Source organism: Paenibacillus sp. FSL F4-0125, assembly GCF_038008565.1.
GTDB lineage: Bacteria > Bacillota > Bacilli > Paenibacillales > Paenibacillaceae > Paenibacillus_AQ.
Window position 1 is genome coordinate 6,629,609 of the sequence record NZ_JBBOZJ010000001.1, and the last position, 40,911, is coordinate 6,670,519.

Annotated in this window: 40 protein-coding genes and 1 tRNA gene; 3 read left to right on the forward strand and 38 right to left on the reverse strand. The window is 43.0% G+C overall.

Annotated features, from left to right (window positions below):
- Nucleotides 1-103: 103 nt before the first annotated feature.
- Entirely contained in the window at nt 104-1,348 is a 1,245-nt protein-coding gene (locus tag NST74_RS29600) for a S1C family serine protease (RefSeq protein ID WP_042131699.1), read from the reverse strand.
- Between the two features lie 477 nt (nt 1,349-1,825).
- On the opposite strand from NST74_RS29600, the gene NST74_RS29605 reads away from it, so the two are divergent.
- Entirely contained in the window at nt 1,826-2,035 is a 210-nt protein-coding gene (locus tag NST74_RS29605; protein ID WP_042131700.1) for a hypothetical protein, read from the forward strand.
- Here NST74_RS29605 and NST74_RS29610 read toward each other — a convergent pair.
- The 21 genes from NST74_RS29610 to rpsF form a co-directional block, all read right to left on the reverse strand.
- The gene (locus NST74_RS29610; RefSeq protein ID WP_339288671.1) at nt 2,001-2,810 is read right to left on the reverse strand and encodes an MBL fold metallo-hydrolase; all 810 of its coding nucleotides are present in this window, start codon (nt 2,808-2,810) and stop codon (nt 2,001-2,003) included. The two genes, NST74_RS29605 and NST74_RS29610, sit on opposite strands and share 35 nt — an antisense overlap.
- A gap of 14 nt (nt 2,811-2,824) precedes the next feature.
- Nucleotides 2,825-3,565, reverse strand: a complete 741-nt coding sequence (gene yycI / locus NST74_RS29615) for a two-component system regulatory protein YycI (protein ID WP_042131702.1) — start codon at nt 3,563-3,565, stop codon at nt 2,825-2,827.
- Between the two features lie 37 nt (nt 3,566-3,602).
- Nucleotides 3,603-4,895 (reverse strand): YycH family regulatory protein, encoded by a 1,293-nt coding sequence (locus NST74_RS29620; RefSeq protein WP_076120607.1) that lies wholly within the window; start codon nt 4,893-4,895, stop codon nt 3,603-3,605.
- Nucleotides 4,892-6,721 (reverse strand): cell wall metabolism sensor histidine kinase WalK, encoded by a 1,830-nt coding sequence (gene walK, locus NST74_RS29625; RefSeq protein ID WP_042131705.1) that lies wholly within the window; start codon nt 6,719-6,721, stop codon nt 4,892-4,894. Before walK ends, NST74_RS29620 begins: the two co-directional genes overlap by 4 nt.
- Nucleotides 6,721-7,452 (reverse strand): response regulator YycF, encoded by a 732-nt coding sequence (gene yycF, locus NST74_RS29630; protein WP_341115782.1) that lies wholly within the window; start codon nt 7,450-7,452, stop codon nt 6,721-6,723. Before yycF ends, walK begins: the two co-directional genes overlap by 1 nt.
- 189 nt (nt 7,453-7,641) lie before the next feature.
- A complete protein-coding gene (locus NST74_RS29635; protein ID WP_341115783.1) occupies nt 7,642-9,186 on the reverse strand; it encodes a M23 family metallopeptidase in 1,545 nt (514 codons plus the stop codon).
- A 314-nt stretch (nt 9,187-9,500) separates the two neighbouring features.
- A complete protein-coding gene (locus NST74_RS29640; RefSeq protein WP_341115784.1) occupies nt 9,501-10,148 on the reverse strand; it encodes a hypothetical protein in 648 nt (215 codons plus the stop codon).
- Nucleotides 10,149-10,311: 163 nt separating this feature from the next.
- A complete protein-coding gene (locus NST74_RS29645) occupies nt 10,312-11,598 on the reverse strand; it encodes an adenylosuccinate synthase (RefSeq protein WP_076120609.1) in 1,287 nt (428 codons plus the stop codon).
- A 209-nt stretch (nt 11,599-11,807) separates the two neighbouring features.
- The gene (gene dnaB, locus NST74_RS29650) at nt 11,808-13,175 is read right to left on the reverse strand and encodes a replicative DNA helicase (protein WP_042131710.1); all 1,368 of its coding nucleotides are present in this window, start codon (nt 13,173-13,175) and stop codon (nt 11,808-11,810) included.
- Between the two features lies 1 nt (nt 13,176).
- Nucleotides 13,177-13,623 carry a 50S ribosomal protein L9 gene (rplI, locus tag NST74_RS29655; protein WP_042131711.1) on the reverse strand — a complete coding sequence of 149 codons (447 nt, stop codon included), beginning with the start codon at nt 13,621-13,623 and terminating at the stop codon, nt 13,177-13,179.
- Nucleotides 13,620-15,626 (reverse strand): DHH family phosphoesterase, encoded by a 2,007-nt coding sequence (locus NST74_RS29660; RefSeq protein ID WP_042131713.1) that lies wholly within the window; start codon nt 15,624-15,626, stop codon nt 13,620-13,622. The genes rplI and NST74_RS29660 overlap by 4 nt, the downstream gene beginning before the upstream one ends.
- 11 nt (nt 15,627-15,637) lie before the next feature.
- Nucleotides 15,638-16,555 carry a DUF2232 domain-containing protein gene (locus NST74_RS29665; RefSeq protein WP_042131714.1) on the reverse strand — a complete coding sequence of 306 codons (918 nt, stop codon included), beginning with the start codon at nt 16,553-16,555 and terminating at the stop codon, nt 15,638-15,640.
- A 6-nt stretch (nt 16,556-16,561) separates the two neighbouring features.
- Nucleotides 16,562-16,864: a MazG-like family protein gene (locus NST74_RS29670; RefSeq protein WP_170880353.1), complete on the reverse strand. Its 303-nt coding sequence runs from the start codon at nt 16,862-16,864 to the stop codon at nt 16,562-16,564.
- 213 nt (nt 16,865-17,077) lie between these two features.
- Entirely contained in the window at nt 17,078-17,503 is a 426-nt protein-coding gene (locus NST74_RS29675) for a CBS domain-containing protein (protein WP_339318216.1), read from the reverse strand.
- Between the two features lie 193 nt (nt 17,504-17,696).
- Nucleotides 17,697-18,722, reverse strand: a complete 1,026-nt coding sequence (locus NST74_RS29680) for an LCP family protein (RefSeq protein ID WP_341115785.1) — start codon at nt 18,720-18,722, stop codon at nt 17,697-17,699.
- Nucleotides 18,723-19,038: 316 nt separating this feature from the next.
- Nucleotides 19,039-19,983, reverse strand: coding sequence for a D-alanyl-D-alanine carboxypeptidase family protein (locus NST74_RS29685; protein WP_341115786.1), 945 nt, complete (start codon nt 19,981-19,983; stop codon nt 19,039-19,041).
- A 74-nt stretch (nt 19,984-20,057) separates the two neighbouring features.
- Nucleotides 20,058-21,788 (reverse strand): oligopeptide ABC transporter substrate-binding protein, encoded by a 1,731-nt coding sequence (opp4A, locus tag NST74_RS29690; RefSeq protein ID WP_341115787.1) that lies wholly within the window; start codon nt 21,786-21,788, stop codon nt 20,058-20,060.
- Nucleotides 21,789-21,991: 203 nt separating this feature from the next.
- Nucleotides 21,992-23,944 (reverse strand): endonuclease MutS2, encoded by a 1,953-nt coding sequence (locus NST74_RS29695; RefSeq protein WP_341115788.1) that lies wholly within the window; start codon nt 23,942-23,944, stop codon nt 21,992-21,994.
- Between the two features lie 532 nt (nt 23,945-24,476).
- Nucleotides 24,477-24,749, reverse strand: a complete 273-nt coding sequence (gene rpsR, locus NST74_RS29700) for a 30S ribosomal protein S18 (protein WP_036651767.1) — start codon at nt 24,747-24,749, stop codon at nt 24,477-24,479.
- 21 nt (nt 24,750-24,770) lie between these two features.
- The gene (gene ssb, locus NST74_RS29705) at nt 24,771-25,277 is read right to left on the reverse strand and encodes a single-stranded DNA-binding protein (protein ID WP_036677780.1); all 507 of its coding nucleotides are present in this window, start codon (nt 25,275-25,277) and stop codon (nt 24,771-24,773) included.
- Nucleotides 25,278-25,325: 48 nt separating this feature from the next.
- Nucleotides 25,326-25,610, reverse strand: coding sequence for a 30S ribosomal protein S6 (gene rpsF / locus NST74_RS29710; protein ID WP_036677776.1), 285 nt, complete (start codon nt 25,608-25,610; stop codon nt 25,326-25,328).
- 215 nt (nt 25,611-25,825) lie between these two features.
- On the opposite strand from rpsF, the gene NST74_RS29715 reads away from it, so the two are divergent.
- Nucleotides 25,826-26,023 carry a YjzC family protein gene (locus tag NST74_RS29715; RefSeq protein WP_042131720.1) on the forward strand — a complete coding sequence of 66 codons (198 nt, stop codon included), beginning with the start codon at nt 25,826-25,828 and terminating at the stop codon, nt 26,021-26,023.
- Nucleotides 26,024-26,412: 389 nt separating this feature from the next.
- Here the strand turns inward: NST74_RS29715 and NST74_RS29720 are convergent.
- The 4 genes from NST74_RS29720 to NST74_RS29735 form a co-directional block, all read right to left on the reverse strand.
- Nucleotides 26,413-26,503: transfer RNA gene (locus NST74_RS29720), tRNA-Ser, on the reverse strand.
- Between the two features lie 43 nt (nt 26,504-26,546).
- Nucleotides 26,547-26,759, reverse strand: coding sequence for a DUF951 domain-containing protein (locus NST74_RS29725; RefSeq protein ID WP_076120612.1), 213 nt, complete (start codon nt 26,757-26,759; stop codon nt 26,547-26,549).
- Nucleotides 26,759-27,787, reverse strand: a complete 1,029-nt coding sequence (locus NST74_RS29730; RefSeq protein WP_341115789.1) for a mechanosensitive ion channel family protein — start codon at nt 27,785-27,787, stop codon at nt 26,759-26,761. The genes NST74_RS29725 and NST74_RS29730 overlap by 1 nt, the downstream gene beginning before the upstream one ends.
- Before the next feature lie 15 nt (nt 27,788-27,802).
- Nucleotides 27,803-28,054, reverse strand: coding sequence for a DUF3343 domain-containing protein (locus NST74_RS29735; protein WP_341115790.1), 252 nt, complete (start codon nt 28,052-28,054; stop codon nt 27,803-27,805).
- A gap of 118 nt (nt 28,055-28,172) precedes the next feature.
- Between NST74_RS29735 and yyaC the strand changes: the two genes are divergently transcribed.
- Entirely contained in the window at nt 28,173-28,778 is a 606-nt protein-coding gene (gene yyaC, locus NST74_RS29740; protein WP_341115791.1) for a spore protease YyaC, read from the forward strand.
- On the opposite strand, the gene NST74_RS29745 is transcribed toward yyaC, so the two are convergent.
- The 12 genes from NST74_RS29745 to rpmH form a co-directional block, all read right to left on the reverse strand.
- Nucleotides 28,753-29,253, reverse strand: coding sequence for a DUF4446 family protein (locus NST74_RS29745; protein WP_042131725.1), 501 nt, complete (start codon nt 29,251-29,253; stop codon nt 28,753-28,755). The genes yyaC and NST74_RS29745 overlap by 26 nt on opposite strands.
- 20 nt (nt 29,254-29,273) lie before the next feature.
- Nucleotides 29,274-30,434: an aminotransferase class V-fold PLP-dependent enzyme gene (locus NST74_RS29750; protein ID WP_341115792.1), complete on the reverse strand. Its 1,161-nt coding sequence runs from the start codon at nt 30,432-30,434 to the stop codon at nt 29,274-29,276.
- Nucleotides 30,435-30,546: 112 nt separating this feature from the next.
- Entirely contained in the window at nt 30,547-31,389 is an 843-nt protein-coding gene (locus NST74_RS29755; RefSeq protein ID WP_042131727.1) for a ParB/RepB/Spo0J family partition protein, read from the reverse strand.
- Nucleotides 31,382-32,143, reverse strand: coding sequence for a ParA family protein (locus NST74_RS29760; RefSeq protein ID WP_042131728.1), 762 nt, complete (start codon nt 32,141-32,143; stop codon nt 31,382-31,384). Before NST74_RS29760 ends, NST74_RS29755 begins: the two co-directional genes overlap by 8 nt.
- A 207-nt stretch (nt 32,144-32,350) precedes the next feature.
- A complete protein-coding gene (noc, locus tag NST74_RS29765) occupies nt 32,351-33,166 on the reverse strand; it encodes a nucleoid occlusion protein (RefSeq protein ID WP_042131729.1) in 816 nt (271 codons plus the stop codon).
- Nucleotides 33,167-33,579: 413 nt separating this feature from the next.
- Nucleotides 33,580-34,305: a 16S rRNA (guanine(527)-N(7))-methyltransferase RsmG gene (gene rsmG / locus NST74_RS29770; RefSeq protein WP_341115793.1), complete on the reverse strand. Its 726-nt coding sequence runs from the start codon at nt 34,303-34,305 to the stop codon at nt 33,580-33,582.
- A 3-nt stretch (nt 34,306-34,308) separates the two neighbouring features.
- Entirely contained in the window at nt 34,309-36,195 is a 1,887-nt protein-coding gene (gene mnmG, locus NST74_RS29775; protein WP_076120617.1) for a tRNA uridine-5-carboxymethylaminomethyl(34) synthesis enzyme MnmG, read from the reverse strand.
- Between the two features lie 40 nt (nt 36,196-36,235).
- Nucleotides 36,236-37,612, reverse strand: coding sequence for a tRNA uridine-5-carboxymethylaminomethyl(34) synthesis GTPase MnmE (mnmE, locus tag NST74_RS29780; RefSeq protein ID WP_341116024.1), 1,377 nt, complete (start codon nt 37,610-37,612; stop codon nt 36,236-36,238).
- Between the two features lie 110 nt (nt 37,613-37,722).
- Nucleotides 37,723-38,457: an RNA-binding cell elongation regulator Jag/EloR gene (gene jag / locus NST74_RS29785; protein ID WP_042131733.1), complete on the reverse strand. Its 735-nt coding sequence runs from the start codon at nt 38,455-38,457 to the stop codon at nt 37,723-37,725.
- A complete protein-coding gene (locus NST74_RS29790; RefSeq protein ID WP_283909663.1) occupies nt 38,454-39,320 on the reverse strand; it encodes a YidC/Oxa1 family membrane protein insertase in 867 nt (288 codons plus the stop codon). Before NST74_RS29790 ends, jag begins: the two co-directional genes overlap by 4 nt.
- 86 nt (nt 39,321-39,406) lie before the next feature.
- A complete protein-coding gene (gene rnpA, locus NST74_RS29795) occupies nt 39,407-39,757 on the reverse strand; it encodes a ribonuclease P protein component (protein WP_076120620.1) in 351 nt (116 codons plus the stop codon).
- Between the two features lie 346 nt (nt 39,758-40,103).
- Nucleotides 40,104-40,238 carry a 50S ribosomal protein L34 gene (rpmH, locus tag NST74_RS29800; RefSeq protein ID WP_039295761.1) on the reverse strand — a complete coding sequence of 45 codons (135 nt, stop codon included), beginning with the start codon at nt 40,236-40,238 and terminating at the stop codon, nt 40,104-40,106.
- Nucleotides 40,239-40,911: the final 673 nt, after the last annotated feature.

Sequence of the window (40,911 nt, forward strand, 5' to 3'; positions counted from 1 at the left end):
TACAAAGTATCGCTATTTCAGGAAGGTCTACCTTCACAACTGAAGGGGTAGTCCGTTCTACTTGTCATTACTGCTATATCATTATATGCCGACTTTCGGTATATTATTCCTCTGGTTTTTCAAGAAGTTTAACTGTCGTCTGATTGACCTTCCCATTTCGGTAATAGGTGATCTTCAGATCCTCGCCAATCTTCGTTTGATTATATAAATACTTGCGAAGGGAGAGTGTGGATGTAATAGGCTCATCATTAAATTTTGTAATTACATCATTAAATTGTATTCCGGCTTCCTTTGCAGGTCCAACAGCATCCAGAACGACTACCCCATCCTTAACATTATTCGGTAGGTTCAGTTCCTTACGTTGATCCTCTGCAAGAGGAACGTAAGGATTATTTAAATCTACGGAATATACACCTAAGTAGGACCGGGCAATACGCCCTTTTTCAGCCAGTTCATTTGCGGTATCTATCACATGGTTAGCTGGAATTGCAAACCCTAGACCCTCTACACCTGCATCGGAGATTTTCATCGTGTTAATACCGATGACTTTACCATCCAGATCCACAAGTGCTCCGCCGCTATTACCTTCATTAATCGCCGCATCGGTCTGAATGACCTCTTGCTCCCAGTCATATACGCCGTCCTGATTTAAGGATACAGGAACCTTCCGTTCAGTATAGCTGACAATCCCTGAGGTCAATGTGTCTCCAAGTCCTAAAGGGTTACCAATGGCAATGACTGTTTCACCTAGGCGAAGCTTGGAGGAATCTCCTAGCTGTGCGATCGTATTGATACCCTTAGCATCAATAGAAAGAACTGCGATATCACTCACTTTATCCGTGCCAACAAGTGTAGCTTTACGTGTCTCACCATCTACTGTTACGACCTCAAGATTGCCGGAGTCTTCGATAACATGGTTATTAGTAATAATAAATGCTTTATTATCCACCTTTTTATAAATCACTCCAGAGCCTAATGCTGACTCATCCAGAATGTTCAATTCTTTATTATCTTCCTTATGATTGATAATACTTACTACTGCAGGACGAACCGTAGCAGCGGCTTGAATGATACGGTCAAACGGATCACTGCTTGGAGTAACCTCCCCAGTTGTTGCTACAGACTTCGGAGCAGTTTCATGACTCATTTGTCCAGTAAGCACACTGAATAAGAACACTGCCACCACAGCACTGATTAAGGAGCAGACGGCGGATATTTGCCAAGTGGATAAACCCTTGCGCGATCTTCGCACAGAATGCTTACGGTTTGCAAATGATCCCTTTGATGCTTCATCCCCTCTGGACCGTGATACTTTAGTTGAATAGAAATCGTCATCAAACAATCCCACCGAAAATCTCCCCCTTCTATTGCCAAGCGTCCACAGTCTCTAAAACTTGAACCTAGCAATCACATCCCAAGCATAAACGCCTGTGCCGTCCTTAATGGAACGAAACGCATTTATGCGAGAATTACAAGACATACAAGAACCTTAAATGCAAAACACTTATGTTCTAATATTTCATCACATATTACTGCATACTTTTAGACTCTCACAATCACTAAAAGGTTTCACTTTATCCATTAACCCCACAATAGTTTCAGTTAATCGAAAGAATATTAGAATCTTTCAATATATCTTCTCTATTAGGAATATTTTGCAACTTAAAAGACTACAATAATAGAAATGTTCCTTAAATTTAGGTTTTGCTCATTATGTCTACAATTGTATCACAGGCAACCCTCAATTCGTGATTTTCCTGAGGTAAAAGGTCTGCGAATTTTTTACAACTCCAATTTTGTTTTTACTATATAAGGAGGTATAATTATGAATTCTTTTTCTACAAGTATGGATCTGGTTGAGTTTATCGGTAAACTTGGTGATTTAAAGGATGAACACTATCATATGACCCTTGCCTTCAGTGCTATGATCGAATTAATGATCGATAAAGGCCTGATCTCCCGCCAAGAATTAGAACAAAAAACCGCCGAGCTTGATCAGCTTATGACAACTGGCTCAACTTATCCCATGGCGTAGGTTGATCATAATACGTATCACAAAGCTTAAACTCACTATCCTTGAAGAAACAACCCCGATCCTCCATTGCACAACGTACCGACATTTTAGCCAAGTCCATCATATTATGATCCCGGCTTAAATGCGCTAAATAGGTACGCTTGGTACGTCCTGTGAGAATTTCACTAAGTGCCGCTCCGGCTGCTTCATTAGAAAGGTGACCCATATCGCCAAGTATACGTCGTTTCGTATTCCACGGATAACGTCCCATCCTCAGCATTTCAATATCATGATTCGCTTCCAGCACCAATACGTCTGCATCTGAAATCGCATCTCTCACCTTGTCGCTAACATACCCAAGGTCCGTAGCTACACACAGCTTCTCTTTTCCATCATAAAAATTGTAACCAACCGGTTCCGCCGCATCATGAGAAATCGCAAACGACTCTACTCGCAGACTGCCAAAATCCCTATGCTGCCCCGACTCCATAATGATTCGGTTATAGTCCGGTATTTTGCCAATGCCTTTCTCTATAGCACCCCAGGTATTTGTGTTTGCATAAATCGGAAGATCGTATTTACGGGCCATTGCCCCGAGTCCCTTGATATGATCAGAATGCTCGTGCGTAACTAGAATCCCGTCTATATCATTACCCGTTAACTCGCGCATGGCTAACAGCTCATCGATCCGCTTGGCACTCAGACCTGCGTCAATCATAAGTGTTGTCTCCCCGTTCCGTACCACCGTAACATTTCCGGTAGAACCACTGGACAGTACTGTAAATGAAATCCCCATTTTCCTTACTCCTTCTAATCTGTTGTCTTCGGACTGATGATGTCCGCACTAATAGCATCCACATAATAGGCATTGCCGTTCTCCAGCATGAACCGCCACATCGGCGACGCTACCTGACTTTCGGAGTTGAACAGCTCACCATAATAACCAAGTTCAATCTCCTTCACTACAGAGTCCGCCGGAAAATATTTTTCAATCAAACTACTAAGCGCTTGTGATGCCGGCAGTACCTTCTGTTCCTTATCACTACTGCTTGCCCCAATTTCAATCTTCGGCGAGCGGTAAGCTACAATCTTCTGATCACTATTAATCAACTCTAGTCTAACTCGGAATAACGACCACTGATTCTGAACTAGCGGGTGAAGAACAAATTTCCCAACTTCACTTTCTTGTGAATCGAAGCGATAATTGGCGATGTCGGGAATTTGACTCTCAAGCGCCTTGCTAAGGTCAGAGAATGAAGAATAGATCAGCTTACTATCTATAGGAACATCTAATTTAATAGGTGGCTCATTCTGCTCTTCAGCAGAATATCGATAAGTTATATTAGGAAGCTGCGGGGTAGACGCAGGAATCGGACACAACACACGAATCCCCTTTTGCTCCATCACCGCTTGGGTTTCTTCAGATAGGGAAGTGAAATCGAGATTGGCACTAACCTGATCGCGCAAATCAATCCACAGCTGATAACAAAGCAGCAGATTCAGACCTAAAAAGGCGCAAATTAGTACATTTTTGGCTCTTCCCCAATCCATACCCTTACCTCCTAAATGTTATATGAACGACTTGTAATTAATTTAAAGTAAGAACACTGCCATCAATAAGCGTAACCTTCCAGACTGGGAGCAGTTGCAGCTTCTCATCTTTCACTACAGGTACATACGCAGGCGTCAAATCCTTCACTCCCGAAGTTTTGCTGACTAACGACAATTGATTCTCCAGCTCCGCGCCTCCAGATAGCTCTACGATTTTCTTCTCTGCTTTACTCTCCTCAATATAGATTAATGAGCGTTCATAAGAGGATACGGTTCCCTGCTGCAATTCCAGATTAATTACGCCATACTGTAGCTGCGAATTACTCATGATCGGATAGGAGCCATATGGGTAGGAGCCATAGTATTGTTGAAAAGAGACCTTTCTCTCCTGTCTCCCCTCCTCGGTAGCTTCAAGACGATAGGTTCCGTTCCATCCACCATGCTGGTTCACAAATTCCACAGCTTCAAGCGCATCCTTGGCAGGTGTACTGTCTCCAGCTGGAAGTGCGGCTGGATCACTATAGCTCATCCAATTCCGTTCCTTATCGACCTGAAGACTGCGTTTGCTGTCCGTATAAATCTCCGATCCGTTTTTCTCGCGAATATATCTAGTACTTCCAACATCGAAGAAAAGATTACTCTGCATTTGTTCTATGGTATACATGCCTGAAGGCATCTCAACCTGAACTAGAGAAATCTTGCTGTCTGGCACATAATAATCACCGTCTACTGCCTTGTAAGGCGTCCAGTTTTTGCCGAAATCCACATGCTGCTGCACGTCTTGAACGGTTAAATCGGCTTTTGCCGCTTCATATATAATGTCGCCTCTCGTACTGAAGAAAATGGCATGCGCTTTGGAGTCATTCTTAATGTTATAGATCCAAATGCGATCGATGCTTTCTCCTTCAAACAGGGAATCAGGTGACAACTGCATAACCCGCTGTAGTAACGTTACCGGAATGCCTGATCCGAACGAAAGCTCAATCCCCGGATTCTCACTACGAATCTTATCCCAGTCATAATCCTGTACCGAGTGCCGCTGGAAGCTTTCAAATCCACGACCTTTTAACCGATTCATAATTAAGCTATAGAACGTTGAGTCTGGATAAAAAAGCGTATGCTTGTTATCGCCCATATGGATGATCATTTTATCAGGGTACAATAGGTTCTCGACCTTTTCTTCTGGTCCCATATTATCCGTCTTCACATATAGATTCTCGGAGAGTACCGCAGAGTCTGCACCAGGCAGCCGGTAAATCAAATAATAACTCTCAACAAGACTTCCCACTACGAGCAAAGCTAGAATCCATGACTTCAATCTCTCCTTCATGCCTCACTCCCCCTTTGCTCATTCAGAGGTAGCGTAAAGGTTACCTTGGAGCCTTCATTAAGCTCCGATTGCAGGGAAATAGAGCCTCCATGTGCTTTCACAATTTCCCGGGCAATGGAAAGACCGAGTCCGGTGCCTCCCATATTCCGTGAACGTGCCTTATCCACCCGATAAAAACGTTCGAAGATCCGCTCGATGTCTTTCTTCGGAATACCAATCCCGGAATCACGTACAGAAATGGAGAGCATTCCATCCTCATTCTTCAAGGCTTCCAATTCAATCGTACCGCCTTCTGGCGTATATTTTAACGCATTCGAGACTAGATTCCCCAGCACTTGATCAATTTGATCCCGATCAAGCCAAGCGGTGCTTACATCCCTACGAACCCTTGTGCTAATATCGATACGTTTCTGCCGAATCTGAAAAGAAAAGCGGTCTGCTACATCCTCCAGCATCTCAGTAATATCGGTCTGCTGAATTCTGAGAAGTGCCTCTTTAGAATCCAGTCGCGAAAGATGCAGTAGATCTGTAACCAGACGAATCATTCGCTCGGTTTCGTTACGAATAACCCCAACAAATCGAACCGCTAACTGCGGATCCTCCAGCGCTCCATCATCGAGTGCCTCCACATAGCTCTTAATCGTTGTAAGTGGTGTTCTTAGCTCATGCGAAACGTTCGCCACGAATTCTCGGCGTGATTCTTCCAGGTTTTCTTGCTCAGTTACATCCTGTAACACAGCAATGGTACCAGCAATTCCACCTTCCCGGCGATGAATCGGAGTAAACGTCACTCTCACGATATTAGAATCTTCTCCACCCATATGTGTTAGATGAAGCATTGCGGATTGTGCGTTTCCTTTCGCTAAGGCACCACTCTGCTCATAGTCGAGACCTAGCAGCTTGTCCAATGGAGCACCTTCAGGCAATGGACCTTCTGTTCCCAGCATAAGTGCTGCCCGAAGGTTCATAAGAATCACTACGCCATTCTCATCCGTGGCTACCACACCATCGCTCATGTTCGTCAGAATAGAGGTGAGCTTCTCCTTCTCCTCCTCATTCTGCGAGAGCGCCTCACGCAATCTTCCAGTCATATAATTGAATGCCTGACTGAGTTGTCCAATTTCATCGTTGCCCAGTACAGGCATTTTCCGATTGAAGCGGCCCTCTGCAACAGCTGTTGCATGCCTGGTCATTTCTTTAATCGGCTGTGTAATGGTGTGTGCAAGAATAACACATAAGACAACTGTCAGTGATAAGGCTAACAGCAATCCAGAGATGAATACACTGTTGATCCTGCCCATGGTTGCATATAAATCTTTCATGTCGGCAGCAATATAGATTGCCCCAACCACCTTATCACCGGAGAGCACCGGCTTGGCCACAACCTTTTTACGCACATTATCATCAGCAATAATATATTCTTCATTATCGCTGATCCCCTGCAAAGCACGATTCACTACAGTCTGAGTATTGCGCTGTCCGACATAGTCATTCTGCGAGGGTACGGAGGTGGTAATAATTTTGCCGCTGGCATCAAGCACCTGAATCTCGGCCCCGTTAATATACAGGTTATTGACCATGCCACGCAGACTTTCTACAGCCGTTTCCTCGTCCGCCGTTCCAGCCTCACTGCCAAATTTATCAGCAGTCAGGATAGACAGCATCTCAGCACGTGCTTTAAGATCCTTCGTGAAATTATCCGTTAACGAGTTCTTCATCGAGCTGACAAAATAGACTCCGATTAACTGCATAGCTATCAGAATCAGCAGTACATAAATAATAATAAGCTTAGCCTGAATTGTCCGGAAAAAGGACCACCATTTCATCACAGTCCTCCACTTTTAGGGCTATGCATCAAATAGCCAAGTCCGCGCCGGGTATAAATATATTCCGGCTTGCTGGGATTCTCCTCAATTTTCTCTCTTAGACGACGGATCGTCACGTCTACGGTCCGCACATCACCGAAATACTCGAATCCCCACACAGCCTGCAATAAATGTTCCCGGGTCATCACCTTACCCGCATGTTTGATCATATAGTAGAGCAACTCATATTCACGATGCGTCAAATCAAGCGGTTCTCCGCCCTTGTATACCATATACATATCTGTATCAATAAATAGATCAAAATGATAAATCCCCTGCTTGCTCTCTGCAGGTTCACTCGTCACTCCCGTTGATGATGGTTTGTGCTGTCTCCGCATTTGGGCTTTAACTCTGGCGAGCAGTTCTCGTGTACTAAAAGGTTTAGTTACATAGTCATCCGCACCAAGCTCCAGGCCAAGCACCTTATCAATCTCTCCGTCTTTGGCAGTAAGCATAATGATAGGAATGTCCAAGTGCGCAGAACGAACCTCACGACAAACATCCATCCCGTCCTTACCAGGCAGCATAAGATCAAGCAGCATAAGATCAGGCTTTTTGGACAATGCCAATTCTACTGCACTGTTACCATCAAAAGCACAAATAACCTCGTAGCCTTCTTTTTCTAAATTAAACTTCAATATATCAGCAATAGGCTGTTCATCGTCTACTACCAGAATCGTTCCCATCTGCATGTCTCAGCTTCACCTTCCTATCCCTACTTAAAGATCATTCCTTTATTTTAACATACCTGTCTTACCGTCACATCCTACGAAATAAGGAATCGGCTTCCCCAGCAAAAAGAAACAGCTATATCGTCATTCCTATATTAACAAAAATAAAACCGCTCGAGTTTAATCGAGCAGTTAAGGTTAACGTATGAATTATCGCAAATACTTCATTGGATTTACTGCAGTGCCATTTTTCCGAATCTCAAAATGCAGATGTGTTCCTGTCGAGCGTCCAGTATTGCCCATTACGCCAATTTTGGCGCCTTGCTCTAAACGCTGTCCCGTAGAAACGGAGATACTGTTTAAGTGGCCATAATAGGTTTCGTATCCGTTACGGTGATCCACGATAACCACATTTCCATATCCACTCTTCACACCAGCAAAGATTACAGTTCCGGCATCAGAGGCTTTAATGCTCCGGTTGCCAGATACCATATCTAGACCCTTATGGGCACGGCTCCAGCGCTCACCGAAACTACTAGTAAGGGTTGCTCCGCTTACTGGCCAACTGAACATGCCTGTTCCTTCACCAACTACCTTCGTACCCCGATAAACCACTTCAGGGAGAGAAGATTTAATAACGGTCTGACCCAACCACTCTTCTTGTACGACCATTCCATTTTTCTTTGTTAACCGATACTGCATTTCTTTAAGGCCCGTTTGTCCTGGACGAACGACCTTACTTTTGCCTGCTGGTAACTGGTCGCTTTTACGCACGATCACTTCAGGTTCTGTAACTACCTGCTCTGACACCTGCTCTACAGTAACCACTGTAACATCTGGCTGTGGTACCTTCAGCTTCAACGTATCACCAATCTTCAACGTTAGCTCTTTCACATCAGGATTGTTACTATAAATCTCTTTTTGTGTAATTTCAAACCGTTTGGCAATCCCCGAAATCGTATCGCCCTCTTGAACGGTGTAAAGAAGTGGTGCTTCTTTACCCTCGGTAAGTGTCTTGACCGCTTCCTGCACATCCAATACTTTGTTAGGATCTGTCTTCACAGGGACAATAGAGACCTCTTCACTAATCTTAACTGACTCCACTTGCTTGGCAGCTTTTGTCTTTGCAGCATTTGAACTTGAGGCCGCTGTTCTTGTGAGCTTACTAGCTGTAGCTACTTCAGTTTGTGGAACATAGTGATTCTTTACCCCTTCAAGTACCGCATTTGCGGTCTCTTGATCCTTAACAATACCAACAGCCTTGCCATCTACCATTAATTGTACACCTACAGCATAGGCCTTCAGCATACCATCCAATTTATTAAGTGTAGCCTCACTATCAACTTCAGGCTTATACGCTTTCTGCTGTTTAATTGTAATGCCTTCTGTCTGAAGCGCCATTGTTTTATCAGGATACTTGTCCTGATATTCCTGTTGCTTCTTATCGTACAGCTGATTAAGCTGTGCCTGATCGTTAAGTTTTCCGATCTCCTCGCCCTTCAACAACACTTGATAGTAGGTTTCAGTATTGGCCGCTACATACTTTTTCTCTGCACCAACCAACACAGTGGTTAGAAGTACTAGGCCAACAGCTCCCATAATCCAAGAGCGCCGAAATCTACGAGTACCTTTTTCTTGATGAAAGTGCGTGGAGTCGTGATCGAAATTGTGGCTCTGCTGAACATCTGCTCCGGATTCTGCTGTGTTTCTATCCCGCAGTTTCCCCATCCGGCGCATGAACTTAAATCCCTTCATGAAACTCTCCCTTTCAGTCCGCTCTGTCTTCTGATATGAACGGCCAAGCTAGTTGTACGATCTCGATTATATAGATTACGACCATGAATGTTTCTACTTATCCTAGTTCTAAATTCCTGCTTCTAATGGGCCCTTAAAAAGGTTACAAGAGGTTACAAAAAATTAACCCTTTGACATCCTTGTCTAATGTACCATAGCTGAGCGAAAAATTTCAACTTTACACATATAAAAAAACCCACCAAATATGCGGGTTTTTTGCGCAAATATGAAAATTTAACCTATTTCTTGTGTCTATAAATTGACAATTACTAGAACTACTGAAGCGTTTTTGTAGTTGGTGTAAGCATTTTCATTATGCTCTCGTATTCATCAGGATCAACATATCTGGCAATGACTTGTTGCAATTCCTTAACCTCATCCTCCGTTAGTCCATCCTCCATCGCCGTAGAGATTTTCTGCATCTCATCCTGCGGTAGTTTGGACATCAAAATATTGAATATATTTACCTTCTCCGCTGAAGGGAGATTATCTTTAAAGTCACCTAATGCCTCCGGTGTCATCACCAATTTCTGGTCCTCTGAACTTCCACTCTGGTTTTCATTATTAGAGGACTCATTTGAGGCTTGGCCCATAACCGGTAAAGCATCTTCGGGTGCTTTTTCCTCCACAGGTTCTCCTTTTTCTTTTGCCGGTGTATCCTTACTATTATCTTTATCCTTATTTACCGTACTGCCTGTCGTCGCTTCTTTATTTGTTTTAGTAGTGTTCGTTTGACTATCCATGCCAAGAATACTCTTGATCATCCCGCCTAAACCGGGGCCTGGACTATCCACTTTAATATCGAAGCTTGCCAGCACCGATTGAATATAAGCATTTACAACCACGCCCGTGGTTAGAATTGAAAGTGTACTTGCGAGTACTACAATTAGACATACACCCAGTGCACGCTTCACAATCTTCATCTTCGTCTCTCCTCTCACCTATGTTCAATTCTATCCGGTAGATAATATCCATATTTTTCTATACCTCCAGTATTGACTAGAACCAGCTGCGGGAAACATACGAGTAACAGTAAACATAAAAAAAGAGACCTCTCTCGAGGCCCCTTATAAATGACTATGTTGTTTAGATATAAATTGGCATTACTTGATTCGTCTGCTCACGGTTACGGCCTACTGAGAAGATGGCAATCGGAATTCCTGTAAGCTCAGACACACGCTCAACATATCTGCGTGTATTGGCTGGCAGATCGTCCAATGTTTTTGCAGAAGTAATATCTTCACTCCAACCTGGAAGCTCCTCGTATACCGCTTCACACTCTGCCAGCATCTTAAGGCTAGCTGGGTAATGCGTGATTACTTCACCACGGTATTTGTAGCCTGTGCAGATCTTCACAGTCTCAAGTCCGCTGAGTACATCCAGCGAGTTAAGAGACAAGCCTGTAATTCCACTTACACGGCGAGCGTGACTTACAACAACACTGTCGAACCAACCTACACGGCGAGCACGTCCAGTAACTGTGCCATATTCATGACCCGTTTCACGGATATAGTCTCCAGTTGCATCATTCAGTTCTGTAGGAAACGGGCCATCTCCAACACGAGTGGTGTAGGCTTTAGCAACCCCGATAACTTGTTTAATCTTGGAAGGTCCAACGCCAGAACCTATGCATACTCCACCTGCAGATGGGTTAGAAGAAGTTACAAATGGATACGTACCTTGATCGATATCAAGCATTACCCCTTGTGCACCTTCAAACAATACTTTGCGGTCTGCATCAATGGCTTCATTAAGAATGACCGACGTGTCTGTCACATAGTTACGCAGTACTTCCGCATATTCTAGGTACTGGGTCAGGATCTCTTCAACGTTAAGAGCTTCCGCGCCATATACTTGAGTAATCACTTGGTTCTTCTCTTCCATTAAGTGACGAAGTCTCAATTCGAATTCCTCAGCGTCCATCAGGTCAGCAATACGGATACCGTTACGCGCAGCCTTATCCATGTAACAAGGACCGATACCTTTGCGTGTTGTACCAATCTTGTTCGGACCCTTGCGGTCTTCTTCTAGAGCATCCAGTACCATGTGATAAGGCATAATAACGTGAGCCCGGTCGCTGATCACTAAGTTCTTAGTATCAAAACCGTTCTCATGAATATAATTAATTTCTTGGATCAAGGCAGCTGGATTAATAACCATCCCGTTACCAATTACACAAGTCTTTTCTTTATAAAATACACCAGAAGGGATTAAGCTGAGCTTAAACTTCTCACCGTCAATCAGAATCGTGTGACCGGCATTATTGCCCCCTTGATAACGGGCAACCACATCTGCACTTTCCGCTAGAAAGTCAGTGATTTTCCCTTTACCTTCGTCTCCCCATTGTGTTCCCACGACGACTACCGTTGACATGTTCATTCCTCCGTAGGTGCTAGCCAGCACCATTATTTTTCATAATATGGGCCCTGTACGTCATTCTTATGTACGTAGCCCTCCGGACTCCAAGCGGATTTACCCACTAAAGGACAATACTCAGTGTAACAGCCGTTTTTTTCAAAGTCAAATAAAACGAACGATTACACAAAGAAATGTGCAATCGTTCGGATATCATACATGACAGGTTAACCAGCAAATGGTTCTGCATGTGCTCGCTCGTAGTTAACGAACTTGTTGAAATTTTTGAGGAAGACAAGCTCTACTGTCCCAACGGGACCATTACGCTGTTTAGCTATAATAATTTCAATAATATTTTTCTTCTCAGTGTCCTGATTGTAATAGTCGTCACGATACAGGAACGCAACAATGTCGGCATCCTGCTCGATAGAACCCGATTCACGCAAGTCACTCATCATTGGTCGTTTATCCTGACGCTGCTCTACACCCCGGCTAAGCTGTGACAGGGCGATAACCGGCACGTCCAATTCACGGGCAATCTGCTTCAGTGTACGGGATATATCCGATACTTCCTGTTGCCGGTTTTCCCCGCCTTTACCGCGGCCCTGAATGAGCTGCAAGTAGTCAATGACGATCATCCCCAGGCCCTTTTCCTTCTTGAGCCTCCGACATTTCGCACGAATATCCGTTACAGTAATCCCTGCTGTATCATCGATATAAATCTCCGCCTCCGATAGAGATTGAATGCCCATTGTCAGCTTCGACCAATCATCATCACTCTTGAAGTCACCGGTACGCATAGTATTCGCATCCAGATTAGCTTCGGCACAAATCATCCGTTGTACTAGCTGCGGTGCAGACATTTCCAGACTAAATATAGCAACCGTCTCTTTGGCACGCACTGCCACATTCTGAGCAATATTTAGCGCGAATGCTGTCTTACCTACAGAAGGACGGGCTGCAACAATAATCAAATCATTGCGCTGGAATCCATTAGTCATATGGTCTAAATCCACAAATCCCGTTGGAATACCTGACATGCCGCCCTTATCTTTATTCTGATGAAGGAGTTCAACCTTATCAAATACTTCCATCAAAACATCGCGGATTGCGATAAATCCACTGCCGCTGCGCCGGTTAGAGATTTCAAGAATTCGCCGTTCTGCATCACTCAGCATATCGGCAACATCTTCGCCACCCGTGTAACCCTCGCTCACGATCTGCGTCGCTGTACGAATCAAACGCCGCAGCATAGCCTTTTCTTCAATAATCTGCGCGTAGTATTCTACGTTAGCCGCAGTAGGCACAGCATGCGCCAGCTTAGCTAAGTAGCTAACACCGCCAATATCTTCAAGCTCTCCCTTGTCCTGCAGTCTTGAGGTAAGCGTAACAAGATCAATCGGCTGGCTCTCTTCTCCGAGCTGCACCATCGCCTCAAAAATCATTTGATGCGCTTTATCGTAGAAGTCTTCGGTATTCACCCGTTCCATTGCAGTAATGAGCGCTTCATCCTGCAACAGAACAGCACCGATTACCGCTTGCTCCGCCTCAAGATTCTGCGGGGGAACCCGATCGAAAAAGAGATCTCCACCCATTTTACTCCTCCGTTACCTGAACCTTAAGGGTAGCCTTTACTTCAGTGTGTAGTTTTATACTTACTTGGAAGACTCCCAAATGGCGAATCGGTTCACCTAGCTCAATCTTGCGCTTATCGATGGAAATACCTTGAGTGGAAGCTAGCGTTTCAGCAATTTGTTTGCTCGTGATTGCGCCGAATAGACGGCCGCCTTCACCTGCTTTTGCCTTCATAGTAAGGGTAAGCTCATCTATCTTCTTACCCAGTTGCTGAGCTTCTTCTTTTTCGTTATCTTTACGGCGTTGTTCAGCAGCTGCTTGATTCTCAAGCGTCTTCACATTGCCTTCCGTTGCCGGACGAACTAATCCACGTGGTAATAGGAAGTTCGAAGCATAACCTTCGGACACCTCTTTAACCTGACCTTTTTTACCTTGACCCTTAACATCTTTTATGAAAATGACCTTCATTCGAATAAACCCTCTTTCGATTCGATTTCAGCCAGCACTTTCAGCAGTCTGGCTTCTGCTTCTTTACATGTTCCTTCTAGCTGTACCGCGGCGTTCGATAGATGCCCACCGCCACCCATTTTTTCCATCACGACCTGTACATTCATACGCCCAAGTGATCGAGCACTAATGCTTATCAGGCCGTCTGGTCGCTCACTAATGACAAATGAAGCGACTACGTTCGTCATTCCAAGCAGCGTATCGGCTGTCTGAGCGATAAGCAGCTGCGGAATCTTCATACCTGGTGCCGTAACCACCAATGCGATTTGATCATAAATCATACGCGCATGCTTGATAATTTCGGCTTTTGAAATATACTCCTGTAAGTCCTCCTTCAGCATACGCTGAATAAGAACGGTATCCGCACCATTCCGGCGCAGAAATCCTGCAGCTTCAAATGTACGGGAGCCTGTATGCAGTGCAAAGTGCTTCGTATCTACAGTAATTCCCGCTAAGAGCATTGTAGCATCCAATGGACTAATCTTTACCTTCTCATGGATATATTGAAGCAACTCTGTCACTAGCTCACAGGTTGATGAAGCATAAGGCTCTAAATAGACTAATACAGCATCGTTGATGAACTCTTCACCTCTACGGTGATGATCCACCACAACAATTCTACTCGCATATTGCACAAGCCGCGGTTCCATTGTCATTGACGCCTTATGGGTGTCCACAACAATAAGCAATGTATGCTCCGTCATTACTTGTAAGGATTGCTCCGTTGTGATGAATGACTTAAACAACTCGTCATCTTTCCGAATCTGCTCCATCATGTTCGTTATGGAAGGATTAGGAGTTTCCATCACAATGCTGGCCTCTACATTATACATCTGTGCGGCCCTTAGAAGGCCAATCGCAGCGCCAACAGCATCGATATCTGGGGTCCGGTGGCCAAGGATCAGCACACGGTCGCTCTCCTGCATCAGATCACGCAGCGCATGTGCAATGACTCTTGCCCGCACTCGTGTGCGCTTCTCCGCGGCATTGCTCTTTCCACCGTAGAAAGATAATCTCTGACCTGCTTTTACAGCAGCCTGATCTCCACCCCTGCCGAGCGCCATATCCAGACTGGATTGCGCCAGAGCGCCTAGCTCGCTTGCAGAGTCTGCTCCAAATGCCATGCCAATACTCAGTGTCATGGGAACCTTAAGGTCGGCGGTCATTTCCCTAATCTCATCAAGAATAACGAATCGACTTTCTTCCAGCGCCTGCAGGCTACGATGATTAAGCAGCATTAGATAACGTTCAGAAGACAGACGACGCAGGTAAACATCAAACTGTTTACTCCATTCGGTGATCTCACTTGCTACCTTAGCAATCAGAGAAGTACGCTGTTGATCATCCATTCCTTGAGCAGATTCATCTAGATTATCCATCATCACTATACCAATCGCCAGCTTCTCATCCTCATAACGTTCACGTAGCACCACAAGCTCAGTAATGTCATACATGTAAAGAATACGTTCACTTGGAATAATCACGGCTTGATAATATCGTTCATCCACAGTGAGCTCAAGGCGAGTGTCGTGCAATACACCTTCTTTGAGGACATCCCGTTTTCCTGTTACATTCGTTGTAAAAAAAGACTGCATATCTGGCAGTAATTCCTGCAGTGGTTCCCCAACTAAAGACTTGCGTGCAAAAACATCACCGGCATAGCGGTTATTCCATTCTACTGTTCGATCCTCGCTAAACAGAATGATTCCGAGGGGCAGCATGCTAACTGCTTCTCCCTCCACCCGCTTAATACGAAAAGTTAATCCATTTATATATTCCACCAAATTACGGCGGAACGTAATCTCCGTCTTCAGCATATAGAAGCATAATGTACCTGCCAGAAACAGGCTAACGACCCCTAGTGCCCAATTATAAATACTAACAATTATAATAAGGGCCAACAGCAGCATGAACGCCCATACGGTATGATAGCCGTGCCAGCGTCTTTGCAGAAATTTAGGCATGAACTCTCACCCTATCGTTTCGATTTCGTCACATACTCCCGCAGTGGGAAAGCAAGATCAATAATACCAATAATGCGTAGCGGCGGTAGTAAAATGACCGGAATTGCTAGCAGAATAGCAGCCATCTTGTTCCATTTGCGTTCATGCGCCAGGAAGAAGAAGAATCCAATCGCCTGAATCATAAAGCCAATTCGCAGCAACGGCAGCAGATTGGCAGAAATCATGAGGATGTAATTATTCTCCGATCCTGCGAAGAAGAGCTGAAGAACCACACCAATCAAATAATACCAAATAAACGATCTAGAAAGTCTCCACTCACGAGCAGGCTTCATCTTAGGCGCTGCATAATTCATACTGTTCAAAATCGGACGGACAATAGAATGCGTAATGACAGCTATCATGAAAGAGCTTACGATTAGAGTCATCGGGATCATTTGAACCGTCATATGACTTAGCTTGTTTACATCCTCAGTCGTAAACCCAAGATCAGTAAACAGTGGATTAGCGGTACCGAGATCAGACAGAGGTGAGTTAACCATCTGTAGCACATCGTTCACATAGTTAGACAGATCAAAATTAAATAACGCCGTACCGAGTAATAAGAGTAACAAGAATTCTCCAAGAATTGTAACTGTACCCGCAATCACGGTAGACATTGCTGAGGCATGTCTTTTATACCAGCGGCCCATAACCAGAGCAGGTATTAAGAAATACGCCGCGATCAGCACATAAATAGGTGTAATCAGACCAACGATCAGCAACACCGGTAATACGTGTAGAACGAATTGTTTGGTGTTCAGCGTAGTGAATAACACTACTGCCGGAACAATCATAAATAAGGTAGTGATGATGAGCAGTGGAGTCGTTAAACTAAGCAGCAAAAGTAAGTATGCTACACTCCAAGCCACAGATGACCAGCGAAATTTCAACAGTATTCACCTCTTACGCATATGTTCTTCTAAAGCAGATATATCTTGATACCATTCTTCCAACTGATGCCCTTCCTGCTTATGCTTTCTGAGCTTCTCGAGTAGCAAGTCATCTAACTGACGATAAGGAATCCCTAGTCTGCGGCCCAATATATAAGAGCTCATAATCAAACTAGCCAGGCTGTCACCCACACGGGTAGTACTGCCTTCCCATAACGCTTTAAATAACCGTGAAACTTGGTCAATCACTTCTGTTTTTAACCATTCAATTACCTTGGCGCGTTTAGCTACATCTAGATCCTTCGGCACATTGGACACGTCTCTCTACCTCCGGCAAAAAGCTTTATTCTCCATTATAGCATAAAAAATTCCGTGTCACACAAGGCGCCCCGCGCACCTTAAGTATGCTTCAACAAGGGCCGAACTAATACTTCTAACCTTTTTAAAAAAAGACCTGTTTTCCGTTATCGCCGGAAATACAGGCCTTGTTCCGATTGCTTCTATTGCCGCGAATAAATTGGGCTATAATGACTCTTGTGATTGTTTTGATACAAATTTCTCACAATATTCTATGACTTGACTCCGGCGAACAATACCAATAAACCGGTTCATATCATCGACTACAGGAACAAAGTTCTGTACCTTAGCCAAATTAATCAGATCTTCCATATCCGCATCAATCGAGACAGGTCTGTTATTCATCCTTAACGGCAAATCTTTAAGTAAGAATTTTGAAGCGTTCTCGAAAGTAACCCTGCCCTCGGATTCCTTCATATACCAGAGCAGATCACCCTCTGTAACCGTGCCAGCATATTCTCCATTTCGGTTCAGAATAGGGACAGCAGTGTAACGGTGGAACTCCATCCTCTCCAGCGTTTGGCGTAGCGTTGAGTCGATCGTTACGCAAGCGACTTCCTGTTTCGGAAGTAAAAAAAATGCAATATTCATCTCTTGATCCTCCTCAAAGAGTTCCGAAGGAATTACGGTTCTTTAGCTTCCTCTTACTGCCATGCAAAATTATTAATACGTGACAGCTTAATAATAGTTCCAATACATTATAGCATGAAGACAGTAAGCAGCAGCCATGAGAATGTAAATGGCTGCTGCAATTATTTATATGAGTTTAATTTCCACTTTAGAATTATTGCGTAACTGCCGTTGCTTTAGGTTCCAGTGCATTACTTGCTTTTCCAGGTTCGATTAGTTGATCTACAGGTGTTGCTGCATTCATCCAGTTATCAATCATCGCCTTAGCTTCGCTCAGATCCTCTTCATCAACGATATCATAATAAATACCATCCATACGTTTACCTTCGCCCATAACTGTGAAGCTGGAGATATCCATCCCTTTTCCGCCCATGAATTTCTTAGCTAGGCTAATGATCATCGAAGGCTCTATATCGGTCTTGAAGTTATCCCCCATAATGTCCAGCAGTTTTGGAATATTGCCTATTTGGCTGATCGATAACATTTTATTAGCTACAACATCAATAAAAACTTGTTGGCGCTTGGTGCGGTTAAAGTCACTATCCTCACGATAACGCGTATAATTCAGCGCTTCTTGTCCGTTATAAAGCGATTTTCCAGCTTCAATTGTAAACTTTTCATGATCCTTACCTTTGTTCACAATTTCTTTCTTAATCGGCAGTGGAACGCCTCCAATAGCATCTACAGCATCCTTGAGTCCTTGAAAGTTGATTGTGGCATAATATTGAATATCATGACCAAGCAGCGCTTCTAGAGAATCCTTGGCCATTTGTTGCCCCCCAAAAGCATAGGCATGTGTAATCTTATCCTTTTTATTATCCTTATGGCCTATAATTTCCGTATACGTATCACGCGGAATAGAAATAAGCAGGATCTTATAATCCTCTGGGCGAACAACAGCGTACATCATGGTATCCGAACGTGCCGTTTCATTTTCGCGTTGATCGGTACCTAGCAGCATAATTGAGAACGGATCGCTTTTGTACACAACCGGTTCTGGCTTAACCTTGTTATCATCCTTAAGTGGCTGGTAAGATTCTTCCTTTAGCTTAGTTTCAACCCGATCAGACAAAAAGAGGTCGAAGGCTAATACAGCCAAGGAATTACGAAACAGAAAGCCTCCCGCTATAATAACAACAAGAACGATGAGGGCGATATATCTTTTCTTTATTTTTTTCATCTTTGATTCCTTCTTTATTGTAGAATAATTGCTTGCCTTATATATAATGCTCCCTGATCTTTATCAGGCAGTCATGTCTTTATTTCTCACAGCGATCGGCTATCCCTTATTCCATTATCTTATTGTCCCCCCATTCAGGAAATTCAGGTCATTCAAAATTATAGAAAAAAAGTTTTTTTGCGGTCCTAAAAATAATGTGGAGTAAAACAATATTTCTATTGTAATCACTAAATGGATAAAAAGAAACAACAAATAACGACATGAATAGGGAAAAAGCCCCAAACCAAGTAATATATACTGGTATGGCGCTCCAACATTAATTCCTAATTTTGAGCGGTTGTATCATATGTTTAACCCTATCTCCGGATTGCAAACCGCGGAAAAATCCATAATCAAATAATTTCGCTGCCCCTTCAAAACGGCTCTCATAAGTTTTTGCTCCCATAACAACTGCAATAAGCCTATGCCCATCCCGCTGGGCTGAGCCTGCAATGCAGTATCCTGCCCGGTTATCATGCCCAGTCTTTAAGCCATCTGTACCCTCATAAGCGTAGATACCACCCATAGCTGGAAGCATGAAATTACTGTTACTTACATATAGACCTTTATCCTTTAAATGCATTTGAGTACGGCTAGAAATATTGAGAATATCCGGATGATGATAGATTAGTGCGGCAGCCAATTTGGCGGTGTCCCGAGCTGTCATCATAGTCTCACCGCTAATATGCACATTCGGAGCAGTAAAACCAAGATCCTTACCCGATAGTCCCGTTGCGTTGGTAAATATTGTGTTGGAAGATAAGCCTAGACTACGTGCCTTTTCGTTCATCATTAGCACAAATGAAGCTTCTGAGCCAGCCATATACTCTGCCAATGCAACAGTAGCATCGTTAGCAGAATAAATGGTCATTCCCTCAAATAGTTCCCTTATGGTATAGAATTCTCCACGCTTCAATGAGAGACTTGTGCCACCTATTTTACTTGCCAAATCACTAATTGGAACCCTATCTTCCCATCTAATCATTCCAGAGGAGATTTGATCCAGCACAATCATTTCTGTCATTAATTTAGACACACTGGCCGGTGGCATGGGTACATCACCGTTTATATCCACCCATATATCTCCGGTATCCATATCTAAAAGCACTGCTGATTCCGCATCAATATTCGGTTTAAAACCAAGCTCAGTTGGCCTCCACACCACAAGCAAGACAACGAATAAAACAGCTGCAATTGTCCCCACTATTATCCGTCTTTTCATCGTCGTCATCCTCCATACTATATATGACGAATGAAACTACAATTTGATTTCACTTTTCACAAAAAATTTTTATTTTATTTTTCGTCCTCTTCCTTAATCCACCATTTATAAGGATCAATAATCGTACTTATAGAGTTCACACGAACGCCTTGTAGGCGCTTATTTACTGGAACAATAGCCTTTCGTTCAGCAAAAAAGATCATAGGCACTTCTTCATTAACTAGCTTCTGCCACTCATAATATATTTCTTTGCGATAATCCATATCATATGCCTTCATACTTACGCCTTCACGAATCAGCTCTTCATTACGCTCCGAAGACCAACGCGGATAGTTCCACAGATCATTTTCTCTCCATAGACCCGTTGGATCAGGATCACTCGCCAGCCCCCATACTCCGTAAAATAGTTCGATCGACGGATCGTCGGCTTCCACTGCGTCGTAGAAGCTGTGGAATTCCTTTAATGCTCCGCCGTTTAGCTGTACATCGAGTCCAACATCTCGCCAATTTCTTAAAATGGCATTCGTACGCAACTCTGCTGTTTGGCTGCCCAGCATAGAATCAAAATGAATCATCAGCTTTTGGCCCTTTGGATCTTCCCGTATTCCATCACCGTCTACATCCAAAAAACCAGCATCATCCAGTAGTTCCTTAGCCTTTGCAGGATTATATAGATAAGCATTAATCTGATTATCAGGAATCTTTGCCCAACTTGTACTAGATATTGGAGTCTCTACAGGTTCAGCCAGACCGTGGGAATATGCTTTTATGATCCCTTCACGATCTAGAGCATAGTACATAGCTTGACGTAACCTTTTATCTTCAAATTTAGGGTTATCCATTACGATGGTCTCGGTTTCCGTATCCCAATGTCCGAATTTAAAACCTATATATTCATAGCCTAGCTCAGCAGTTTGCAAGATGTTTACATTCTCCAATTTATTTAGCTCATCATAAGCATCCCTAGGGGCTGACTCTATATCAATTTCTCCTGTTTGAAAACGTTCGGCCACTTCCCTATCATCAAAGGCCTTATACACTACGCCTTCCAATAGCGCCTTACCTTTATAGTATTGATCAAAACGTTTCATTTCTACCCTCTCACCAGGCTTAATAAGTTCAACTTCAAAAGGGCCAATCCCAATAGGAGACTTTCGCATCTGGTCACTCTCGGGCATATCTTTAACAGCGATTCCAGTATAGTATTTCTTATTCATCGGATAAGGCCATAGACTGTCGATAGTGTTTACCCTTGCAGCAGTCACAGTTATTTTCAAAGTATAGGGATCTATAACCTTCAAGCCGGATATAGCCTTCGCTTCTTTCTTATGATAGGCTTCTGCACCCTGAATCATCTCAACACTATAATAACGCGAGCCCGTATAATCTGGATCAGCGATAGTTTCAATCGCAAATTTCCAATCCTCGACCGTTAATTCATCACCGTTGTGCCAACGGATTCCCGGTTTGATTTTAAAGGTAAATACTTTATGATCGTCAGATTCCTGCCAAGAAGCGATATTAGGAACCGTTAATAGATCATCATTTACGCTAAACATCGGCTCAGTAATAAACTCTAACACATGAAAATCATCTTCACCTTCATAAAATGCAGGCTCAAACAAGCCCGTAAACGGTGAGGAAAATCCGTAAGTAATTACTCCACCAGCTTGTGGCTTATCCTCTACCAAATTATGTCGAAAAGATAATGAATTACTGCTGGAAGTTGCTCTACTACATGCTGACAATAGGGTCGCCATCACAAGCAGCATTAACAACAACCTGCACATCTTCTTATTATTCATGTGTTTCTTCCCTTCTCTAGTTGAACGTATATCTACATATATCTACATATAAGCTACGGTATATAAATATTTTTACTGTAACAAAGTTTTATTTGCGGTTACAATAACTTCTAAGCTATAGGCCTTTACTCCTGCTTGAATTTCATTTTTTCGTTGTATTAATAAAAAAAAAGACCTGCCTCGCGGACAGATCTTCATTGCATTTATTCTTCATCCTTATGCGTAATTCTCAAGCCTTCAACATGTTTACGCTGCATCAACTTGCGCTTTTTACGAGTATCCTTACTCTCAAAAATAATATCAAAGTCATATTCCTCTGGATATAGCTCTTCTTTTGAAAGGTAAGGCTTCAACCGCTTATGATTAATTTTCATTTTTTGCTTCTGAATCATTACTCCAACCATACCTAAATGATCTCGCTTCTCGTATACGATTCCTGTCCGGCCCAGTGATGTTACAACAACTGCATCTCCAATTTCAAAATCGACCAGCTTCTCCTTACTGCGGATGGATGGAGTAGCCTCTTCTTCTGCGTTTTCATGTACCTCTACTGTTGCTACAGCGTTTCTCGGCTCTTCCTCTGTGCTGAACAGACTGCCCCATGCCTCCCCGCTGCCTTTCTGCAGCCTTTGTTGCTGCGCCTCTACAATTTCCCATGATCGTTTGATAACACTATCCTGTATACCTAGCTTTTTAGCGATTTGCAGAGCATAACTCTCCCCCGCTTCCCCGATAGTCAAGCGATACAACGGTTGCAGCGTCTCTTTGTCGAATTCCATTCGTGCATTTTGAAAGCCAGTCGTTGCGGCTGCGAAGGCTTTTAGCTCATTAAAATGTGTCGTAACGATAATATTCGCCCCTTTACGGCTCAGCTCTTCCAGAATCGCGATAGAGAGCGCAATGCCTTCTCCCGGGTCTGTACCAGCCGCCAGCTCATCAATGAGCAGCAGAACCCCTTTAGATGCATCTCTCAGCATTCCCTCAATACTCTTCATTTGCGCCGAGAACGTACTAAGTGATTGTGCCAGACTTTGTCCGTCGCCGATTACACTGATCACGTCCGAAAAAACAGTAAACTCGCTTCCCTCCTCAACCGGAATCAACAGCCCTGATTGAGCCATGATCGTCAGCAATCCCAGAGTCTTTAGCACCACAGTTTTCCCACCTGTATTTGGTCCTGTAATAATCAGTGATTTATAACCCCTCCCAATTTCTAGATTGATCGGAATCATATCCTTTAGCATGGGATGCCTACCACCGTTCATCTTTAAAAAGCCTTTGGCATTCAGCGTGACAGCAGATGCTCCCAGCGTTCGTGCGTATTTAGCTTTGGCAAAAATAAAATCATACGTGCCCGTAACCTCGATATTAAGGCGCAGTGTGGTCTGTTCCTGTTCTACCATACTAGTCAGCATACTAAGGATTACAGCTTCTTCTCGTGCCTCTTCTCCTAACAACAAATCAAGCTCAATCTGGAGGGAAGCAATCTCGTCTGGTTCGATAAAGACCGTCTGTCCACTTGTGGATTGATCAAGTACCGATCCCTTTATTTGCTTATGATATTCCCGTTTTACGGGGATAACGTAACGCCCGCCTCGCTGACTATAAATATTCTCCTGTAAAATCGATTGATGGCGTGACATAATCCCGTCGATTTTTTTATGAAGACGTTCTTTAGCCACTACGATTCGCTTACGAACACGCTCTAGCCCCTTACTTGCTCCATCATCAATTGCACCAAAACGGATACAGCGATCAATAGCCTCTCTCACATGATTTAATTCCATCAATGAAGAGGCATATGCAGCAATTCGTGGAGCGCTTTGTTCTTTAGAGGCCATATATTTGCGCAGTTGACTACAGCTCTTAAGAAATGTAGCAACTGCTGTGAAGTCTTGCTCATTGTACAAATATCCAGTCCCCATTAATGACATGATCCACTCAATCCCTTCTAATGAAGGAATCGGTACACTTGATCCTCGTTCCAGTAGTTCCTTAGCTTCAGAAGTTTCCTCGATTGCTCTTTGAATCGTCGGTAAATAAGTCATTGGCATAAGCTCTTCTACAGCTTTCTTTCCCACATAAGATACTGCGTGACGGGCAAGCTCAGTTTTAATGATTTCGTATTCCAATGTGTTTAGACTTTGTAAGTTCACAGCAAATCCTCCTTCAAATCTCTATTGGTTTGGACCTAATTCTCCCTAACACAAAGAAGGACAAAGAATGCCACTATGGCAGTCCTTGCCCTTCTTTTTAAACTGATGCCTCCTATCGTTCTAAGGCCCTTAAATGTAGCAGGTGCCGAAAAACAAAAAAACCGTGCAATAAGAGCACGGTTAATTACAAAGAGAACAACAGCCGTAAAGAGGCCATTTGACGCTTCGTGTGTTCTTAACTAAATCATCCACTCGTAAGGAACAACAGACTGCTGCGTAATACGAACTCAAATAGAGCACGTAATCGCCTCATGACGAGCCTGCTAAAGCCTTCCAATCAAGTGTTATGAAATTGCTAGTTAAGAACGGTCACCAACATCAAAATTTCCCCTTTAGTTATAGGATAGCTGTAATTTAACACATTACGGTTCCATCGTCAAATCGGTGAATACCCAAATCATTCAATTTCATGCTGTCCATCTTCTATGTACAAAAAAAGCAGTCGGTTTCCCGACTGCTTTTATATAACGTCCTATTCCGTTGTGTAAGGAAGCAACGCGATTTGACGCGAGCGTTTTACAGCAATGGTAAGAGCACGTTGGTATTTTGCACTTGTACCTGTTACACGACGTGGCAAAATCTTTCCACGTTCGCTGATGAACTTCTTAAGAAGTTCGGTATCTTTATAATCAATGTGAGTAATCTTGTTCACAGTGAAAAAGCAAACTTTTTTACGCTTGTTGCGTCCACCACGACGTGCCGGTCTTTTGTCGTTGTCGGCGCCTTCTCTTGGTTTAAAAGCCATATTCTTTTCAGTCCTTCCTAATTAAAATGGCAAATCATCATCCGATATATCAATCGGTTTACCATCGCCCGAAAAAGGATCTTGAGTATTGTTGTTACGCGAGAAATTATTGTTGTTATTTCCGCGTCCAGCGTTACCACCGCCACCATATGCTGGCTCTTCAGGCATACTACTTGCACCACTTGAAGTATTTCCACCTTCACGGCTCTGCGAAGATTCCAGGAAACGAACATTATCAGCAATAACTTCAGTTACGTATACACGTTTGCCTTCGTTATTCTCATAATTCCGCACTTGGATGCGTCCTTCCACTGCTGTCAGACGACCTTTGCGCAAGTAATTGGCACAGGTTTCTGCTAGCTGTCTCCAGGTTACAACCGGGATGAAGTCTGCCTCACGTTCACCGTTCTGGCCCGTAAAGTTACGATCTACGGCTAGCGTAAATTGCGTTACGGCAACACCAGCGGGAGTATAACGAAGTTCCGGGTCACGGGTCAACCGTCCGATCAAAATGATACGGTTCAACAATTCTGGTCCCCTCCTTTAGAGCGATTCATTACAAAGCTTGTCAAGATCTTAAGCAACGTCGTTCGTAATGAGATAACGAATAACTTCGTCAGAAATCTTCATAAGACGTTCTAATTCAGTAACTACTGCAGGTTCTGCATTGAAGTTAACCAAAACATAAACGCCATCACGGAATTTCTTGATCTCATACGCAAGACGGCGTTTACCTTGCACTTCGTGCTTTGTAATTTCCCCGCCATTGGAGATGATGCCTTGGAATTTATCGACTGCTGCTTGAACAGCTTCTTGTTCAATGTCAGGACGAATAATGTACATCACTTCATATTTGCGCATAATTTTCACCTCCTTATGGTCTGAGGCCCCTAATCACGTCAGGAGCAAGGAACGAGCACAAACATAGACTCGCACCTGATTAATATACCAAAATGAACAGCAGAGTGCAAGCAATATTAATACTGGTCAACCGTTCAACCTCTTTTTACATGAAAAAATCACTACCTGCGCACAATAATTACGAATTCATCTACACTAAAAAAGGAGGAATAATGATGGGTGAGAAAACGGAATATGAAGAAGGCGACAAAGCCCCTAATCCAGGTATGTACACAGAGGTAGGCGAAGCGCGAAGCTTCCATACTGAAATTTCGAATCCACAACACATCAAGATGGAAAAAGGGGACACCTTCCCGGAGACCACCAATAAAAATCGAAAGTGGAAAAAGGTCGAGAAAGCACGCGTACATTAATTCAAGCCTAAACACCTTCGACTTATATTTTTAAAATCCATGTGTATAAAAAAAGCAACACTGCACATACTATTCTCAGGCAGTACAAAAGAGAGGTGTGGTTCCGTTGGCCGTCGTAGACGAACACAATCACAGGAGATCTGATTCAGCATCTAATGTAAGCTGGGAAGAGTAGTGGGTTATTGCCTTAAAAAAGCATTAGCCTCAGCAAAGCCTAAATCACTTTAGTCGCTATAAACAGAGAAATTCCAACATCATTGATGTACTGCCTCCTGAAGAAGGACCCGAAAGGGCCCTTCTTTTTGCATTGCAAATTGGCTTATCATAGGACACAAAAAAACCTCCGTTACAGGAACGAAGGACTCATTAAATGTTATATTATGCTGAAGTGGCGGAGAGGGTGGGATTCGAACCCACGCACGCTGTGACACGCCTAACTGATTTCGAGTCAGCCCCCTTGGGCCTCTTGGGTACCTCTCCGCAGCAAAAATAATTGTATCATGCAGACATGCCATTTGCAAGCTTAATTATTGTCTGTATTTTCCTCCACAGAGCGTAGTACCTTCTTCATATTTTTCTCGAATTTGGCACGGGGAATCAGAACACTATGCTGACAGCCTGTACACTTAATTCGGATATCCATCCCCATACGAATAATTTCCATTTCATTTGATCCACAAGGATGTTGCTTCTTCATCTGCACTATATCCCCAAGCTGAAAAACTTTACGTTCCACTATTCTTCCCCCTCTTCTCCTTCTTGTGTAGCTGCGATTTGCCGTCTTGATCCAGTGTTTAGCGATTGTGTTACTTCTCGTACATTTTCTGTTTTTGCAAGATCTATTTCAGCCTTCGCCTCTGCTTCTGCTTTCTTACGTGCTTTCTCTTCAGCTTGGGCCTGCTCCAGCATACTCTGTTTCTCTAATGCCTGTTTTATATCGTTTTGAATCTGTCTTTCCGCCGCATCTCTTGCATTAGGTGCACAGCTGGCTGCTATGCGTATTACATATTCCGAAGTGCTCATGGACTGTATACCGAGCACATTAGGGTAAGCAAGCACATTTGAGTTACGCTCATCTATGCCCTTTAGGGCCTCTCCAATTAATCCTAATGTGGCTTCGAAGCTTCGCTCCATTTTCACAGGAACATCGACTACAGCCAAAGCATTGGCAAGAGAATAGTTAGTCACATTCGTAATTAAGCCATTTGGGATAATAAATACCTCGCCAGTAGCGCTAAGTAATCTTGTTGTTCGTAAGCCGATTAATTCTACAGTTCCTTTATAAGTACCTGTCTGAATTACATCCCCTACCGCAAATTGGTCCTCCAGAATAATAAAGAACCCTGTAATAACATCCTTCACCAGACTTTGTGCTCCAAAACCTATTGCTAAACCAAGCACGCCCGCTCCAGCTAGCAAAGGTGCTAAGTCAAAGTGGAATTCTGAAAGTACAAGCATGATCATCACAAAATTACAGATAACCGTTACTACATTTTTCATCAATTCCCCTACTGTAGTAAACCTTCGGGTGTTAGACAGGATTCTGCCCCCGGTTTTACGTTCAAGCGAACGATCAATAATATTAGAAACAATTTTAATGATAACCCTGGTTAAGAGGAAAATAATAAGGATTCGCAGGCCCGAGAATAAGACGTTGGCCCACATATCCGCATCGGTAAACCAGTTCCACACTTTATCTTTAAAACGCAAAGCATCTTTTACAGCTTCACCGGGAGTAGTAGCCTCCAATATCCACCTATTCATAACGTGTATTCCTCCCTACCACTCTATCAGTATGTAATTCTCGTTGTGTTTTCCGTAAATACCGCGTATTTCAATATTCTGCTCAGATATAATCTTCTGTACCTCTCCCAGCGCACTTTGAAAAAATTGAATCGATATCGCGCAACCTGCCGTGATCTCTTTCGGGGTTGGAAATATATCAATTTCAATCTCCGCATACTCAAGCAGCATTTCAGCACGAAGCGCCTGCTGGGTAGAGTCAAACGCGATCAGCATCTCTTCCTGCATATAGGTTACGCCTCCCATAGGATTATCGTCCTATCTCTTGCCGCTGTAGTATAAAACCCCTCTTCTATCCATATACTAGATACCATCAAATAGAATCAGCTTCAGAAAGGAAGATGGTATGAATTTTTCATCCAAAGCTACATCAGCGCAAGAAACGTCTTGTTTAAAAATATCACATACAGATCCGGATATCTATTCCTCGATTACCCACCGACTACTTTTTCATTTTGCACGCACGCGCCCAGAGACCCAAATTGTCGTGATTTGTGTGGGAACAGATCGATCCACAGGTGATTCTCTTGGTCCTCTTGTTGGTACTGCATTATCACGTTTTCATAGTCCGTTGTTTCATTTATATGGAACGCTTGAAGAGCCTGTTCATGCCGTTAACCTTGAGGAAACTCTATCCCTAATCAACGAAAGATATAGTAACCCCTTTATCATCGGAATAGATGCTTGTTTAGGTCATTCTACTAGTGTGGGCTGCATTCAAGTTGTCGAAGGTCCTTTGAGACCGGGTGCTGGCGTAAATAAACAATTGCCGCCGGTAGGCGATATCCACTTGACGGGAATCGTTAATGTCGGCGGCTTTATGGAGTATTTTGTATTGCAAAACACGCGGTTAAGTTTAGTAATGCGATTATCTGATATTATTGCTACGAGTCTATATTCCGCTTTAAAACAATGGAATCTACATGCTAGGTCCGCTGCAACGCGAGAGTAACAACTTCTTTTTCTTCAGGTGATAGGACATACTGTGACTCGCCATTCTGCATAGGTTTAGAGTAAATATAAGAATTCTCACGATTATGAAGACTTGTTAATACAATACCACTGCTGTTGTCATCCAGTATAGCGACGGAGAAGCTCAAATCATTGCCACGTTCACCGAAGGCATTATAACGCTTCAGTGCAATATTGGACTTCATGCCACGCATTTTAGTTTGAGTAGCTTCTAATACAGCTTTTTGTTCACGTTGTTCTTCTTCCAACATGTCGCTTTGGTTCTTCAGATCAACCAGAAGGCCTTCCAGATCCTCTACACCGCTCCCAGCCATCATGGCCTCATATTTACGCCGCATAGTACGTAACTTAGCCCCCTGAGCGATCACAGTGATTACCAGCACCAACATAATTACTGTAAAAGCAAACACAAACCACTGCAACTGCTCACTAATTAATTGATTCAATTCAGACATGAATGGACCATCCTTTTTATTCATCTGCTGCGGGCATTGCCATATAACTCATCCATAGCAGCCAGCATTCTGCTTATATTATGCTCTGTCGTATCTACACCTACACTCGCCCGAACAGCACCACTCTCTAGCGTGTCAACAGCCTTATGTGCCAAAGGGGTACAATGCATACCCGCTCTGACTGCTATTTTATAATCACGATCTAGACGGTGAGCAATATTCGCCGATTCTTCTCCATCCACTACAAACGATACAATTCCGGTTCTAGGCGCTCCTAGTGAGGGTCCTAATAGTTTAATGCCTGGGATGTGGGACAACCCCTCCATCAGTCTCTGAGTTAATATCCACTCTCTCTCATGGATAACATTCGTCCCTAAAGATTGTACCTTTTGAACACCTGCTAGTAAACCGGCAATCCCTACCGTATTTTGCGTTCCTGCTTCATACCGATCCGGACGAACAGAGGGTTGATCACTATTTTCAGATTGACTCCCCGTTCCTCCATACATTAAAGGTTCAAGATCCAATTCAGGCGATATATAAAGTCCACCGGTCCCTTGTGGTCCGAGTAGTCCCTTATGCCCCGGAAATGCCAACAAGTCGATATTCATTTTTTTAACATCAATATCAATTGAGCCTGCGCTCTGAGCAGCATCCACCAGAAATACAGCGTTATGCGATTTAACAATATCACCAATATCACCAACAGGCAGTATACTACCAAGTAAATTGGAACTGTGATTACAAATCACCATTTTGGTGTTCAGTTGGAAAGCATTTTCGAGCTCCTGTAAATCCAATTGCCCTTCACGATCTACTTTCAGATAATCAACCGTCACCCCTAGTGTCTTACGCAAGTATTCTAGCGGTCGCCTCACAGAGTTGTGTTCTGTCATCGTAGAAATGACATGATCTCCAGCTTTTAGCATCCCTCTGATCGCCATATTCAAACTCATCGTAGTGTTATGAGTAAAGGCTATATCTTGTGCATTAGATACACCAAACAATCCAGCCAGCACACTCCGCGTCCTTACTAACACTCGCCCGCTACCCATCGCCAGCGAGTAATTACCTCTGCCAGCATTCGCTCCTGACTGTAGAGCATTCATCATCGCAGCTGCAACCTCCGGTGGTTTAGGCCACGAAGTAGCTGCATGATCCAGATATACGAAGTCTTCCATAACCTCGCCCCTCATCTAATACTCTTTTTGAAAGTCGTCTTATCCAAAAAAACATACCCCTAATTATCCGATGAAGGATATCTCAGGATATGTTCTTGGCATAGATACCCATTTAGTTACCCAATAATTCCAGCAATCTTTCTAAATCCTGAGCACTGTAGTAATTCAATTCAATCTTTCCTTTTTCCTTACCCTGTTTGATTTTCACTGTTGTTTTAAAACGTTCACGTAATACTTCCTCTACATTATCAATATAGGGGTCACGCTTAACCACCTTGGCTTTAACTCCGTTTGCTGGCTTTCGGTCCAAGTTCTTCACTGTTTCTTCTAGCTCTCTTACACTCCATTGTTGTTCTACGCATTGTTCAGCTAACTGTTTAATCACTTCCGGATCCTTCAAAGCAACAATTGCACGCGCATGCCCCATTGACATTGTTCCACGTGAAACATATTCTTTTACTTCTTCAGGTAAAGAAAGCAATCTTAGGAAGTTGGCGATGTGCGATCTGGACTTACCTACCTTAAGCGATAGTTCTTCCTGTGTGAGTGAGAACTGATCCATTAGGCCTTGATAAGCCACTGCGATTTCCATTGCATTTAAGTTTTCACGTTGCAAGTTTTCAATTAAGGCTATCTCCATGACCTGTTGATCACTAAGATTCCTAACGACTGCTGGAATTGTAGCTTTGCCACAATATTGCGAAGCCCGGAATCTGCGTTCGCCGGCAATGATCTCATATCCCTTCAATACGCTACGGACAATGATTGGCTGAATCACTCCATGTTGTCTGATAGATTCTGCTAGTTCTTGGATTGCCTCTTCATTAAAATCTTTACGTGGTTGATATGGATTAGCCCGTAGTTGAGCTAAGGGAATCTCAACTACCTTATCATCCTCATTAATAGATAAAGATGGAATCAGCGCATCCAGACCTTTTCCTAAACGTTTACTCATAAGAAATCACTTCCTTTGCCAACTCTAAATACACTTCCGCTCCTTTAGAGCGAGGATCATAAGTAATTATGGATTGCCCATGTGAAGGTGCTTCACTTAACCGGACATTCCGAGGAATAATGGTTCTATATACTTTCTCTTGGAAATACTTTTTAACCTCTTCTATTACCTGAATTCCCAGATTGGTCCGGGCATCAAGCATAGTCAATAATACTCCCTCTATCTTCAGATGCGGGTTGAGATTTTTTTGCACCAGACGAACGGTGTTTAAAAGCTGACTTAACCCTTCAAGCGCATAATATTCACACTGGATCGGGATAATTACCGAATCTGCTGCAGTAAGAGAATTGATTGTTAAAATACCAAGTGAAGGAGGACAATCGATGATAATATAATCATAATTGTTTTTAACCGCATTCAGCGCCTTCTTTAGCTTTAGCTCTCTGGAAATCGTTGATACCAACTCAATCTCCGCGCCCGCTAATTGAATAGTCGCCGGAATGATGTGCAGTCCTTCATTTTGAGTTTCCAGTATGGTTTCTAGAGGGTTTACCTCATTTATAAGAATGTCATATATACAATTCGCCACGTCCGCCTTGTTAACGCCAACGCCGCTAGTAGTATTACCTTGAGGATCGATATCAACTAGAAGCACTCTTTTTCCTAATGTAGCCATACCGGCACCTAGGTTCACGGAGGTTGTTGTTTTACCGACACCGCCTTTTTGATTTGCTATGGCAATAATCTTGGACACTTATTTCACCTCGAATAGTTAGGAAGAATCTTCTCGTAGATCGCAAGTACAATGTTCCTGACGCTGATGTAGCTTCACACTTTATGAAGAATATAGACAACTATTTTATACTGGAACTTTAAATACAGGCTGGACCAACACATCTCGGTTCTAGCCACAACAAAGGCGGCCAATCACCTCAGGGCCGCCTTCAGCTTTTGAAACAATTTATCTTTTGGGGATTTGGATTACAATCTCGTAATGGTCGCCACGGTCATTTTCTGACGTTTTGATTTCCATTCCGGAGCCTGTCACCATATCAATAGATTGACGAATTGTATTAAGAGCTAGACGAACATCCTTGGTATAGGAGACCCGTTTCGATTTTTTAGTTTGTGAGACTTGTTTGTAGAAAGCAATACGAGCTTCTGTTTGTTTAACATTTAATCCTTTTGCTATGATCTCTGCCAACACCTTCAGCTGCATTTCCACACTATCGAGTGATAATAATGAACGTGCATGTCTTTCAGAAATCTGACGCTCCATTAATGCGGTCTTAACCTCTTCTGGCAGGTTGAGTAAGCGAATTTTATTAGCTATGGTAGACTGACTTTTACCTAATCGCTGTGCCAAGCTTTCTTGCGTTAATTGATGAAGATCTATTAACTTTTGATAAGCAACAGCTTCTTCAATAGAGGTCAAGCCTTCACGCTGTAAGTTTTCTATAAGCGCAATAGATGCGGCCTGTGAATCATTGAATTCACGAACAATGGCTGGAATCGTCTCTAAACCAAGCTTTTTAACCGCACGCCAGCGTCGTTCACCTGCGATGATCTCGTATACGGAATCACGCATGCGTACAACTATGGGTTGAATGACCCCATGAGTTTTAATCGTCTGACACAACTCATCGATCTTATCGTCATCGAATATTGTCCGCGGTTGGTAAGGACTGCTAATGACCTCATGAACTGGTATTTGTTTGATTTCTTCTCCGCTGCTCCGCTCGTTAAATCCAAATAGCTTGGTAAATTGTTCTTTCATTCCGTTCATAACCACCTAATTTCGTTATAGTACGATCTTCTTGACCTTCTTCTCGGAAAGCGTATCGTACAGCAATAAAAAACATTCTGGTATTATGAAATCACCTGCTGCTATCAGGCATCATAATCTCTCCTTCTTTCGAACAAGAGTACAGAGAAGGAGTTATATACAAAATTAAAAGTCTACTATGCTATTCTATCACTTTTCTCTACATAATCATATTCTCCGTAAAGACCTATTTTTCCTGCATTTTCATAGTTACACTCTCTCAAAATCATATCCATTTAGTTTATATTTAAATATATGTTCATTTCAGCTCATTCTCGCTATTTCCCGCAAAAAAAGATCATCCTCCTTAAAATGGAGAATGACCTTGAATATATTAATGAATCTATAATGTTTCACGTGAAACATTACTTGATTAGTGGTGTTTTGGCAGGAATTCCCGCTTTTCGTGGATACTTAGCAGGACTAGCTCCTGTCTTACGAATAATAACAATATGTCGCGCTGACTCTTCGACGGGTAAGCTGAATGACTCTACTTTGTCGAGCTGGGCACGAAGCTCTTTTAAGCTATACTTCGCCTCAGTTAATTCCTCAGAAGGATCGTTTCCCTTCATGGCAGCGAAAACTCCATCCTTGCGTGTGAAAGGAAGACAAAATTCATTCAACAAGGATAATCTTGCCACTGCACGCGCAGTCACCAAATCGTACGCATCACGATGCTTGAATTGCCGAGCAACATCCTCCGCACGACCATGAATTAATTGCACATCAGATAATTTCAGTGTAGTACAGACATGTTGTAGAAAAGAAATTCTTTTACTTAATGAATCAATAATCGTCAGCTTCAAATGTGGAAAACAAATTTTAAGCGGAATTCCTGGGAACCCTGCTCCCGAACCGATATCTGCCAAATTGTTTATCTCATTGAAATTAAGGAAGAAAGCTAGAGAGATCGAATCATAGAAATGTTTCGTGTAAACCTGCTCACGCTCTGTTATTCCGGTGAGATTCATTTTTTCATTCCAGGATACGAGCTCTTTATAGTAGAGATCAAATTGCTCTAATTGTTCTGCTGTAAGTGTAATACCTCGTTCCTGTAAAAGCTGTGTGAATTGAATTTCCGTATTATCCATAAATTATCCTTTCGCCGCGGTTACCCGGTTGTAATGCTCCAGATATACGAGAAGAATGGAGATGTCAGCAGGTGTGACTCCCGCAATCCGAGAAGCCTGCCCGATAGAGATCGGACGGATCTTAGTCAGCTTCTGCCGTGCTTCCATCGCTAATCCATGGATTTCATTATAATTAATGTCATCTGGAATTTTCTTCTTTTCCATCTTTTGCAGGCGCTCCACATGTTGAAGCTGTTTTTCAATATAACCGGCATATTTAATTTGGATTTCCACTTGTTCCTTCATTTCTGCATCCAGCAGCTCCGGTGATGGTGAGACTTGATCTACGAAGCTATATACAAGCTCTGGACGACGCATCAGAACAAGCAAATTGCTGCCGTCTACAATAGGTGCCGATTCATATTGTGCTAGTACATGATTTACCTCAACAGGTTTAACCTTTGTCTCTTGCAGACGAACAATTTCACGCTCCACCCGTTCTTTCTTATCCGTGAAGTTATCAAATCGTTCCTTTGTGATCAAACCAATATCGTAACCAATAGGTGTAAGTCTTAGATCTGCATTGTCATGGCGAAGCAACAACCGATATTCTGCACGTGAAGTAAGCAAACGGTAAGGTTCATTAGTACCCTTAGTCACGAGATCATCAATGAGTACGCCAATGTATCCCTGTGAACGATCTAAAATTACGGGTTCTTTCTCTTGCACCTTGCGCGCTGCATTTATTCCAGCCATCACACCTTGGCCTGCTGCTTCCTCATAACCGGAAGTACCATTAATTTGTCCAGCTGTGAAAAGACCTGGTAAACGTTTAGTTTCGAGAGATGGCCATAGCTGTGTAGGAACCATTGCATCATATTCAATAGCATAACCGTTACGCATCATTTCTACCTTTTCCATACCAGGGATGGAACGCAGAATGGCTAGCTGAACATCCTCAGGAAGACTAGTGGACAGACCTTGTACATAGTATTCCGATGTATTTTTTCCTTCTGGCTCTAAAAAGATCTGATGCTTAGATTTATCACTAAATCTTACTACTTTATCTTCAATGGATGGGCAATAACGTGGGCCTGTTCCTTCTATAATACCCGTAAACATCGGTGCTCGGTGTAGGTTGTCATTAATAATCTGATGAGTAACCTCAGAGGTATAAGTTAACCAACAAGGAAGCTGTTCATTGTCAGATGATTTCGTTTCAAACGAAAAGAATTTAGGCTCCTCGTCGCCAGGTTGAATTTCCGTCTTCGAGAAATCGATCGTATCACGATGCACACGTGGTGGTGTACCGGTTTTAAAACGCACCAATTCAAAACCAAGCTCCCGCAAATTCTCGGATAGCTTCACTGATGGCTGCTGATTGTTAGGTCCACTCTCATATGTCAGTTCACCCATAATCACTTTACCACGCAGGTAAGTACCTGTAGTCAGGATAACTGTCTTACTATGATATTCCGTTCCAGTCTTCGTAACTACACCTGCACAACGTCCGTCCTCAACGATTAAACGTTCAACCATTCCTTGACGAAGCGTCAAATTAGGCGTTTTCTCCATCGTTTCCTTCATTGTATGTTGGTAAAGGAATTTATCCGCTTGTGCACGTAAAGCATGTACAGCAGGTCCCTTACCCGTATTCAGCATACGAAGTTGAATAAATGTCTTATCTATATTGCGACCCATTTCTCCGCCAAGCGCATCAATCTCACGCACTACATGTCCTTTGGCAGGTCCGCCTATGGACGGATTGCAGGGCATGAATGCAACCATATCCAGGTTAATTGTGATCATCAACGTGCTGCAGCCCATCCGTGCTGACGCTAGAGCTGCCTCACAACCGGCATGACCGGCGCCAATGACGATTACGTCATAGCTACCTCCATCATAACTCATGTCCTGTTTCCCCCTAATTATTATATTTAAAATGTAAAACCTATTTTCCTAAACAAAATTGCGAGAATATTTGGTCTAATAACGAGTCTGCTGCTGTATCGCCAATAATCTCACCGAGCTGTTCCCATGCGAGCCGTACATCGATTTGAATCATATCAATCGGAATATACTGTTCGGCAGCATCATATGCATCCTGTAGTGATTTATAGGCTTTTTTAAGCAGTGCTATATGTCTCACATTACTCACATATGTCAAGTCACCCGATTCCAGCTTTCCACCAAAAAAGAGTGTCGAAATGGCATCTTCAAGTTTGTCTAGACCTTCCTCTTCCAGAACGGACATTGGTACGATGTTGGACTCTTCAAAGAAAGAGAGCAACTTATCCTTATCCAGTTTGGACGGTAAGTCCATTTTATTCATGATTACTAGGCATTGTCTACCGTGGATTTGTTCCATCAATGCCAATTCATCCTCATGTAGCTCTTCATTAGCGTTTAGCACAAGTAGAATCAAATCCGCATCGCTAACTGCAGCCTTGGAGCGTTCCACACCAATCTTCTCCACTACATCGATCGTTTCACGAATTCCTGCCGTATCAAGCAGCTTAAGCGGAATGTTGTTAATCGTTATATACTCTTCAATAACATCACGTGTTGTTCCGGGAATATCCGTTACAATCGCTTTGTTATCACGCGCTAATGCGTTCAATAATGAAGATTTACCAACATTGGGACGCCCGACTATAGCTGTCGTTATACCCTCACGAAGTATTTTTCCTTCATTAGAAGTCTTGAGTAACTTTGTGATTCCTTCCATCACTTCACTGCTTTTATCTTTAATAAATTCAGCTGTCATGGATTCTACATCATGCTCTGGATAATCTATATTCACTTCGATATGCGCCAGCATCTCAATAAGTGTATGGCGCAAGGCATGAATTCGATCCGACAAGGACCCGCTAACCTGCTTTAAAGCCACCGAAAAAGCGCGATCTGACTTCGAGCGAATGAGATCAATAACCGCTTCAGCCTGTGATAAATCAATACGTCCGCCCAAGAAAGCACGCTTGGTGAACTCACCCGGCTCGGCTAACCTTATCTCCTGTTGAAGAAGTAAATCCATCACCCTTCTTACAGAGATTACACCCCCATGAGCACTGATCTCTACTACATCTTCGGTCGTAAAAGAACGTGGGCCCTTCATGACGGTTACTAGTACTTCTTCCATCTTCTCTCCGTTATTCGGACTAACGATATGCCCATAATGAACGGTATGCGATTCCGCTTCAGTTAGCGGAACTCGGCTACGAAACAAAGGCGCCACTTGGGAAATAGCCTGCGGGCCACTTACCCGAATAATAGCAATTCCTCCCTCGCCTAATGCCGTCGATACGGCAGCAATGGTGTCACTAAGCATGCTGTTTTTCACCCCAAAACCTATATTTTTTTGATCAGAAACGGTCTTATATTGTTAAAAAAGCAATGACCCCTTACATTGGTCAAGGAGTCATTGCATCCATATAGTCTTTACTTCAAAGTTATAACGACGCGGCGATTTGGCTCTTCGCCCTTACTAAGGGTATTCACTTGCCGATGATCCTGTAATCTGGAGTGAATAATTTTCCGCTCCTGAGGTGACATCGGCTCCAATACAACCTCTTTACGAGTCCGAATGACACGACCGGCTAAACGATCAGCCAGCTCTTCGAGAGTTTTTTTACGCCGCTCACGGAAGTTCTCCGCATCTAGCACAAGCCGTATAAAACTGTCGGAGTAACGATTAGCTACGATATTAGCCAAATACTGCAGAGCATCGAGAGTTTGTCCTCTTCTACCAATCAATAGTCCCAAATCTGGACCTGATATTTGCAGAATCGTGGATTCCTTGGTGTGGACGATTTCGACTTCCACTTCGAGCCCCATGCTCTTAGCGACATCCACAATGAAATGAACGGCTTCTTGGTAAGCTTCCTCCACCGGTTGTCCGGAATCTTGGCGCGGCACGCCGCCGTTAGCCTCCTGTTTGCTCTCTCTTGTTGACTGCTGAGGCAGTGACGGAGCACTCGCCGCTGATGCCGGTGCGGCTTCGGCTATCAAGGTTAATTCAACCTTGGCACCTTTCGCACCGATCAATCCCAGGAATCCTCTTGATGGCTGCTCAAGTACGTTGACCGTTACCCGGTCCTTTTGAACTCCAAGCTGGGTAAGTCCCCGTTCTACAGCTTCTTCAATGGTTTTCCCTGTTGCGACGACTTTGCTCATTTTGACTTTTTGGCTCCCTTCGATGCTTTACTGCCGCCTTTACTCTTCACAGCAGTTGAGTCATCTGTACTTTTCACAGCACTTGCGATTGCCAATTTGTGTTTATCATTGTTGCGATATAAGAAATAGTTCTGAACAATAGTGTAAATGTTACTGTATACCCAGTATAGCGGCAATGCTGCTGGGAAGTTGTAGGACATAACGAAAATCAGAACTGGATAAATCATCATCATGAACTGCATTGGCCCTTGTTGTTGCATCGGGTTCATTTTAGTCATCATTCTAGTTTGTATAAATGTTGTTAATGCGGCTAGCACTGGCAAGATAAACAGATGATCGGGCTTACCTAGCTGCAGCCATAAGAAGTCGTGCTCCCGTAGATGTGGGTTATAATATATCGAGTTGTAGAGAGCGATAAAGATAGGCATTTGTACGATCAGCGGTAAACAACCCGCCATTGGGTTAACCTTATTCTCTTGGAACAAACGCATCGTTTCTTGCTGCACCTTTTCAGGTGTGTCTTTATATTTTTTCTGGATCTTTTGGAGTTCCGGTTGAATGGCTTGCATTGCTCGCGAGCTCTTCACCTGTTTAATCGTAAGCGGAAGAATCAGCGTGCGGACAATAATAACCATCACAAGTACGGCTAAACCATATTCTCCGTTAAACCAATCAGCAAACTTGTCCAAGGCAATGGCGAAATAATACACTACATTACTTTGCCAGAAGCCTCCATTCTTTAAATCCTCCGTAGTGTGCGTAACAGCAGTTGACGGAGCGCATCCCGACAGAACAGCTAACGACAACACCATCACTGTGATGAGGAGAAACCATTTTCCCCGTCTAGTCTTCATTAGAGACACTTCAAAACCCCTCTCTTGAACATTCCATTCCACCGTAAATCATACCATAATTATGAATACAAATAAACAAGCCTCTTATGCGTCCTTTATTTGCGGGAAGCCTTGAGTAGCTTGGCTTTGCGCAGTACATGCAGCACGCTTTTTTCGAGCTCACTGTATTCCATGGAAAGTGCTCCTTTTCTTACAATAAACACTATATCGAGTCCACCTGCAATCTCAGGTTCATGGTGACGAACGATTTCCTTAACCAATCTTCTCATACGGTTACGGACTACAGCGTTTCCAACCTTCTTACTGACCGATATTCCTACTCTAAATCGCTCTACCTCTTTTTTGCTAAACCAATACACTACAAATTGATGATTCGCAAATGACTTCCCATGGCGATATACACGACTGAAGTCGGCACGGTTTCGTAAACGTAACTTTTTGTGCACGGGAATCTCCTTCATAAAAATCCGGTTAAAAGTGTCCTCCGAATTTTTTTCTTCTAATAGTATAGTCATTTGGATGTCGCCATAAACGACTGCGACTACAACGCTGAAATTTCTCTTCTATATTATAGAAAGAAAAATATTCTCAACTTCTCACAAAATAATTCTGTATATACGATAAATAGCCCCGCAAAGTGTAGCTAGCGCATTTAGCGAGATCCTAGTCGTTTGCAGAGCAATAAGCATAAACCGCCTTCGGCGTCCTTATAAGAACGGTAACATTTAAATTCTTTAGAATAATAAAAAGCAGTAAAAAAAGACCACCGGAGTGGTCCCTTAGTGGCCTAACTTACGCACTCAAAACTTTTCTGCCTTTCAAGCGGCGAGCTGCCAGCACTTTACGGCCGTTTTTCGTGCTCATTCTTTTACGGAAACCGTGAACCTTCTTGCGTTTGCTCACATTTGGTCTAAATGTCGGTCTCATAATTGCACCTCCCTTACAGGAACTTAATTACTGTCATATAAGCAGAAACGGTCTAAGCCGTCCTTATAGTAGGGACAGTATCTACATGAATCATCATTTAATTATCAAGACATATCCTTACAGAAAACACCTTTATATATTTAAACATATTTTATGCGCAAAAGTCAACCTACTACTGGCTCCAGCCCCTCCCTCTAATTCAAGCTGCTTATCCACAACTTCCATTAGAAAAAAAGTAATCCACAAGATATGACAGTTATCCACCTGTGATCAAAAAATAAAGTCGACTACTCACAAATGAGCACAACCTGTGTATAAAATTATCGAAGCTTTGACGTAAAGTGTCGAACCGTAAACAAATTATCAACAATATGTAGTGGTGTTCCTAATAATTGTACACAAGTGATTGAATTTGTGGATAAAATAGCCCTGCTCATTGAAAAATAAGGGGCGTTTTGCTATGATGGTATTACTTTTGAATGTGAATAGATTTGTTTGTTCTCTTAATTATCAACAAGCTGTGGATAAAGTTGTGAACAAATCAAATTTATCCATATTTTTTTGTCTCTTTATATTGCCTACTGGGGATAAATATCAGCACCAACCTATTTTCTTCGACATTTCCACTTCATGGCTGATGCCACATTTGGAAGATTTAAAGGAGTGACAGTCT

Excerpts from the sequence above, each read along its gene's own strand:
- NST74_RS29620 (WP_076120607.1), bottom strand. The coding sequence starts at position 4,895 with ATGAAGGAGAGATTGAAGTCATGGATTCTAGCTTTGCTCGTAGTGGGA.
- NST74_RS29735 (WP_341115790.1), bottom strand. The coding sequence starts at position 28,054 with ATGCAGGAAGAGATGCTGATCGCGTTTGACTCTACCCAGCAGGCGCTT.
- mnmE (WP_341116024.1), bottom strand. The coding sequence starts at position 37,612 with ATGCTTAGTGACACCATTGCTGCCGTATCGACGGCATTAGGCGAGGGA.
- NST74_RS29645 (WP_076120609.1), bottom strand. The coding sequence starts at position 11,598 with ATGTCAACGGTAGTCGTCGTGGGAACACAATGGGGAGACGAAGGTAAA.
- yycI (WP_042131702.1), bottom strand. The coding sequence starts at position 3,565 with ATGGATTGGGGAAGAGCCAAAAATGTACTAATTTGCGCCTTTTTAGGT.
- yycF (WP_341115782.1), bottom strand. The coding sequence starts at position 7,452 with ATGCAGATGGGAACGATTCTGGTAGTAGACGATGAACAGCCTATTGCT.
- walK (WP_042131705.1), bottom strand. The coding sequence starts at position 6,721 with ATGAAATGGTGGTCCTTTTTCCGGACAATTCAGGCTAAGCTTATTATT.
- dnaB (WP_042131710.1), bottom strand. The coding sequence starts at position 13,175 with ATGGGTGGAGATCTCTTTTTCGATCGGGTTCCCCCGCAGAATCTTGAG.
- yyaC (WP_341115791.1), top strand. The coding sequence starts at position 28,173 with ATGAATTTTTCATCCAAAGCTACATCAGCGCAAGAAACGTCTTGTTTA.
- opp4A (WP_341115787.1), bottom strand. The coding sequence starts at position 21,788 with ATGAATAATAAGAAGATGTGCAGGTTGTTGTTAATGCTGCTTGTGATG.
- NST74_RS29675 (WP_339318216.1), bottom strand. The coding sequence starts at position 17,503 with ATGAATATTGCATTTTTTTTACTTCCGAAACAGGAAGTCGCTTGCGTA.
- NST74_RS29715 (WP_042131720.1), top strand. The coding sequence starts at position 25,826 with ATGGGTGAGAAAACGGAATATGAAGAAGGCGACAAAGCCCCTAATCCA.
- NST74_RS29755 (WP_042131727.1), bottom strand. The coding sequence starts at position 31,389 with ATGAGTAAACGTTTAGGAAAAGGTCTGGATGCGCTGATTCCATCTTTA.
- NST74_RS29730 (WP_341115789.1), bottom strand. The coding sequence starts at position 27,787 with ATGAATAGGTGGATATTGGAGGCTACTACTCCCGGTGAAGCTGTAAAA.
- NST74_RS29605 (WP_042131700.1), top strand. The coding sequence starts at position 1,826 with ATGAATTCTTTTTCTACAAGTATGGATCTGGTTGAGTTTATCGGTAAA.
- NST74_RS29640 (WP_341115784.1), bottom strand. The coding sequence starts at position 10,148 with ATGAAGATTGTGAAGCGTGCACTGGGTGTATGTCTAATTGTAGTACTC.
- NST74_RS29660 (WP_042131713.1), bottom strand. The coding sequence starts at position 15,626 with ATGCCTAAATTTCTGCAAAGACGCTGGCACGGCTATCATACCGTATGG.
- rpsR (WP_036651767.1), bottom strand. The coding sequence starts at position 24,749 with ATGGCTTTTAAACCAAGAGAAGGCGCCGACAACGACAAAAGACCGGCA.
- rpsF (WP_036677776.1), bottom strand. The coding sequence starts at position 25,610 with ATGCGCAAATATGAAGTGATGTACATTATTCGTCCTGACATTGAACAA.
- NST74_RS29685 (WP_341115786.1), bottom strand. The coding sequence starts at position 19,983 with ATGAAAAGACGGATAATAGTGGGGACAATTGCAGCTGTTTTATTCGTT.
- noc (WP_042131729.1), bottom strand. The coding sequence starts at position 33,166 with ATGAAAGAACAATTTACCAAGCTATTTGGATTTAACGAGCGGAGCAGC.
- NST74_RS29635 (WP_341115783.1), bottom strand. The coding sequence starts at position 9,186 with ATGAAGGGATTTAAGTTCATGCGCCGGATGGGGAAACTGCGGGATAGA.
- rplI (WP_042131711.1), bottom strand. The coding sequence starts at position 13,623 with ATGAAGGTCATTTTCATAAAAGATGTTAAGGGTCAAGGTAAAAAAGGT.
- jag (WP_042131733.1), bottom strand. The coding sequence starts at position 38,457 with ATGAGCAAAGTCGTCGCAACAGGGAAAACCATTGAAGAAGCTGTAGAA.
- rsmG (WP_341115793.1), bottom strand. The coding sequence starts at position 34,305 with ATGGATAATACGGAAATTCAATTCACACAGCTTTTACAGGAACGAGGT.
- NST74_RS29680 (WP_341115785.1), bottom strand. The coding sequence starts at position 18,722 with ATGAAAAAAATAAAGAAAAGATATATCGCCCTCATCGTTCTTGTTGTT.
- rpmH (WP_039295761.1), bottom strand. The coding sequence starts at position 40,238 with ATGAGACCGACATTTAGACCAAATGTGAGCAAACGCAAGAAGGTTCAC.
- NST74_RS29745 (WP_042131725.1), bottom strand. The coding sequence starts at position 29,253 with ATGTCTGAATTGAATCAATTAATTAGTGAGCAGTTGCAGTGGTTTGTG.
- NST74_RS29610 (WP_339288671.1), bottom strand. The coding sequence starts at position 2,810 with ATGGGGATTTCATTTACAGTACTGTCCAGTGGTTCTACCGGAAATGTT.
- NST74_RS29750 (WP_341115792.1), bottom strand. The coding sequence starts at position 30,434 with ATGGAAGACTTCGTATATCTGGATCATGCAGCTACTTCGTGGCCTAAA.
- mnmG (WP_076120617.1), bottom strand. The coding sequence starts at position 36,195 with ATGAGTTATGATGGAGGTAGCTATGACGTAATCGTCATTGGCGCCGGT.